General features: G+C 72.9%; 50 protein-coding genes (2 of these 50 cut by a window edge). 20 read left to right on the top strand and 30 right to left on the bottom strand.

Annotation, left to right across the window (positions count from 1 at the left end; genetic code table 11):
- The 5 genes from ACH4D3_RS02615 to ACH4D3_RS02595 form a co-directional block, all read left to right on the top strand.
- Positions 1-1,128: the 3' portion of a glycoside hydrolase family 3 protein gene (locus tag ACH4D3_RS02615; RefSeq protein WP_398315562.1), read on the top strand. 720 nt of this gene lie to the left of the window's left edge; only the last 1,128 of its 1,848 coding nucleotides appear in the window; its start codon lies off the left edge, out of view; it ends in the stop codon at positions 1,126-1,128.
- Positions 1,129-1,247: 119 nt separating this feature from the next.
- A complete protein-coding gene (locus ACH4D3_RS02610; RefSeq protein ID WP_398315560.1) occupies positions 1,248-2,105 on the top strand; it encodes a TetR family transcriptional regulator C-terminal domain-containing protein in 858 nt (285 codons plus the stop codon).
- 124 nt (positions 2,106-2,229) lie between these two features.
- Entirely contained in the window at positions 2,230-3,153 is a 924-nt protein-coding gene (locus ACH4D3_RS02605) for a 3-keto-5-aminohexanoate cleavage protein (RefSeq protein WP_398315558.1), read from the top strand.
- Positions 3,153-4,109 (top strand): 3-hydroxyacyl-CoA dehydrogenase NAD-binding domain-containing protein, encoded by a 957-nt coding sequence (locus ACH4D3_RS02600; RefSeq protein ID WP_398315556.1) that lies wholly within the window; start codon positions 3,153-3,155, stop codon positions 4,107-4,109. The genes ACH4D3_RS02605 and ACH4D3_RS02600 overlap by 1 nt, the downstream gene beginning before the upstream one ends.
- Positions 4,106-4,585, top strand: a complete 480-nt coding sequence (locus tag ACH4D3_RS02595; RefSeq protein ID WP_398315554.1) for a thioesterase family protein — start codon at positions 4,106-4,108, stop codon at positions 4,583-4,585. Before ACH4D3_RS02600 ends, ACH4D3_RS02595 begins: the two co-directional genes overlap by 4 nt.
- Here the strand turns inward: ACH4D3_RS02595 and ACH4D3_RS02590 are convergent.
- Together ACH4D3_RS02590 and ACH4D3_RS02585 are read right to left on the bottom strand one after the other, a co-directional pair.
- Entirely contained in the window at positions 4,524-6,422 is a 1,899-nt protein-coding gene (locus tag ACH4D3_RS02590; RefSeq protein ID WP_398315552.1) for an ABC transporter ATP-binding protein, read from the bottom strand. The genes ACH4D3_RS02595 and ACH4D3_RS02590 overlap by 62 nt on opposite strands.
- A 118-nt stretch (positions 6,423-6,540) precedes the next feature.
- Positions 6,541-7,446 carry an NAD-dependent epimerase gene (locus ACH4D3_RS02585; RefSeq protein WP_398315550.1) on the bottom strand — a complete coding sequence of 302 codons (906 nt, stop codon included), beginning with the start codon at positions 7,444-7,446 and terminating at the stop codon, positions 6,541-6,543.
- Positions 7,447-7,517: 71 nt separating this feature from the next.
- Here ACH4D3_RS02585 and ACH4D3_RS02580 point away from each other — a divergent pair, with 71 nt between their 5' ends.
- The 3 genes from ACH4D3_RS02580 to ACH4D3_RS02570 all read left to right on the top strand — a co-directional run bounded on the left by ACH4D3_RS02580 (position 7,518) and on the right by ACH4D3_RS02570 (position 11,701).
- A complete protein-coding gene (locus ACH4D3_RS02580) occupies positions 7,518-8,459 on the top strand; it encodes a GlxA family transcriptional regulator (RefSeq protein WP_398315548.1) in 942 nt (313 codons plus the stop codon).
- Positions 8,460-8,495: 36 nt separating this feature from the next.
- Complete coding sequence (locus ACH4D3_RS02575) at positions 8,496-9,173, top strand: GntR family transcriptional regulator (protein WP_398315546.1); 678 nt, start codon at positions 8,496-8,498, stop codon at positions 9,171-9,173.
- Between the two features lie 224 nt (positions 9,174-9,397).
- On the top strand, positions 9,398-11,701 hold the full coding sequence (locus ACH4D3_RS02570; protein ID WP_398315544.1) for a M9 family metallopeptidase: 2,304 nt from the start codon (positions 9,398-9,400) through the stop codon (positions 11,699-11,701).
- Positions 11,702-11,801: 100 nt separating this feature from the next.
- On the opposite strand, the gene ACH4D3_RS02565 is transcribed toward ACH4D3_RS02570, so the two are convergent.
- The 13 genes from ACH4D3_RS02565 to ACH4D3_RS02505 form a co-directional block, all read right to left on the bottom strand.
- Positions 11,802-12,803, bottom strand: a complete 1,002-nt coding sequence (locus tag ACH4D3_RS02565) for a proline racemase family protein (RefSeq protein WP_398315542.1) — start codon at positions 12,801-12,803, stop codon at positions 11,802-11,804.
- Positions 12,804-12,805: 2 nt separating this feature from the next.
- Complete coding sequence (locus ACH4D3_RS02560; protein WP_398315540.1) at positions 12,806-13,702, bottom strand: dihydrodipicolinate synthase family protein; 897 nt, start codon at positions 13,700-13,702, stop codon at positions 12,806-12,808.
- Complete coding sequence (locus tag ACH4D3_RS02555; RefSeq protein WP_398315538.1) at positions 13,699-15,180, bottom strand: FAD-dependent oxidoreductase; 1,482 nt, start codon at positions 15,178-15,180, stop codon at positions 13,699-13,701. The genes ACH4D3_RS02560 and ACH4D3_RS02555 overlap by 4 nt, the downstream gene beginning before the upstream one ends.
- Entirely contained in the window at positions 15,173-15,427 is a 255-nt protein-coding gene (locus tag ACH4D3_RS02550; RefSeq protein ID WP_398315536.1) for a (2Fe-2S)-binding protein, read from the bottom strand. The genes ACH4D3_RS02555 and ACH4D3_RS02550 overlap by 8 nt, the downstream gene beginning before the upstream one ends.
- On the bottom strand, positions 15,424-16,584 hold the full coding sequence (locus tag ACH4D3_RS02545) for an NAD(P)/FAD-dependent oxidoreductase (RefSeq protein ID WP_398316614.1): 1,161 nt from the start codon (positions 16,582-16,584) through the stop codon (positions 15,424-15,426). The genes ACH4D3_RS02550 and ACH4D3_RS02545 overlap by 4 nt, the downstream gene beginning before the upstream one ends.
- Positions 16,585-16,749: 165 nt before the next feature.
- On the bottom strand, positions 16,750-19,071 hold the full coding sequence (locus ACH4D3_RS02540) for an SWIM zinc finger family protein (RefSeq protein ID WP_398315534.1): 2,322 nt from the start codon (positions 19,069-19,071) through the stop codon (positions 16,750-16,752).
- Positions 19,068-22,016 (bottom strand): DEAD/DEAH box helicase, encoded by a 2,949-nt coding sequence (locus ACH4D3_RS02535; RefSeq protein WP_398315532.1) that lies wholly within the window; start codon positions 22,014-22,016, stop codon positions 19,068-19,070. The genes ACH4D3_RS02540 and ACH4D3_RS02535 overlap by 4 nt, the downstream gene beginning before the upstream one ends.
- A 125-nt stretch (positions 22,017-22,141) precedes the next feature.
- The gene (locus tag ACH4D3_RS02530; RefSeq protein WP_398315530.1) at positions 22,142-22,723 is read right to left on the bottom strand and encodes a sugar kinase; all 582 of its coding nucleotides are present in this window, start codon (positions 22,721-22,723) and stop codon (positions 22,142-22,144) included.
- The gene (locus ACH4D3_RS02525; RefSeq protein ID WP_011030775.1) at positions 22,720-23,868 is read right to left on the bottom strand and encodes an ROK family glucokinase; all 1,149 of its coding nucleotides are present in this window, start codon (positions 23,866-23,868) and stop codon (positions 22,720-22,722) included. Before ACH4D3_RS02525 ends, ACH4D3_RS02530 begins: the two co-directional genes overlap by 4 nt.
- A gap of 91 nt (positions 23,869-23,959) precedes the next feature.
- Entirely contained in the window at positions 23,960-24,775 is an 816-nt protein-coding gene (locus ACH4D3_RS02520; protein ID WP_398315528.1) for an ATP-binding cassette domain-containing protein, read from the bottom strand.
- A complete protein-coding gene (locus ACH4D3_RS02515; RefSeq protein WP_398315526.1) occupies positions 24,772-25,812 on the bottom strand; it encodes an ABC transporter permease in 1,041 nt (346 codons plus the stop codon). Before ACH4D3_RS02515 ends, ACH4D3_RS02520 begins: the two co-directional genes overlap by 4 nt.
- Positions 25,809-26,813, bottom strand: a complete 1,005-nt coding sequence (locus ACH4D3_RS02510) for a sugar ABC transporter substrate-binding protein (protein WP_398315524.1) — start codon at positions 26,811-26,813, stop codon at positions 25,809-25,811. Before ACH4D3_RS02510 ends, ACH4D3_RS02515 begins: the two co-directional genes overlap by 4 nt.
- A gap of 218 nt (positions 26,814-27,031) precedes the next feature.
- Positions 27,032-27,769, bottom strand: coding sequence for a myo-inositol degradation transcriptional regulator (locus ACH4D3_RS02505; RefSeq protein ID WP_398316612.1), 738 nt, complete (start codon positions 27,767-27,769; stop codon positions 27,032-27,034).
- Between the two features lie 128 nt (positions 27,770-27,897).
- On the opposite strand from ACH4D3_RS02505, the gene ACH4D3_RS02500 reads away from it, so the two are divergent.
- Complete coding sequence (locus tag ACH4D3_RS02500) at positions 27,898-28,911, top strand: Gfo/Idh/MocA family oxidoreductase (protein ID WP_398315522.1); 1,014 nt, start codon at positions 27,898-27,900, stop codon at positions 28,909-28,911.
- Here the strand turns inward: ACH4D3_RS02500 and ACH4D3_RS02495 are convergent.
- Positions 28,908-29,597 (bottom strand): response regulator, encoded by a 690-nt coding sequence (locus tag ACH4D3_RS02495; protein WP_398315520.1) that lies wholly within the window; start codon positions 29,595-29,597, stop codon positions 28,908-28,910. The two genes, ACH4D3_RS02500 and ACH4D3_RS02495, sit on opposite strands and share 4 nt — an antisense overlap.
- Positions 29,598-29,685: 88 nt before the next feature.
- Positions 29,686-30,939 carry a histidine kinase gene (locus tag ACH4D3_RS02490; protein WP_398315518.1) on the bottom strand — a complete coding sequence of 418 codons (1,254 nt, stop codon included), beginning with the start codon at positions 30,937-30,939 and terminating at the stop codon, positions 29,686-29,688.
- A 178-nt stretch (positions 30,940-31,117) separates the two neighbouring features.
- On the opposite strand from ACH4D3_RS02490, the gene ACH4D3_RS02485 reads away from it, so the two are divergent.
- Positions 31,118-31,318: a hypothetical protein gene (locus ACH4D3_RS02485; RefSeq protein ID WP_398315516.1), complete on the top strand. Its 201-nt coding sequence runs from the start codon at positions 31,118-31,120 to the stop codon at positions 31,316-31,318.
- Positions 31,319-31,377: 59 nt separating this feature from the next.
- Here the strand turns inward: ACH4D3_RS02485 and ACH4D3_RS02480 are convergent, their stop codons facing one another.
- Entirely contained in the window at positions 31,378-31,773 is a 396-nt protein-coding gene (locus ACH4D3_RS02480; RefSeq protein ID WP_398315514.1) for a ribonuclease domain-containing protein, read from the bottom strand.
- Positions 31,774-31,951: 178 nt separating this feature from the next.
- On the opposite strand from ACH4D3_RS02480, the gene ACH4D3_RS02475 reads away from it, so the two are divergent.
- Positions 31,952-32,734: an SDR family oxidoreductase gene (locus tag ACH4D3_RS02475; RefSeq protein ID WP_398315512.1), complete on the top strand. Its 783-nt coding sequence runs from the start codon at positions 31,952-31,954 to the stop codon at positions 32,732-32,734.
- Positions 32,735-32,827: 93 nt separating this feature from the next.
- On the opposite strand, the gene alc is transcribed toward ACH4D3_RS02475, so the two are convergent.
- Together alc and allB are read right to left on the bottom strand one after the other, a co-directional pair.
- Positions 32,828-33,958, bottom strand: a complete 1,131-nt coding sequence (alc, locus tag ACH4D3_RS02470) for an allantoicase (protein WP_398315510.1) — start codon at positions 33,956-33,958, stop codon at positions 32,828-32,830.
- 64 nt (positions 33,959-34,022) lie between these two features.
- Entirely contained in the window at positions 34,023-35,360 is a 1,338-nt protein-coding gene (gene allB, locus ACH4D3_RS02465) for an allantoinase AllB (RefSeq protein ID WP_398315508.1), read from the bottom strand.
- Between the two features lie 255 nt (positions 35,361-35,615).
- On the opposite strand from allB, the gene allR reads away from it, so the two are divergent.
- A complete protein-coding gene (gene allR, locus ACH4D3_RS02460) occupies positions 35,616-36,446 on the top strand; it encodes an allantoin degradation transcriptional regulator AllR (RefSeq protein ID WP_398315506.1) in 831 nt (276 codons plus the stop codon).
- A gap of 22 nt (positions 36,447-36,468) precedes the next feature.
- On the opposite strand, the gene ACH4D3_RS02455 is transcribed toward allR, so the two are convergent.
- Positions 36,469-36,783 (bottom strand): DUF5955 family protein, encoded by a 315-nt coding sequence (locus tag ACH4D3_RS02455; RefSeq protein ID WP_398315504.1) that lies wholly within the window; start codon positions 36,781-36,783, stop codon positions 36,469-36,471.
- Positions 36,784-36,935: 152 nt separating this feature from the next.
- On the opposite strand from ACH4D3_RS02455, the gene ACH4D3_RS02450 reads away from it, so the two are divergent.
- Entirely contained in the window at positions 36,936-37,559 is a 624-nt protein-coding gene (locus ACH4D3_RS02450; RefSeq protein WP_398315502.1) for an NTP transferase domain-containing protein, read from the top strand.
- Positions 37,560-37,743: 184 nt separating this feature from the next.
- A complete protein-coding gene (aceB, locus tag ACH4D3_RS02445) occupies positions 37,744-39,366 on the top strand; it encodes a malate synthase A (protein WP_398315500.1) in 1,623 nt (540 codons plus the stop codon).
- Positions 39,367-39,432: 66 nt separating this feature from the next.
- Here the strand turns inward: aceB and ACH4D3_RS02440 are convergent, their stop codons facing one another.
- Complete coding sequence (locus ACH4D3_RS02440; RefSeq protein ID WP_398315498.1) at positions 39,433-40,344, bottom strand: HipA family kinase; 912 nt, start codon at positions 40,342-40,344, stop codon at positions 39,433-39,435.
- 69 nt (positions 40,345-40,413) lie between these two features.
- Here ACH4D3_RS02440 and ACH4D3_RS02435 point away from each other — a divergent pair, with 69 nt between their 5' ends.
- Positions 40,414-40,833: a hypothetical protein gene (locus tag ACH4D3_RS02435; RefSeq protein ID WP_398315496.1), complete on the top strand. Its 420-nt coding sequence runs from the start codon at positions 40,414-40,416 to the stop codon at positions 40,831-40,833.
- On the opposite strand, the gene ACH4D3_RS02430 is transcribed toward ACH4D3_RS02435, so the two are convergent.
- The 4 genes from ACH4D3_RS02430 to ACH4D3_RS02415 form a co-directional block, all read right to left on the bottom strand.
- Complete coding sequence (locus tag ACH4D3_RS02430; protein WP_398315494.1) at positions 40,796-42,838, bottom strand: pyridoxal phosphate-dependent aminotransferase; 2,043 nt, start codon at positions 42,836-42,838, stop codon at positions 40,796-40,798. The genes ACH4D3_RS02435 and ACH4D3_RS02430 overlap by 38 nt on opposite strands.
- Complete coding sequence (locus tag ACH4D3_RS02425) at positions 42,822-43,790, bottom strand: NAD-dependent epimerase/dehydratase family protein (RefSeq protein WP_398316610.1); 969 nt, start codon at positions 43,788-43,790, stop codon at positions 42,822-42,824. The genes ACH4D3_RS02430 and ACH4D3_RS02425 overlap by 17 nt, the downstream gene beginning before the upstream one ends.
- A 17-nt stretch (positions 43,791-43,807) precedes the next feature.
- The gene (locus ACH4D3_RS02420; RefSeq protein ID WP_398315492.1) at positions 43,808-46,588 is read right to left on the bottom strand and encodes an alpha/beta fold hydrolase; all 2,781 of its coding nucleotides are present in this window, start codon (positions 46,586-46,588) and stop codon (positions 43,808-43,810) included.
- A gap of 95 nt (positions 46,589-46,683) precedes the next feature.
- Entirely contained in the window at positions 46,684-47,841 is a 1,158-nt protein-coding gene (locus ACH4D3_RS02415) for an acetyl-CoA carboxylase biotin carboxylase subunit family protein (protein ID WP_398315490.1), read from the bottom strand.
- A 342-nt stretch (positions 47,842-48,183) separates the two neighbouring features.
- On the opposite strand from ACH4D3_RS02415, the gene ACH4D3_RS02410 reads away from it, so the two are divergent.
- Genes ACH4D3_RS02410 through ACH4D3_RS02400 form a run of 3 tightly spaced genes read left to right on the top strand, consistent with a single transcriptional unit; the run spans position 48,184 to position 51,349 of the window.
- Positions 48,184-48,726: a PadR family transcriptional regulator gene (locus ACH4D3_RS02410; RefSeq protein ID WP_398315488.1), complete on the top strand. Its 543-nt coding sequence runs from the start codon at positions 48,184-48,186 to the stop codon at positions 48,724-48,726.
- On the top strand, positions 48,723-49,565 hold the full coding sequence (locus ACH4D3_RS02405) for an ABC transporter ATP-binding protein (RefSeq protein ID WP_398315486.1): 843 nt from the start codon (positions 48,723-48,725) through the stop codon (positions 49,563-49,565). The genes ACH4D3_RS02410 and ACH4D3_RS02405 overlap by 4 nt, the downstream gene beginning before the upstream one ends.
- 2 nt (positions 49,566-49,567) lie before the next feature.
- Positions 49,568-51,349 (top strand): FtsX-like permease family protein, encoded by a 1,782-nt coding sequence (locus tag ACH4D3_RS02400; protein ID WP_398315484.1) that lies wholly within the window; start codon positions 49,568-49,570, stop codon positions 51,347-51,349.
- Positions 51,350-51,565: 216 nt separating this feature from the next.
- Here the strand turns inward: ACH4D3_RS02400 and infA are convergent, their stop codons facing one another.
- The 4 genes from infA to ACH4D3_RS02380 all read right to left on the bottom strand — a co-directional run bounded on the left by infA (position 51,566) and on the right by ACH4D3_RS02380 (position 55,033).
- Complete coding sequence (gene infA / locus ACH4D3_RS02395) at positions 51,566-51,790, bottom strand: translation initiation factor IF-1 (protein ID WP_109029568.1); 225 nt, start codon at positions 51,788-51,790, stop codon at positions 51,566-51,568.
- Positions 51,787-52,578 (bottom strand): GNAT family N-acetyltransferase, encoded by a 792-nt coding sequence (locus tag ACH4D3_RS02390; protein ID WP_398315482.1) that lies wholly within the window; start codon positions 52,576-52,578, stop codon positions 51,787-51,789. Before ACH4D3_RS02390 ends, infA begins: the two co-directional genes overlap by 4 nt.
- A gap of 208 nt (positions 52,579-52,786) precedes the next feature.
- Positions 52,787-53,413, bottom strand: coding sequence for a TOPRIM nucleotidyl transferase/hydrolase domain-containing protein (locus ACH4D3_RS02385; RefSeq protein WP_398315480.1), 627 nt, complete (start codon positions 53,411-53,413; stop codon positions 52,787-52,789).
- A gap of 66 nt (positions 53,414-53,479) precedes the next feature.
- The gene (locus ACH4D3_RS02380) at positions 53,480-55,033 is read right to left on the bottom strand and encodes an IucA/IucC family protein (protein ID WP_398315478.1); all 1,554 of its coding nucleotides are present in this window, start codon (positions 55,031-55,033) and stop codon (positions 53,480-53,482) included.
- Between the two features lie 143 nt (positions 55,034-55,176).
- On the opposite strand from ACH4D3_RS02380, the gene ACH4D3_RS02375 reads away from it, so the two are divergent.
- Positions 55,177-56,709: an IucA/IucC family protein gene (locus ACH4D3_RS02375; protein WP_398315476.1), complete on the top strand. Its 1,533-nt coding sequence runs from the start codon at positions 55,177-55,179 to the stop codon at positions 56,707-56,709.
- A gap of 157 nt (positions 56,710-56,866) precedes the next feature.
- Positions 56,867-57,028 carry the 5' portion of a hypothetical protein gene (locus tag ACH4D3_RS02370; protein WP_398315474.1) on the top strand. The gene runs 1,377 nt beyond the window's last position, so 162 of the gene's 1,539 nt are visible here — the first part of the coding sequence; its start codon is at positions 56,867-56,869; its stop codon lies beyond the right edge, outside the window.

Genomic DNA, 57,028 nt, shown 5'->3' with positions numbered 1-57,028 from the left:
TGCGCCAAGCACTTCCCGGGCCACGGGGACACCGGCCAGGACAGCCACACCGGTCTGCCGGTGATCACCCACACCCGCGAGGAGTGGGAGCGCATCGACGCCCCGCCCTTCAGGGCCGCGATCGCCGCCGGTGTCGACTCGATCATGACCGCGCACCTCCAGGTCCCCGCGCTCGACCCCAGCAACGACCCGGCCACCCTGTCGCCCGCGATCCTCCAGGGCGTGCTGCGCGACGAACTCGGATTCGACGGCGTGATCGTCACCGACGCCCTCAACATGCAAGGCGTGCGTACGAAGTACGGCGACGACCGGGTGCCCGTCCTCGCCCTCAAGGCCGGTGCGGACCAGCTGCTGTTCCCGCCGGACATCGACGTCGCCTACCACGGGGTCCTGGCCGCCGTCCGCGCCGGTGAGATCACCGAGGAGCGACTCGACGAGTCGGTCCTGCGCATCCTGCGCGTCAAGGACAAGGCCGGCCTGTTCGACGGGAGCCCCTACGCCTCCCGGAAGGAGGTCGACCGGGTCGTCGGCGCCCGCGGGCACCGGCGCGCCGCCGCGCGGATCGCCGAACGCACCACCACCCTGCTGGTCAACGAGGACGACATGCTCCCGCTGGGCCGTCGGCAGCGGAGGCTGCTGGTGGTCGGCGCCAGCCCGGCCTTCCCGACCGACGACACCCGCACCACGGTGCCCGAGCTGGCCGCGGCCTTCGACGAACTGGGCTACCGCACCTCCCACCTCGCCACCGGCCGGGCGCCCGACGCGGCGAAGATCGACGAGGCGGTGGCCGCGGCACGGGGACGGGACGCGGTGGTGGTCACCACCGACAACGTCGGCGCCACCAGCGCCCAGCGCACCCTGGTGTCCCGGCTGCTCGCGACGGGAGTGCCGGTCGTCCACCTCGCGGTCCGCAACCCCTACGACATCGCCCACCTCGGCGACGTCCGGGCCTCGCTGGCCTCCTACTGCTGGACCGAGGTCGAACTGCGCGCCGCGGCCCGGGTGATCGCCGGCCGGGTCGAACCGCGCGGCAAGCTGCCCGTGCCCGTCCAGCGGGCCGACGACCCGGCCAAGGTCCTCTTCCGCTCCGGGCACGGACTGTCGTACGACGACCGCCGGGGGCACTGACGGCCGCTGCCCGCACCCCTGACTGATGCGACAGTCAGGATCTCAACGGGCCACTTTTCCAGCAGCTTCCTCCTCGGACATGTTGAGTTTTCCGCAACACATGTCTAAGGTCGTGGCCCGTGGAAACCGACGACGTCCCCGGCGGCGCACCGAACGCCGACACCGCCGCCCGCGTCCGCGAGGTCATCGCGGCCGCGGGCGTCAGTCAGCGCGAGTTCGCGCGGCGCGTCGTCATGGATCCGTCCAAGCTGTCGCGTTCGCTCAGCGGCACCCGCCGCTTCACGGTCGCGGAGCTGGCCCGGATCGCCGACGAGGGGCAGGTCGACGCGGGCCGGCTGCTCGGCACCCGGTCCCGCGAGAAGGCCACGCCACCGGCGACCGGTGTCGAGGGCGGGCGACCGCTGCAGATCGTCCGCGAGACGGTCCGGCTGATCGCGGAGCACGGATTCCACGCGGTGCGGGTCGCCGACATCGCCCGCGCCTGCGCCACCAGCAGTGCCGCGATCCACTACCACTTCCCGGGGCGCGCCGAGCTCCTGGAGGCGGCCGTGCGCTGGTGCATGGACGAGGACACCGCGCGCCGTGCCGCCCGTCTCGCCGAGGCGGACGACGCGGCGGCGGAGCTGTCCCAGCTGATCGCGCTGCAGACGCCGCGCACCGCGCAGCAGCGCCGCCAGTGGGCGGTGTGGCTCGACCTGTGGGCCGAGGCCGCTCGCTCCACGGCGGTGGGACGTCTGCATTCCGAGTACTACCGGCAGTGGCGCGAGACCGTCGCCGACGTCGTACGCCGAGGTGTCGGACAGGGCGTCTTCCGCGCCGGGCTCGATCCGCGGGCGGCGGCACTGACGCTGACCGCTCTGATCGACGGCCTGGCGACGCACGTCCTGTCGGTGAGCGGGCCGGCCTCCGCCGATGCCGCGGACGCGATGCACACCGCGCTGACCACCCACGTCAACGACACGATCCTGGCTCCGTAGCGCCCAAGCCGCGGAAGCCCCTGCCCCTGCCCCTGCCCCTGCCCCTGCCCCTGCCCCTGCCCCTGCCCCTGCCCGCACCCTGCTCCGCCACCGCCGGAGTGGGAAGACCTCGGGAGGCCCCCGCATGCCCATGACCGAGAACGTCATCATCACCTGCGCGCTCACGGGCGCCGGTGACACCGTCCGCAAGAGCCCCCACGTCCCCGTCACCCCGGAACAGATAGCCAGGAACGCCGTGGAGGCGGCCGCCGCCGGAGCGGCCGTCGTGCACATCCATGTACGCGACCCGGAGACCGGCGACCCGTCCCGCGACCCGAAGCTGTACCGGGAGGTCGTCGAGCGCGTCAAGGAGACCGGCACCGACGTCGTCATCAACCTCACCGCCGGCATGGGCGGCGATCTCGTGATCGACCCGGACGACCCGCTCACCCACCTGCCCGGCACCGACCTCGTCGGCGGTCTGGAGCGCCTTCCGCACGTCGAGGACCTGCTTCCGGACATCTGCACGCTGGACTGCGGCTCGCTCAACTTCGGCGACGGCTCGAACCTCTACGTCTCCACTCCCGACATGCTGCGCGCGGGCGCGCGGCGCATCCAGGAGCTGGGTGTGCGGCCCGAGTTGGAGATCTTCGACACGGGTCAGCTCTGGTTCGCCAAGCAGTTGCTCGCCGAGGGCCTGCTCGACGACCCGACCGTCTTCCAGCTGTGCATGGGCATCCCGTGGGGCGCGCCCGCGGACCCCGGGGTGCTCCAGTCGATGGTCAACATGCTGCCGGACGGGGCGCGTTGGGCGAGTTTCGCGCTCGGCCGGATGCAGATGCCGTGGGCCGCACAGTCGATCCTGCTCGGCGGCCACGTCCGCGTGGGCCTGGAGGACAACCTGTACCTCGGCCGGGGCAACAAGGCGACCAACGCCCAGCTCGTCGAACGGGCCGTGACCCTCACCGAGTCGATGGGCGCCCGCGTGGCGACGCCGGACGAGGCCCGCGCCACTCTCGGCCTCCGGCCCCGCGACCGGTCCGCCGCGACGACGAAGGAGCACATCTGATGACCTCGCCCGAGAACGTCCGCCGCGTCGCCTGTGTCGGCGCCGGAGTCATCGGCGGCGGCTGGGTCGCCCACTTCCTGGCCCGCGGCTACGACGTGACCGCCTGGGACCCGGCGCCCGACGCCGAACCGAGGCTGCGCCGCCTGGTCGAGGCGGCGTGGCCGACGCTCACCCGGCTCGGCCTCGCCGAGGGCGCGTCGACCGACCGGCTCACCGTCACCGGCTCCCTGGAACAAGCCGTCGCCGAAGCCGAGTTCGTCCAGGAGAGCGCGCCCGAGAAGCTCGGCCTCAAGCGCGATCTGCTGGCCCGCCTGGACGCGGCGACACCATCCGGCGTCGTCATCGCCTCGTCCACCTCCGGCTATCCGATGACCGACATGCAGACGACGGCCGCGGACCCCTCGCGCCTGGTCGTCGGCCACCCGTTCAACCCGCCCTACCTCATCCCGCTCGTCGAGGTCGTCGGCGGCGAGCGCACCGACGCGGCGGCGGTGGCCTGGGCCTCGCGCTTCTACGAGGTCGCGGGCAAGTCCGTCATCACGATGGACAACGAGGTCCCGGGCTTCATCGCGAACCGCCTCCAGGAGGCGCTGTGGCGCGAGGCGCTGCACATGGTCGCGAGCGGCGAGGCGACGGTCCGGGACATCGACCTGTCGATCACCGAGGGCCCCGGGCTGCGCTGGGCGGTGATGGGACCGATGCTGACGTTCGCGCTCGCGGGCGGCGAGGGCGGCATGGCGCACATGCTGGACCACTTCGGCCCGTCCCTGAAGTCGCCGTGGACGCGCCTGGAGGCGCCGGAGCTGGACAAGGAGCTGTACGACGCGGTGGTGGCCGGCTGCGACGAGGCGGCGGACGGCCGTTCCATCGCCGACCTGGTGGCCGAACGCGACCGGGGCGTCGTCGAGGTACTGCGCGCCACCGGCCGCCTGGGCCCCGAGGAGGACTCCCGATGACCGGGCTCCCGCTGCTCCGCAGCGCGGTCCGCCCGGAGTGGATCGACTACAACGGCCACCTGAGCGAGGCCTTCTACGTCCTCGTCTTCGGCCACGCCACGGACGCGCTGATGATCGGGACGGGCCTGGACTCCGGCTACCGCGAGTCCACGCACTGTTCCCTGTACACGGTCGAGTCCCACGTCCGCTACCTCCGCGACGTGTCCGAGGGGGCGCAACTGGCCGTCCGCACCCGTGTGCTGGGCGCGGCGGCCCGCAAGGCGCGTTTCACGCACGAGATGTACGTGGTGCCCGGACCGGACGCGGAGCCGGCGCCCGACGCGGCGGCGGTCGCGACGACCGAGCTGCTCGCGGTCCACGTCGACCGGCGGGCGGGGCGGGCCACCGAGTTCCCGGAGTCGGTCCGGCGCCGCTTCACGGAGCTGACCGAGCCGCCTCCTCAGTGGGCGGGCCGCTCGATCCCCACCGTGGCCTGACGCGCCGGGGACCGTCGTCGCGGCGGTCCCCGTCGCCCGACGGGCCGGTGCTCTCGCCGAGGAAGCCGCCCGACTGGTGCCGCCACAGCCTGGCGTAGGCGCCGTCCGTCGCGAGCAGCTTCTCGTGGGAGCCCTGCTCGACGACGCGTCCGCGGTCCAGGACGACGAGGCGATCCATGCCGGCGACGGTGCTCAGGCGGTGGGCGACCACGAGGGCCGTACGTCCGTCCATCAGCCGCCACAGGGCGTCCTGGACGAGGAGTTCGCTCTCCGAGTCAAGCGCGCTGGTCGCCTCGTCGAGCAGCAGGACCGGGGCGTCGCGCAGGATGGCGCGGGCGAGGGCGACGCGCTGGCGCTGGCCGCCGGACAGCTTCACCCCGCGCTCCCCCACCAGTGTGCCGAAGCCGTCCGGGAGCTGGTCGGCGAACTCGGTGACGTGCGCGGCCGCGGCGGCCGCGTGGATCTCCTCGTCGGCGGCGCCGGGCCGGGCGAAGGCGATGTTGTCCCGCAGGCTGCGGTGGAACATGGCGGGCTCCTGCGGCACGTAGGCGATCAGTGAGCGCAGGTCGCTCTGGCGCAGCAGGCTGATGTCCTGGCCGCCGATCAGGATGCGTCCGCGGTCGATGTCCGACATCCGCAGCAGCAGCCGGGTGAGCGTGGTCTTGCCGCCGCCGGACCTGCCGACCAGGCCGATCCGGGCGCCCGCGGGCACGTCCAGGTCCAGTCCCCGGAAGATCGGCTTCGCGCCCGCGTGCGCGAAGGTCACCGCCTCGAAGCGGATGCCGGAGTCCCGCGGCGCGAGGGGTGCGGGCGCGTCGGCGTCGACCACGGTGGGCGGGTCGAGGAGCAGCTCGGTGAACTGGGCGGCCTCGGTCATCGAGCTCTCCAGCCGCCGGTAGATCTGGTTGAACTCGAACATGATCTGGGTGGCGTTGGAGTAGTAGGTGAAGGCGACGACGACCTCCTCCACCCCCTGCCCCGGCCCGCCGAAGGCGATGGCGACCAGCAGGCCCAGGACGTTGGTCAGTACGGACATGGGCGCGATCAGGGTGTCGACGCGCAGGTTGCCGTAGTCCCACGATCGCAGCGTCAGGCGCCGGGAGTCCGCGACCCTGCCGCGGTGTTCGGCCGCCTCCCGCCGTTCGGCCGCGAACGCCCGGACGGTCTCCATGTTCATGAGGCTGTCGGCGACATGGCCGGAGACCCGGGCGACCGCGGCCTCCCGGTCGTTGACGAGCCGTTGCCTGCGCCGGATCAGCGGGGTCGCGGCCACCACCGTCAGCGCGATCATCAGGAACAGGCCGACGACGAGCATCGGTTCGTAGCTCCACAGGACCACGGCACCGAACACCAGAGGGACGAGACTGCCCACGATCCGGTACGTCACGGTGTCGACGAAGTCCTCGAAGCGCTTGCCGTAGCTGAGCACCCGTTTGGTCAGGGAGCCGGCGAAGTTGTCGTGGAAGAACGCGGCGTCCTTGGCGAGGAGTTCGTCCATGCCGCCGACGTAGAGGTGCTCCATGCCGAGGGCGTCCACGCGGTTCAGGCAGTGCTGCCCGACCCGCCAGACGGCCTCGGCGAGCAGCAGCGTCAGGCCGAAGCCCAGCACGTACGGCAGCGCCCGGCCGAGGGTGAGGCCGCCGTCGTCGGCGGCCTGCCCGGCCAGCTTGGCGATCAGCAGGGGCGCGACGTAGCGGATGCCGATGTTGCCGACGGCCGGCAGCAGCAGCGCGGGCAGGGCCAGCCGGCGCAGGCGCAGCAGTTCCCTGCCGTAGTGGCGCAGCGCCAGGACGACCGCGCTCCTGCCCGGCGCCGGTCCTCGCGTGTCTGTCGTCACCGTCACACTCCCGGGTTCGGAAGCCGGAAGTCTCCCGTCGGACGGGGCCCACAGTCCAGGCATTTAACGCGGACCGTCGAGAACCGGACACCCTGCGGCCCCGCTCGGGTCGGGGTGTCTAGACCCCCGGGTCCGGGACGACCTCTCCGAGGACGTCGTCCACCGGGGTGGCGTGCACTCCCAGGATCTTCCCGGTCTCCGAGTGGTCGACGACGAACGGGCGACCGGGCTCGGTGAGCACCTCGTGCATCTCCGCCCAGAAGGGTTCGGCGAACGCCAGCATGGTGAGGTCGCGTTCGGTCATCTCCGCCATCCGCGGGGTCGGCGCACCCGCGAGTCCGGCGAGCCGTCCGGCCAGTTCCCGCACCGAGAGGGTCGAGGTGGGGACGTGCCAGGCCCGGCCGTACGCCTGCTCGGTGCGGCTCGCGGCGACCAGCGTGCGGGCGGTGTCACCGATCGCGGAGTAGCTGTGCGGCACGTCGAGTTCCTGCGGCACCAGGGCCAGCCTGCCGGCCAGGACCTGCCCCTGCACCATGAGGCTGAACACCGAGAGGGCGCCGGCACCGTAGAACTGGGCGGCCCGCACCTCGGTGACCTTCACCCCCGAGGCGGCGGCCTCCTCCCACACCCGCGCTCTGGCCCGCCCCTTGGGACCGGTGGCGGCCAGGGGCAGGCCGGGACCGATCGGCCCGCTCACCGGGCCGTAGCCGTAGTGGTTGCCGAGCATGACGTACGCGGCCCCGGTGCGCCGCACCGCGCTCAGGAGCGATGCCGACAGGACGGGGAACTGTTCGGGCCACTGGTGGTAGGGCGGCGCGGCGGTGGTGAACAGCGTGTCGGCACCCTCCGTCAGTTCGGTGAGCCGATCGGTGTCGGTCGCGTCCGCGATCGCCTTCTCGATCAGGGGGTGGTCGGGCCCGCGGCCGGTCCGGCTGATCATGCGCACCCGCTCGCCGTCCTCGGCGAGCAGAAGCGCGGTCCTCGACGCGGCTGCCCCGCGTCCGACGATCACATGAGTTGTCATGCCGACCACGGTGCCGTCCCACTGCCCCGTGCCATAGTGGCCACAATGCCAACCATCCGGAGGTTCTGGCCATGCATCGCGTCGTCGCGGTCGTCGTGCCGCCCGTGCTGAGCTTCGATGTCTCGATCCCGCTGATGGTGTTCCACAACGTCGAGCACTACGACGTGCGGGTCTGCGCGGCGCGGCCGGGTCCGACGCCGACCGTGGGCGGCCCGGACATCGTGGTGCCGGACGGCCTGGACGCGTTGGACCGTGCCGACACGGTGCTCGCCGTCGGTAGCGGGGGTGAGCCGGCTCCCGCGGAGGTCCTCGACGCCCTGCGGAAGGCCGCGGCCGGGGGCGCGCGGATCGCCTCCCTGTGCACGGGCGCGTTCGTCCTGGCGCAGCCCGGCCTGCTCGACGGGCTGCGCGCCACCACCCACTGGGGGCTGGCGGCCGAACTCGGCACCCGTTTCCCGGCCGTCGAGGTGCAGCCCGACCTCCTCTTCGTCGAGGACGGCGGTGTCTTCACCTCGGCCGGTGCCGCGGCCGCCATCGACCTGTGCCTGCACCTGATCAGGGTCGACCACGGCGCCTCGGCGGCCAACGCGGCCGCGCGGCTCGCGGTCGTTCCTCCCGTACGGCCGGGCGGCCAGTCCCAGTTCATCGAGACTCCGCTGCCGCCGGAGCGCGGTACGTCCTTCGCCCCCACCCGTGCCTGGGCGCTCGGACACCTGGACCGCCCGCTCACCCTGACCGACCTGGCGCGGCACGCCGGGACGAGCGTGCGCACCCTCACCCGGCGCTTCCACGCGGAGACCGGACTGAGCCCGCTGCAATGGCTGTTGCACCGGCGCGTCGACCGGGCGAGGGAACTGCTGGAGACCACCCGGCTGCCCATGGACCAGGTGGCCCGGAAGAGCGGTCTGGGCAGTGCGGACTCCCTCCGCAAGCACCTGGTCGCCCGGATCGGGCTGACGCCCACGGCCTACCGCGCGAGCTTCAACCCGTCGGCACAACGTGACATTGTATAGTGGGAGGTCATTGGCTGGTCGGACGCAGGAGCACGGATGCCGCATCTCAAGTCCCAGGCGATCTCCGTCCAGACCCATCTGCGTGACCAGGTCGGCGACGCGCTCCGGGCCGCCCTCATCGCCGGTGACCTGCGTCCGGGGGTCGTCTACTCCGCCCCCACCCTCGCCGCGGAGCTGGGTGTCTCCGCGACTCCGGTGCGCGAGGCCATGCTGGAACTGGCCAGGGAGGGGCTGGTCGAAGCGGTGCGCAACAAGGGCTTCCGGGTCACCGAGATGACCGAGCGGGACCTCGACGAGTTCACCGAGATCCGGACCCTGATCGAGGTTCCCACCGTGGGCCGCGTAGCGGCGACGGCGACCGCTGAGCAACTGGAGGCGCTGCGCCCGCTGGCACAGCAGATCGTCACCGCGGCCCGCAAGCACGACGTCCTCAAGTACCTCGAAGCCGATCACCGGTTCCACCTGGAGCTGCTGGCCCTGGCCGGCAACCAGCATCTCGTGGAGGTGGTGGCCGATCTGCGCAAGCGTTCGCGGCTGTTCGGGCTGGGCAGCCTGAACGAGACGGGGCGGCTGGTCGCCTCCGCCCAGGAGCACGTCGACCTTCTGGACCTGATGGCGGCCGGCCGCGGCGGCGAGGCCGAGGAGTGCATGCGCCGCCATCTCGCGCACGTCCGCACCCTGTGGGCGGACGGCCGGACACACGCCGAGGACTGAGCCGAAGAGCACCTTCGCTCCCAACTCCCCAACTCCCCTTTCCGTCGGACCACTTCCCATGCCATATCACCTGTGCAATGGTACATGGCACAGGTCGTGGTCATGCCAACTTCAGGGCATCGGCCGTGCCCCGTCCGTTGGACGGCGCGGCCCTCCCCGATCCACGGCTCCTTCACCCTCCATGGGCCCCGCATCGCGTGGTCCCCACCCTCATGGGAGGCACAGTGAGAACGTCACGTGTCCGGCGGCGTCTGGGGGCGGCCCTGCCGCTTGCCCTGACCCTCGCCATGGGCGTCGGCCTGCCGGCGCAGCCGGCCGGTGCCCTGCCCGCGGCCCCCGTGTCCGCCGCGCGGGCCGCGCACACGGGACAGCAGCACGCCGGTCCCCCGCCCGTCGCCCAGTCCGTCACCGCCCCGGCCGAGCATGTGGGCAAGGGACGGCTGACGCCCTCGTCGATTCCTCCGCTCGCGGCGAGCAAGGACGCGCTCAAGCAGTCCTACGGACAGCACGAAGAACACGCGGAACCGGAGGCCGCGGACCGGAAGAAGACCACCGCCGCGGCCGCCGCGTGCGACGTCTCCGCCTTCACCACCCGCACCGGCAGTGCCCTGGTGCGGCAGATCGAGTCAGCCACGACCGACTGCGTCAACACCCTGTTCAACCTGACCGGAAGCGACGCCTACCAGGCCTTCCGCGAAGCGCAGATGACCACCGTCGCCCACGCCCTGCGCGACGGTTCGGCGTCCTACCCCGGCAACGGCAGTACCGGCATGCCGCAGCTCGTGCTCTACCTCCGCGCCGGCTACTACGTCCACTACTACAACGCCGGTACGGTGGGCGGCTACGGCAGCGGCCTGCAGAGCGCGATACGCGCGGGCCTCGACGCCTTCTTCGCCAGTCCGCACTCCCGCGACGTCGGCGACGCCAATGGTGAGACCCTCTCCGAGGCCGTCGTCCTGATCGACAGCGCCGAGGAGAACGCCCGCTACATCCACGTCGTCAAACGGCTGCTGGCGGACTACGACTCCTCCTGGAACTCCTCCTGGTGGATGCTCAACGCGGTCAACAACGTCTACACGGTGACCTTCCGCGGTCACCAGGTGCCCGCGTTCGTGAGCGCCGTCGAGTCGGATCCGGGCCTGCTCGACGCCCTGTACGGCTTCGCGTCCGGTCACCTCGCCCTCCTGGGTACGGACCAGTCCTACCTCACGTCCAACGCCGGACGTGAACTCGGCAGGTTCCTGCAGCACTCCGCTCTGCGGAGCAAGGTCCGCCCACTGGCGACCGGTCTGCTGAACTCGAGCGCGATCACCGGTGACACCGCCCCGCTCTGGGTCGGGGTGGCCGAGATGACCGCCTACTACGACCCCGCCAACTGCTCCTCCTACGGCACCTGCGACCTGCCGGCGCAGCTGGAGAAGGCGGTGCTGCCCGTGACGTACACGTGCAGTTCCAGCATCACCATCAGGGCCCAGCGGATGTCCTCGGGCGAGCTGTCGTCCAGTTGCGACAGCCTGCGCGGCCAGGACGCCTACTTCCACTCGGTCGCCCGGGACGGCGGGCCGGTCGCGGGTGACCGGAACGACACGATCGAGGTCGTGGTCTTCGACTCCAGCACGGACTACCAGACCTACGCGGGCGCCATGTTCGGCATCGACACCAACAACGGCGGCATGTACCTAGAGGGCGACCCGTCGGCGACCGGCAACCAGCCGCGCTTCATCGCCTACGAGGCCGAATGGCTGCGCCCCGACTTCCAGATCTGGAACCTCAACCACGAATACACCCACTACCTCGACGGCCGCTTCGACATGTACGGCGACTTCAACGCCAACATCACCACTCCGACCATCTGGTGGGTCGAAGGATTCGCCGAGTACGTCTCCTACTCCTACCGCGGCGTTCCGTACACGGAGGCGATGACCGAGGCCGGCCGCGGCACCTACGCCCTGAGCACCCTCTTCGACACCACGTACAGCCACGACACCACCCGTGTCTACCGCTGGGGCTACCTCGCCACGCGGTACATGCTCGAGCAGCACCGCGCCGACCTGGACACGGTGCTCGGCCACTACCGCGCCGGCGACTGGAACGCCGCCCGCGCCCATCTGACCGACACCATCGGCACCCGCTACGACGACGACTGGTACGCCTGGCTGGCGGGCTGCGCCGCCGGTGACTGCGGCGGCGGCACCGGCACCGAGTGCGCCGGCACCGACACCAGGGAGCTGGGTCGGAACTGCCGGCGGAGCGACCAGTCGGCCACCACCGGGAACTACGCGTACTTCTACCTCCACGTCCCGGCCGGCACCGCGCAGTTGACGATCACCACCTCCGGCGGCACGGGGGACGCGGACCTGTACTACGACGACGGCGGCTGGCCGGGCACCACCGGCTACACGCTGCGTGACACGGGCGCCGGCAACAGCCACACCCTGACCGTCGACCACCCGGCGGCCGGTGCCCACTACATCAGCCTGTACGCGGTGGACGGCTTCGACGGGGTGACCGTCGCGACCGGTTACTGACCCGGCGCGGACACGGTGCGGGAACGGCGCGGGAACGGCCGACGCACCGAGGCCCGGGGCGGCGCGAGGCCGCCCCGGGCCGCAGGCGTGGTTCCCGTGCTCAGAGGGTGAAACCCGCCGGGTAGGGGTCCGAGGGATCGAGCAGGTACTGCGCGGTGCCGGTGATCCAGGCCCGGCCGGTGACGGAGGGCAGGACGGCCGGGCGGCCGCCGACCGTCGTCTCCCCGAGGACGCGCCCGACGAAGCGGGAGCCGATGAACGACTCGTTGACGAAGTCCCGGCCGACCGGTAGCAGGCCACGGGCGTGCAGTTGCGCCATGCGGGCGCTGGTGCCCGTGCCGCAGGGCGACCGGTCGAACCATCCCGGATGGATCGCCATGGCGTGCCGTGAGTGCTCCGCGGTCGAGCCGGGCGCTTCGAGGTAGACGTGGTGGCACACGTCGATGTCCGGATTCTCGGGGTGGGACACCGGGTTCTGCTTGTTGATCGCGTCCATGACAGCCAGTCCGGCCTCCAGCAGCGGCTGCTTGTGCGCCCGCTCGAAGGGGATACCGAGGTCCTCGGTCCGGACGAAGGCGTAGAAGTTGCCGCCGTAGGCGATGTCGTAGCGCACTTCCCCGTGCCCGGGGACGTCGACGACCTGGTCGAGTGCGTGGCAGTACGACGCCACGTTCTCCAGGGTCACCGACTCGGCGTGGCCGTCGCGCACCCTGACCCGGGCCGTGACCAGTCCGGCCGGGGTGTCGAGCCGGACCTTGGTCTCCGGCTCGGTCACCTCGACCATGCCGGTCTCGACCAGGACCGTCGCGACACCGATGGTCCCGTGCCCGCACATCGGCAGGCAGCCGGAGACCTCGATGAAGAGCACGCCGTAGTCGGCGTCCGGCCGGGTGGGGGGTTGCAGGACGGCCCCGGACATCGACGCGTGTCCGCGCGGTTCGCACATGAGCAGGGTGCGCAGGTGGTCGCGTTCCGCGACGAAGCGCTGCCGCCGCTCGAACATCGTGGCGCCGGGCAGGACGCCCACCCCGCCCGTGATCACGCGGGTGGGCATCCCCTCGGTGTGCGAGTCGACGGCGTGGTAGCAGACCGTCGAACGCATCGTCAGTTCACCCCGGCGTCGACGAGTGCCTGGGTGGCGGCGCGCACGACCGCCTCGGTCTCGGGGCCGAGCGGCTGTCGCGGCGGACGGCAGGGACCGCCACGGCGGCCGGTCAGCTCCTGGCCGAGCTTGATGGCCTGGACGAACTCCGTCTTGCTGTCCCACCGCAGCACCGGGTGCAGTTGGCGGTAGAGCGGCAGCGCCGTCTCCAGGTCGCCCCGCACGGACGCCTCGTACAGCGCGAGACAGGCCCGGGGGAAGACCTGCGGGTACCCGGCGACCCAGCCCTTGGCGCCGGCGAGGGCGACCTCGAGCACGGTGTCGTCGGTGCCGATCATGAGGTCGAGGCCGGGTGCCAGTTCGGAGATCTCGTAGCAGCGCCGGACGTCGCCGGAGAACTCCTTGACCCCGACGATGTACCCCTCGGCGTGCAGTTTGGCCAGCAGGTCGGGGCGCAGGTCCACCTTCGTGTCGATGGGGTTGTTGTACGCGGTGACGGGCAGGCCCACCGAGGCGACCCGTTCGAAGTGCTGGAGCACCGCGCGGTCGTCGGCGCGGTAGGCGTTGGGCGGCAGGCACATGACGGCCTGGCAGCCCGCGTCCTTGGCGAACCGGGCGTGCCGCTCGGCCTCGCGACCGCCGTAGGCGCCGACGCCCGGCATGACGGTGAAGCCCTCGGGGGCGTTCGCGACGGCGGTCTCGACGACGCGGTCGCGCTCCTCGTACGTGAGGGTCTGGTACTCGCCCAGCGACCCGTTCGGCGCGACGCCGTGCATCCCCTGCGCGGCGAGGTGGGCGACGCTCTCGCCGTACGCGTCGAAGTCGACCGAGAGATCGTCGTCGAACGGCAGGCTGGTGGCGACGATGACGCCGTGCCAGGGCTTGCGGGTCTCGCTCATGGACACTCCTTGTCGGTTTCACTGCTGTCCGTCGATACCGCCGAAGTCGCCGATACCGGCGGGTCTTCGTCGAGGTCGGCGAGGGCCCCGAGGGTGACGGGCGTCGCGACGAGCCGTTCCGCGGGCTCGTAGGCCCGGCGCCGCGCCGTGAGGCAGTGCACGGCGGGTCCGCACATCCGCCCCTGGCACCAGCCCATGCCGGCCCGGGTCAGTTGCTTGATCTGCCGGTGGTCGGGTGCGCCGTCGGCGCGGGCGCTCCGGATCGCACCGGCGGTCACCTCCTCGCAGCGGCACACGACGGTGTCGTCGGTCAGCCACGAGGACCAGGCCCGGGGAACCGGATGGGCCAGCGCCATCGCCCGGGCGAAGGCGCGTTGCCGGTCCACCGCCGAACGCAGCGCCGTCAGCCGCCTGTTCGCCGGTACGGTGGTGGCGCGGGCGTCGGCGAGGACCGACGCGGCGGCCAGCCGGCCCTCGTTCACGGCGAGTGCTGCCCCGCCCACCCCGCACGTCTCCCCCGCCGCGTAGAGGCCGGGGACGGTGGTGCGCTGCCCCCGGTCGACCGCGACCACCGCGTTGCCGTCCGCCGAGTCCGTGAGGGAAGCCCCGAGGGGAACGAGCAGGTCGAGCTGGGGTGCGAAGCCCCAGCCGACGCCGACGGCGTCCACCTCCATGCGTCGTTCCGTACCCGGGCGCGGGCTGCCGTCCGGGGCCAGCGAGGCGATCCGCACCGACGTCACGCGGTCGGCGCCGTCCGCGGCGACGATGGCCGTGCGCGGGCGGACCGGGACTCGGTGGCGCACGAGCGTGGCGGCGTACCCGGCGCCCTCGGCCCACTTGTCGGGGTTGCGCAGCAGCGGGCCGGGGTGGCGCAGCCAGGCCCGTGGGTGGGCCGCCTCGCACACCGCGACCACCTCGACGCCGCGGGCCGCGAGCCCGGCGGCGACCGGCAGCAGGAACGGGCCGGTGCCGCCCAGCGCGACCCGGCTGCCGGCGGCCACTCCGCCTCCCTTGAGCAGGGCCTGCATCCCGCCGGCGGTCAGCACGCCGGGCAGGTCCCAGCCCGGGAAGGGCAGTTGACGGTCGTAGGCGCCGGTGGCCACCAGGAGTCTCGGCGCCCGCAGGACGACGGCGGTCTCCCGCGGCGCCTCGCGGCGGTCGACCGCGTGGACCGCGAATCCGTCGCCCTCACGGACCGCGGACCACGCGTGATGTCCCAGGCGCAGGTCGAGCCGGCCCGCCGTCCGGTGGGCCGCCAGCGCCTTGCACAGGGCGCGGTACCGGTCCAGTCCGTGGTGCAGGTCGTCGGTCGGTACGGCCGCCCGCGCGTGCTCGGGCGGGTGGCGCCAGTACTGACCGCCGAGAGCGGTTCCGGAGTCCAGCAGGGCGACGCGCAGTCCACCGGCCAGCGCCGTGGCCGCGGCGGCCATGCCGGCCGGGCCCGCGCCGACGACGACGAGGTCCGCGGGCTCAGTCATCGTCACCCTCCAGGGTCGTGACGGTCATGCCCGGCCGGGCCGGCAGCAGGCAGGCGCGCTGGCCGCGGGCTCCGTCGACGGTGACGAGGCAGTCGAAGCAGACGCCGATGCCGCAGAAGACGCCACGCGGGCGGTGTCCGACGCGGGTGGTGCGCCAGGCGACGCGGCCCGCCGCGACGAGGGCCGCGGCGACGGTCTGGCCCTCGGCGTACGGCAGGGGCTCGCCGTCGACGACGATCTCGCTCACTGGGGCGCACCTCCGGGGGTGAGGAAGCGGTCGGGGAGAAGGGCGGTGTGGGCGGCCGGATCGGCGCCGCGCCAGGGTCGGCCGAGCAGGTGGGCCGTGACGAGCGCGCCGGTGGCGGGGGCGAGGCCGATCCCGGCCCCCTCGTGGCCGCACGCGTGGACGACGCCCGGCACCCGCGGGTCGGGGCCCACCACCGGCAGGTGGTCCGGGCAGTACGGCCGGAACCCGCGGTAGGCGCGCATCAGATGGACTCCGCGCAGGAAGGGGAAGAGCCGGCACGCCTGGGCCGCGAGCCGGGCGAGAACGGCGGTGTTCATCGTGGTGTCGAAACCGACGCGTTCCCGGCTGGCGCCGATGAGGATCGTGCCGCCGCGCGTGCCCTCCACGACGCACGAGGTCTCCAGCCCGGCGTCGGAGGAGGCCACGTTGGCCACGTAGTCGGCGGAGTAGACCTTGTGCCGGACCATCGGCGGCAGCGGTTCGGTCACCAGGACGAAGCCGCGGCGCGGCAGCACCTCGACGGGGGCGCCGAGCCGCCGTCCGACTTCACCGCCCCAGGTCCCGGCGGCGTTGACGACGGCGTCGGCGGGCAGCACGTCACCGGCGGCCGTCCGGACACCGGTGACGCGGCCGTCCCGGGCGGTCACCGCCCCGGCCACCTCGCCCGGGTGGAAGCGCGCACCGCGCCGTACGGCGGCCCGCAGCAGCGCGGCCGCCGCCAGCACCGGCTGCACCTGCGCGTCCTGCGGGTAGTGGACCCCGCCGGGGATCCCGGGCGCGAGGTGGGGTTCGAGGTCCCGCACCCGGTCGACCTGCTCGACGCGGACACCGGCCGCCTCCTGCCGGGCGGCGAACTCCTGGAGCGCCGCGAGGTTCTCGACGCCGTCCGCTACCACCAGGCCGCCCTTGGCCTCCAGTTCGAGGGAGTCGGGTCCCAGCTCCCGGCCGGCCTCGTCCCACAATGTGCGGCTCAGCTGTGCCAGGGCGAGTTCGGGGCCGGGTTCCTTGTCGGAGAGGAGGACGTTGCCCTCTCCGCGGCTGGTCGTCCCGGCGCCGACGGGTCCGCGGTCGGTGACCGTGACGTCCATGCCCGCCGAGACGGCGTGGAAGGCGCAGGCGGCCCCGACGACTCCCGCGCCCACGACGACGACCTTCAGGGTCAACGGCTCCTCCTCCGCGCACGCACGTCGCTGTGCAATGTCACATGCCATGACTGAGGCTATACATCCGGCAGGCGGAAGACAACGCCCACTTCACAGCCGCCGGTGGCGAGGTCAGAGATCCACTCGGCTGCCCGGTTCTGTCATGGCACCGGCCGTGGGTCAGGGGTCGCCGGGGCCGCCGGGGCCACCAAGACCGGTCAGGGCGCCGACCGGGTCGAGGTCGGGGGTCCCGCGCGGCCACCAGTCCTCGCGGCCGGGCTCCGACTCGTACACGTACCAGAGCCCGGTCCGGCCGAGTCTCAGCTGGATGTGGCCGCGTGGGTGGGTGAGGCGGTTGCGCCAGGGACGGAAGGCGGGGAGGTCGGCGGCGAGCAGCAGCGGGCGGGCACGGTCGAACCGGCCGGCCGGCGGGTCCCAGGGCTCCTCCAGGACGTCGAGGCCCGCCAACCCGCCCTGCCGCCAGGCGGCAACGGCCCGCGCCAGCTCCCCCGTGTCGCGTCCGGCGGCCGAGGCGAGCGACGCGTAGAGCGCGCGGCTGCCCGCGGTGAGGCCGGAGCCGGGGCGCGCGGCGGCGAGCCGGACGGCGTCCTGCCACAGCGTCAGTCCGCCGACCGGGTCGCGTCCCGTGGTGAGCAGGGCGTGGGCGCGGGCGGCCGCGTCGGTGGCCAGCTGGTCCAGCGCGAAGGGGTCGGGGCCGCCCGGGGCGGCCGGGTAGGCCGGCGGCTGTTCGGGGTGCGGGGGCGCGGGCAACGGCGCCGGGAGGGGCGGCAGGGCGCGCGGGGTCAACGCCGCGCCGGCCCGGACGCCGGGCAGCGGAGCCGGGCCGCGGTCCTGGGCCGCACGCGCCTCGCGGGCCGCGTTCCGCCGGGACAGCGCGTCGAGCAGCGCGCGTTCGCCCCGGCCGCGGAGCAGCAGCAGGACGAAGGGGTCGGCGTCGAGCAGACGTGCCGTCTGGTAGCAGAGGGCGGCGGCGTGCTTGCAGGGGTGCCCGGAGTCGGGGCAGCTGCACTGCGGGGTCAGGTCGCCGGGTCCGGGGAGCAGCGGGACGCCGCGGTCGGCCAAGTCGGCCAGGGAGTGGGGAAGTTCCCTGTCGAGCAGCGCAGCGATGTGCCCGGGGCGTTCGACGGCGGCGTCCAGGAACCGGTCCCAGTCGGAGTCGTCCAGCGTGCGTAGCCGCACCTGCACCCGGTACGGCCGGGAGCGGCTGCCCTGCACATAGGCGAGGACCAGCCCGGGCGTCACGGTGATGGCGTCGACGTGCCCGCGCTCGGCGTATCCGCGCCCGCGTTCCAGCCGGGCGGAGTCCAGGGCGCCTTCCTCCAGCGCGGTCACCCACGCGTTCCCCCACCAGGTACCGGCGAAGCCCTCCGCCTCGGCCTCCCGGGGCGGCAGCGCGGGAAAGGTGCGCCGGAGATCGCCGTCACGGTCCGGGGCGGCCATCGAGCGGGGCGCGCGAGCCTTCGCGGGCGGTGCGCAGGAGACGGCCCGGCCACGCGCCGCCGAGGCGTGCTGCCCCGTGTCCGCACCGGGCGACGGGGCGGGTTCCGCGTGTGCCGTCGTCCCGCCCCCGGCGGAGGATGCACCGGGCTGCTCCCCGGCGGGCAGGGCCTCCTCGGCCGGGTACGCCTCCGGGGGCAGCCGGAACGCGCCCGCGGCGAAGTCCCGTACGGCGCGGGCACGGGCGTCGGCGGTGTCCGGACCGGCCGCCCGCCGCTGACGAGCGGCCGGCCGGGACGACTGCCGCGCGGGCGCGGCACCCTTGGCCGAGACGCCCTCGGCCGCCGCGTCCGCCTTCGCCTGCCGACGAGCCGCCCGCAACGCCTCACGCGCCACATCCGCCGGTCGGCTGCCGCCCGCGTCACCGGAGCCGGGGAGGGACCCCTCGTCGGGAACGGCCGCGACGGGCGGAACGAGCGGGACGATCGGGTCGGTGGAGGTGGTCGGCTCCGTGGAGGTGGTCGGGTCCGTGGAAGTGGTCGGGTCCGTGGAAGTGGTCGGGTCGATGGGGCCCGTCCACTCGGTCATGGCGTCGGGCCGGTGCGCCGTCTCGCTCTGATCCACCGCCTCTCCACCCTCTCCCGGCTTCCGGGAGTCTCCCGGACCGGTCTCCAAGGCGTCAGCGGCGCCCGGAGTGTCGGGCGCGTCAGGGGTGCCGGGGATGTCAGGGATGTCGGGGATGTCGGCGTCCGCGGGACTGTGCGTCCCCGTCCGCCGCGCGGTCAGTGCGCTGCGCAGCGCGGCACGGGCGACGTCTCCGGGACGCGGGCGGGTGTGCTCCGGCGACTTCGGGTCCTGGTCCTCTTCCTGGCCCGATGCCGACTCCGGCTCCGACGCCGAATCCGACGGTGGCGACAGCGGTGGCGGAGCCGATGACGTCGGCGTCGGCGTCGCCCCACGGTCCGCGTCCGCGCCCGTACCCTCGCCGCGCTCGCGTGCCTCCCGCAGGGCGCGGCGGGCCTCGTCCGCGGGCCGGGGGGTCATGACGACCTCCGCAGGGACACCAGGTCGGTCAGCTCACGGGCCGTCAGTTCGGTGAGGGCCGACTCGCCGGAGCCGAGGATCGCGTCGGCCAGCGCCCGCTTGGACTGGAGCATCTCGGCGATGCGGTCCTCGACCGTGCCCTCGGTGATGAGCCGGTGGACCTGGACCGGCTGGGTCTGGCCGATGCGGTAGGCGCGGTCGGTGGCCTGTTCCTCCACGGCCGGGTTCCACCAGCGGTCGAAGTGCACGACGTGTCCGGCGCGGGTGAGGTTCAGGCCGGTACCCGCGGCCTTCAGGGACAGGACGAGCACGGGAGTCGCCCCGCTCTGGAAACGGTCCACCATCCGCTCGCGCTCCGGCACCGGCGTACCGCCGTGCAGGAGGTCGACCGGGACCGCGCGGGCGGCCAGGTGGGAGGTGATGAGGCGGGCCATGCCGACGTACTGCGTGAAGACCAGCACCGAGCCGTCCTCCGCGAGCACCGTGTCCAGCAGCTCGTCCAGCAGGGCGAGTTTGCCCGAGCGGGCGGTCATCCGGTCGGCGCCGCCCGGCGGGTGCTCCTCCTTCAGGAACAGCGCGGGGTGGTCGCAGATCTGCTTCAGCGAGGTCAGCAGCTTGAGGACGAGGCCGCGGCGGCCGATGCCCTCGGCCTCCTCGATGGCGAGCATCGACTCGCGCACCACCGCCTCGTACAGTGCGGCCTGCTCGCGGGTGAGCGGGACGGGGTGGTCCGTCTCGGTCTTCGGCGGCAGCTCGGGGACGATGCCCGGGTCGGACTTCCTGCGGCGCAGCAGGAAGGGGCGGATCAGCCGGGCGAGGCGCTCCACCGCCTGGTCGTCCTCCCCGTTCTCCACCGCGCGCGCGTGCCGGGCGCGGAAGGACTTCAGGGGGCCGAGCAGCCCGGGGGTGGTCCAGTCGAGCAGCGCCCACAGCTCGGAGAGGTTGTTCTCCACCGGGGTGCCGGTCAGCGCCACCCGCGCCGGGGACGGAATCGTGCGCAGGGCCTTCGCCGTGGCCGAGTACGGGTTCTTCACGTGCTGGGCCTCGTCCGCGACGACCATGCCCCAGGGCTGCTCGGCCAGGGTGGTGGCGGCGGACCGCATGGTGCCGTAGGTGGTGAGGACGAAGCCGCCCGTCAGGTCGTCGAGGGTGCGGTCGGGGCCGTGGAAGCGGCGGACCGGGACGCCGGGCGCGAACCGGTTGATCTCCCGCTGCCAGTTGCCCAGGAGGGAGGCGGGGCAGACCACCAGGGTCGGTTCGGTGCGGGCGCGCCTCAGGTGCAGGGCGATGACGGTGACGGTCTTGCCGAGGCCCATGTCGTCGGCGAGGCAGCCGCCGAGCCCGAGCGAGGTCATGAGGTCGAGCCAGGCCAGGCCGCGCAACTGGTAGTCGCGCAGGGTGGCGTGCAGGCCGGGCGGTGCTTCGGCGGGGCGCACCCCCGCGGTGAGCCGGTCGCGCAGGGCGGCCAGCGCGCCGACGGGCACCACCTCGACGGTCTCGCCGTCGGTCTCCGCGCTGCCGGTGAGGGCGACGGAGAGGGCGTCGACCGGGTCGAGCAGGCCCAGGTCGCGCTTGCGGGCCCGGCGGACGAGCGCCGGGTCGACCAGCACCCAGCGGTCGCGGAGCCGGACGACCGGGCGGTGGGCCTCCGCGAGGGTGTCCATCTCGGCCTCGGTGAGCGGGTCGCCGCCGATCGCGAGCTGCCAGCGGAACTGGAGCAGGTCCTCGCTCTCGAAGAAGCCCGTGCCGTCGGTCGCCGAACCGGGCGCGGTCCTGATCACCGCGGTCGCGGTGAGGTCCTGGGCCAGGTCACGGGGCCAGTGCACGGCGACCCCCGCGGCGGCGAGCCGGCCGGCCGCCACTCCCAGCAGGTCGGTGACCTCCTCCTCGGACAGGGCGAGTACGTCGGGCACGTCGTGCTCGGTGAGCCGGTCCAGCGGCGGCCAGACCCGCGCCGCGCGGCGCACCGCCAGGGCGGTGTCCACGCGCGTGCGTGCGCCGAACGCCGCGTCCGCAGTCCCCGACCACAGGTCCGCCGCGTCGGCGACGAGGGTGGGGTCGGCGAGGCTGTGCACCTGGACGACGGCCGCGCCGGCGTTGCGCGCGCCGCCGGCCGCACCGCTCCCCGGGGCTCCTTCCCCCTCCCGGTCGAACAGGTCGTACGCCGACAGGTCGAGGCGGAGCGAGATCCGCACGCCCGCGTCCATGCCGGCGGCGACCTCCGCGGCCCAGTCGTGGGCGTCGGGCAGGCTCCGGGCCTCGCGTGCGGCGAACGGGCGTCCTGCGGCGTGCGGCGCGGCCGGGGTGCGGGGCAGGGTGTCGGCGACCGCGTCCAGGAAGGCGCGGACCAGCGCTTCCGGCTCCGGCAGCCGGATCGGTCCGGGGCCGTCCAGGGGGACCGCGTGGCCCTCCGGCGGCAGGGCGGCGGCCACGGCCCGCAGGTGCGCGATGTCGTCGGGGTCGAGTGGCCCGGCCCGCCAGGCGTCGTGACCGGTCGCGGTCAGGCCGGGCAGCAGCCGCCCGCGTGCGGTGAGCCGCAGGGCGTGCAGGGCCGCCGCGCCCCAGCAGGCGGTGGCCGGGTGGGCGCTCCGGTCGTGCCGGGCGCGCACCAGGTGGGGCAGCGCCTCGGCGAGCGGCAGCGACAGCGCGGGCGCGGTCCCGCGCCGCACCCCGGCGCCGTGCCGCCGCACGACGGTCAGCTCCGTCGGCCCACCGGACCGCTCGCCGTCCCCGTCCTGGTCCCGGACTCCGTCCTTGTCCCCGTCCCCGGCGGCCGCTCCCCCATCGTCCTCGGCTGCGTCGACCGGCCCGCCGTCGGGATCCCAGAAGGCGATCCGTCCCTCCCTCGGGAGGGATGCGGGCAGGAAGACGGCCGCGAGCCCGACGGGAACGGACCCCGTCGTCGCCCCGGCCCGCCCCGCCTCCGTCACGACCATGTCGCCCATACGTTCTGTCACCTCCCGCCCGCCTGCCCGATCAGATGTCTTCGACTCTACGGGCGGGGTCTGACAATCGGCTCCGACGGCCCGTCGCCGGGGGCGGGGGCGAGGCGGAGACGGAGCCGGTGCCCCTACGGAACGGTGTGCGAGACCACGTACACCATCGGGTAGTCGGGATTGTCCATGTTCACGACGACGTCCTGGGTCGGCGCCGGATTTTCCTGCTCGTTGACGACGCCCCACCAGGAGCCGGACCCGCCGAACTGCCAGCCGGTGACCCGCTGGGCGCGGTCACTGATCGCGATCTTGCCCTTCTTCAGCGCGTCCCGGTCGACGCCCAGCCCCGCCAGGAAGACGTCGAGACCGGCACCGGTGGTCTCGAACTGGACGTAGAGGCGGCTGGTCTTCCAGTTGTTCGTCTCGTAGTACGCGACCTCCTCGGCCGGGACCGGGACGGGCACCTCGTAGATGCGGCGCTGCAGCTTGGAGGGCCAGCCGCTGGTCATACCGGTCGCCGCGTACTTCGCCTCCTTGTCCCGGCCGCTGTCGCGGCTCTGGTTGGCGGAGATCACCAGGTAACCGGCCGGGACGCCGATGAGCAGCACGATGATGAGCAGGGTGAGCGTACGGCGACGGATCATGTGCCGGCGGCCCTCGGCCGTCGCGCCGGCCGGCTCCGGGGGGCCGGGCTGGTGGGGCAGGGACTCCGTCACAGCGACTCCCGGGACTCACGGCGGGCCTCGGCGTACCGCTCGTAGCGCTCGTACCGCTCCACCCGGCGCCGCTTGGCCCGGCGGAAGCGGCGGGCGACCAGCCGGGACAGGTCGGCGGCGCCCACCATGCCGGCCTCGGGGCCGAGCTGGGCGCGGACGATGCGGGCCTCGGGGCGGTAGCCGCGGCCGGTGAGCTGGCGCTTGAAGGCGTCGCGCGCGGGGCCGATCAGCAGGTCGTCGGCCGCGCTGACCCCGCCGCCGATCACGAAGCAGGACGGGTCGAGGGCCGCGGCGAGGTTCGCGATGCCGACGCCGAGCCACTGCCCGATGTCCTGGAGCAGCTCGACGCACATGGCGTCGCCCTCGCGGGCCAGCTCGGTGATCATCGGTCCGGTGATGTCGCCGATGCTGCCCTTGACGTGCTCGATGATCCCGTACGCCACCGGCGAGTCCGCGGCGGCCAGCTCGCGGGCCTCCCTGACCAGGGCGTTGCCGGAGCTGTACTGCTCCCAGCAGCCGCGGTTGCCGCACGGGCAGCGGTGGCCGCCGGGAACGACCTGCATGTGCCCGAACTCACCGGCGACCCCGTACTTGCCGCGCTTGACCTGGCCGTCCTCCAGGATCGCGCCGCCGATGCCGGTGCCGAGCGTGATCATGACGAGGTGGTCCTCGCCGCGGCCGGCGCCGAAGCGCCACTCGGCCCAGGCGGCGGTGTTGGCGTCGTTGTCCACCAGGACGGGCACGGCGAGCCGGCCGGCGATGCGGTCGCGCAGCGGTTCGTTGCGCCAGGACAGGTGGGGGGCGAACAGGACGCGGTTGCGGTCGGCGTCGACCCAGCCGGCCGCGCCGATGCCCACGGCGTGCACGTCGTGCCGGTCGGAGAGGTCCAGGACCAGTTCGACGATCGTGTCCTCGACGACCTTCGGGCTCTTGGACTTGTCCGGGGTCTCCGTGCGGAGCTTCTCCAGGATGTTGCCGTCGGCGTCGACGACACCCGCCATGACCTTCGTGCCGCCGATGTCGATGCCGACCGTGGGCACCCGGGGTGCCGTGAGGTGCGAGCGGCGTTCCCTCGTGCCCACGGTGCGCAGGACCGGGGCACGGCGGGAGCCGATGGGGGCGGTGAAGTCGCGGTAGGTGCTCATCGGGTGCGATTGTGCCGCACGGCTGTGCCGGGTGCCGAATGGGACAGGGGGTGGCGTGATCGGTTCGTTGCCGGGTGCGGGTGCATGGTGGTTACTCGCGCAGTTCCCCGCGCCCCTGGGTCCGTTGCAGCTCATGGCGTAGGTCGTCCAGCTCGTTTCCGCCTGCCATCTGCCTCGTCAGCTCGTCCAGGGTGATGTCCTCGCGCTCGTGGTTGCCGACCATCATGCCGCGCTTCAGCAGGACGAAGCGGTCGCCCACCAGGTACGCGTGGTGCGGGTTGTGGGTGATGAGGACGACACCGAGGCCCTGGTCTCGGGCCGCCGCCACGTATTTCAGGACCACACCCGACTGCTTCACGCCCAGTGCCGCCGTCGGCTCGTCCAGGACGAGCACCTTCGCGCCGAAGTACACCGCGCGGGCGATCGCCACGCACTGGCGTTCGCCGCCGGAGAGGGTGCCGATGGGCTGGTCGACGTCGCGGAGGTCGATGCCCATGCGCAGCAGTTCCGCGTGGGTGGTGCGGCGCATGTGGTCGACGTCCATGCGCTTGAACGGGGCGACGCCCTTGCGCGGCTCGGAGCCGAGGAAGAAGTTGCGCCAGACCGGCATGAGGGGGACGACGGCGAGGTCCTGGTAGACGGTGGCGATGCCGCGGTCCAGGGCCTCGCGCGGGGAGGCGAGCCGGGTCTCCTCGCCGTCCAGGCTCAGCGTGCCGCCGTCGTGCTGGTGCAGCCCGGCGATGATCTTGATGAGGGTGGACTTGCCCGCGCCGTTGTCGCCGAGCACGCAGGTGATCTCCCCGGCGTGGACCTCCAGGGACACGCCTTCGAGCGCGCGGACGTTGCCGTAGTTCTTGCTGACGCCGGACAGCTCGACGAGCGCCGTACGGTCTTGGTTCCGCGTCACTTGGTGGCCTCCGCGCGCTTGCGGACCCAGGCGTTGAGCAGGGTCGCGAGGAGCAGCATCGCTCCGAGGAAGAACTTGAACCAGTCGGGGTTCCACTCGGCGAAGACGATGCCCTTGCTGGTCATGCCGAAGATGAACGCGCCGACCGCGGAGCCGACGGCGCTGCCGTAGCCGCCGGTGATCAGGCAGCCGCCGATGACGGCCGCGATGATGTAGATCAGCTCGTTGCCGACGCCCTCGCCGGACTGGACCACGTCGTAGGAGAAGAGCAGGTGCTGGCCCGAGATCCAGGCGCCGAAGCCGACGCCCATGTAGAGGCCGATCTTGGTCCTGGTGACCGGGACGCCCACCGCGCGGGCGGCGTCCTTGTTGCCGCCGACCGCGAAGATCCAGTTGCCCGCGCGGGTGCGCAGCAGGATCCAGCTGGCGACGGCGACCAGGGCGAGCCACCACAGGATGGTCACCTTGAAGCCGACGCCGCCGATCGTGATCGTGGCGGCGAAGACGTCCTGGGCGGAGGGGAAGCCCTCCATGTCGGCGATCGACTTGGTGGAGACGGTGCCGTCGACGAGTTTGGTGAAGCCCAGGTTCAGGCCGGTCAGCATGAGGAAGGTGCCGAGCGTGATGATGAAGCTGGGGAGCTTGGTGCGGGTGAGCATGAAGCCGTTGAAGGCGCCGATCGCCAGGGTGACCAGCAGCGACACACCGACGCCGACCCAGACGTTGGCGGTCATCTGGTAGCTGAACATCGACGACACCAGCGCCGAGGACGTGACCATGACGCCCGCGGACAGGTCGAACTCCCCGCCGATCATCAGCAGCGCCACCGGGACGGCCATGATGCCGATCGTGGAGGCGGCGTAGAGCACCGTACTGAGGCTGGCGGCGTGCAGGAAGCTGTCGGCGAAGAACGCGAAGAAGACGAAGACGGCGACCGCGCCGACGACGGAGCCCAGCTCGGGGCGGCCGAGGAGTTTCCGCAGCGGAGAGGTCTGCAGAATCCTTTCGTCAGCGGCCTTCACCTGCGTGGCGTTCATCGCGTGCCCCGCTTCGTGTAGTCGGCCAGCGCGGCGGCGTCGTCCTTGGTGATGATCTGCGGCCCGGTGAGCACCGGTCGGCCGCCGCCGAGGACGTCGGCGTTGTACTTGTACAGCCAGAGCAGGTCGACGGCCTCGTAGCCCTGGAGGTAGGGCTGCTGGTCGACGGCGAAGCCGAGGGTGCCGTCCTCCAGTCCGGCGGCCACCTTGGCGTTGAGGTCGAAGGTGTCGATCTCGGCCTTGCTTCCCGCGCCCTGCTTGGCCTTGACCGCGGTGTCGGCGTAGGGGGCGCCGAGGGTGACGACGGCGTCGACGGACTTGTCGGTCTGGAGCTTGGCCTCGATGGCGGACTGCACGTCCGGCATGCTGGTGCCGTTGACGTAGAGCCGCTGGACCTTGCCGTCGAAGGTCTTCTCCACTCCGTCGCAGCGCTGCTCGTGGCCGACGTTGCCCTGCTCGTGGAGGACGCAGACCGCCTGCTCGCGGCCCCGCTCGTTCAGCTCCTCGCCCACGGCCTCACCGGCGATCGTCTCGTCCTGGCCGACGTGGGTGAGGGCGCCGAACTCCTTGGACTCCTCGGAGCCGGAGTTCACCGTGATCACCGGGATGCCCGCCTTGTGGGCGCGGGCGAGGGCGGACTTCATCGCGTCGGGCTTGGCGAGCGTGACGATGATGCCGTCGACCTTCTTGTCGATGGCGGCGTTCACGAGCTGGGCCTGCTGCTGCGCCTCGTTGTCGTGGGAGTACAGGAAGTTGATGTTGTCCTTGACCGCGGCCTGCTCGGCGCCGCTCTGGACGATGTCCCAGAAGGTGTCGCCGTCGCCCGAGTGGGTGATCATCGCGAACGTCCAGCGGGGCGTGTTCACCGCCGCCCTGCCCTCGGCCGACGCGGCCTTGCGGGCGTCCTCGGCGCGCTTGCCGCCGGTACTGCTGCAGCCGGCCAGGGACACCGACAGTGCCCCTGCCAGCGCGATGCCCGCCCATGTCCGAAACCGTGCCACGAGGCCGTGCCCTTCTTACTGTGCCGTGCTGTGCGTGCGGGGCCTGCCCGGCCCCGGCCGGGTTCTGGAAACCCCAAACGCCCCATTGTCCGACACACAAGCGGAGCGCTCGCCTCCGGGGATCGGCCGACGGTCACATTGTCCGGACATTGCGACGAACCCGCACGGTGGGGGCCGCCGGTGGGAGCGGCCGGGGACCGGTCGCCGTACGCGGTCGCTCAGGGCCGCACGAGCAGCTGGAACTCGAAGGAGTAGCGGGACGGCCGGTAGGTGTGGGTGCCGAACTCGACCGCGCGTCCCGTGTCGTCGAAGGTGGTGCGTTCCATGGTGAGCAGCGGGGCGCCCGCGTCCTCGCCGAGCCGCTCGGCCTCACCGGAGGTCGCGGCGCGGGCGCCGATGGACTGCCGGGCGCTGTGCAGGGTGATCCCGGCGGCGCGCATCAGCCGGTAGAGGCCGGTGGCCTCCAGTTGTCCGGTGTCCAGGTCGACGAGGCCGGGCGGCAGGTAGTTGCACAGGTACGCCATCGGTTCCCCGTGCGTCAGCCGGAGCCGCTCGATGCGGTGCACGTCGCTGTCCTCGGCCACCCCCAGTGCGGCGGCGATCTCCGCGCCGGCCGGGACGACGGTGTTGACCAGGACCTTCGTGGCGGGGCGCTGGCCCGCCGCCTCCAGGTCGTCGTAGAGGCTGCTGAGTTCCAGGGGGCGGCGGACCTTGCTGTGCACGACCTGGGTGCCGACGCCGCGGCGGCGCACGAGCAGGCCCTTGTCGACGAGCGACTGGATGGCCTGGCGGACGGTGGGCCGGGACAGGCCGAGCCGCGCGGCCAGCTCGATCTCGTTGCCCAGCAGGCTGCCCGGGGTCAGCGCGCCGTGCTCGATCGCCGCCTCCAGCTGCTGCGACAGCTGGAAGTACAGCGGCACCGGACTGCTGCGATCCACGCTGAGGTCCAGCGACACGGTCGGGTCCACTTCTGGTTTCGGCACGGGCCGAGCGTAGCTCCGTGCCGAGGTGACGGGAAGCTGCGCAGTCCGATTGTCCGGACATACGCATTGACAGGGAGCGGCTGTGAGCCCACTTTGATTCCATGCGCATCGGGGTCATCGGAACGGGCCGCATCGGCACCGTTCACGCCAACACGCTCAGCCGCCACCGCGACGTCGGATCCCTGATCCTCACGGACGCCGACATCACGCGGGCGCAGGAGCTGGCCCACCGGCTGGGCGAGACGGCGGCACCAGGAGTGGACGAGATCTTCCAGTGGGGCGTGGACGCGGTGGTGATCACCACGGCGACGCCGGCCCATGCCGAACTGATCGGCCGGGCGGCCCGCTCGGGGCTCCCGGTGTTCTGCGAGAAGCCCATCGCACTGGACCTGCCGGGCACATTACAAGCGATCGCCGAGGTGGAGGCCGCCGGGACGATCCTCCAGATGGGCTTCCAGCGCCGCTTCGACACCGGCTACACCGGGGCCCGGGAGGCGGTGCGGTCCGGGCGGCTGGGGCGGCTGCACACCGTCCGCGCGGTGACGAGCGACCAGACCCCGCCGCCGGCCGAGTACCTCCCGCAGTCCGGCGGGCTCTACCGGGACACGCTCATCCACGACTTCGACGTCCTGCGCTGGGTGACCGGGCGGGAGGTCGTCGACGTGTACGCCGCCGGGTCCGACGCCGGTCCGCCGATGTTCCGCGCGGCGGACGACGTGGACACCGGGGCGGCACTGCTCACGCTGGACGACGGGACGCTGGCGACGGCGACCGCGACGCGGCTGAACGGGGCGGGGTACGACGTGCGCATGGAGCTGGCCGGGGAGCTGGACCAGATCGTCGTGGGCCTGGACGACCGTACGCCGATCGCGTCCACGGAACCGACCGGGCCCCCGGCCGCGGACAAGCCGTGGACCGGCTTCGTGGAGCGCTTCGGACCCGCCTACGAGGCCGAGCTGACCACCTTCGTGCAGGTGGTGCGCGGCGAGCGGGCCAACCCCTGCGACGGGCGCGAGGCGCTGCGGGCCCTGCGGATCGCGGAGGCCTGCGACGTCTCGCGGCGCGAGCGCAGACCCGTACGGCTGGCGGAGGTGCCCGAGGCGCTCACGCCTTAAGAGGTGTCGTCCTGGTACTCGTCGAGGAGCCCCGCGTCGTACGCCAGCAGGGCGATCTGGACCCGGTTGTCGAGGTCGAGCCTGGCCAGGATGCGGGAGACGTGGGCCTTGACCGTGGCGACGCTCATGAAGAGGTGGGACGCGATGTCGGCGTTGGCCATGCCGCGGCCGACCGCGACGGCGACCTCGCGCTCGCGGTCGTTGAGGGTGTCCACGCGGGCACGCGCGCGCGTGCGCCGTGCGTGTCGCGCGTCGGGGGCGGCACCGGCCGCCCGTTCCATCAGCCGTCGGGTCACGGCGGGCGACAGGACGGGGTCGCCGGCCGCGACCCTGCGCACCGCGTCGAGGATCTGCGCAGGCGGCGTGTCCTTGAGGACGAACCCGGCGGCTCCGGCGCGCAGGGCCCGCAGCACCTGTTCGTCGGCGTGGAAGGTGGTGAGCACGACGACCTGGGGCGCGTCCGCGCGGCTCCGCAGCCGTTCGGTCGCCGTGAGGCCGTCCGTCCCCGGCATCCGGATGTCCATGAGGACGACGTCCGGGCGGGTGCGGTCGACGAGCGCCCCGACCTCGTCGCCGTCGGCGGCCTCGCCGACGATCTCCACGTCCTCGGCGCCGCCCAGCATGAGGGACAGCCCGGCCCGCACCAGCGGGTCGTCGTCGACGAGGAGCAGTCTGATCGCAGTCATGCGTCCTACGTAATCACGGTCGTCACCGGCCGCTCCGGGGGGAGGCTCGGCCTCGCCCCGGCGCCGGCCGGCCGGGTAGCGGCACGGCTCAGTCCCACGGCAGCCGCGCCCGTACTTCGAAGCCGCCACCGGGCGTCGGCCCGTGCTCCAGGGTGCCGCCCGCGAGCGTCGCCCGCTCGGTCAGCCCGATCAGCCCCTGCCCCGAACCGGGCACGTGGGGCACCTCGCCCCGGGGCGGGGCGTTGCGCACCGACAGGGCGAGTCCGGCACCCGGTGCCCCGGCCACCGAGACGGTGACCTCGGTGCCGGGTGCGTGCTTGCGCGCGTTGGTCAGCGCCTCCTGGGCGATGCGGTACGCGGTGCGGCCGACGGCGGCCGGGACGGCGCCGGGGTCGGGCACGCGCTCCGCGAGGGTGACCTTCATGCCGGCCTCGCGGGACTCGGCGACCAGCGCGTCGAGCGCCGCGAGCGTGGGCTGGGGGCGGCCCGCGTCGTCGGAGTCCGCCGCCCGCAGCACGCCGATGATCTGCCGCAGGTCCTGGAGGGCCTCGTGCGCGCTCTCCCGGATGACGCCCGCGGCCCGCGCGACCTCCGCCCGCGGCGCGTCGGGCCGGAACTCCAGGGCGCCCGCGTGCACGCTGAGCAGCGTCAGCCGGTGGGCGAGTACGTCGTGCATCTCGCGGGCGATGGCCTCGCGGGCCAGCCGCTGCGCCTGCTCGGCGCGCAGCCGGGCCTCGGCCTCGGCGTGCCGGGCCCGGTCGCGCAGGCTGAGCAGGAGCTGGCGCTTGGAGCGGACGAGCAGGCCCCAGCCGAGCACGGTGACCGCGAGCAGGACGGCGATGACGAGGGACGCCAGGAAGGGCAGGTCGGGTTCCGGGCGCATCCAGTAGTAGAGCGGCGTCAGGGCGAGACTCGCACCGCCGATCCAGGCCGTGTACCGGAAGGGCCGGTGCACGGCGAGCGTGAACAGGGCGGCGAGGACGGCGCCGCCCGCGGTGGCCGAGACCAGGGAGACGGGCACCATGGCCACCGCCAGCCCGACCGGCCACCGCCGCCGGAGCCAGACGGCGGCACAGGCCAGGGCGCCGATCAGCTGGTCCGCGACGGCCATGGCGGGTGACAGGTCCGGCTCCTGGTCCAGCGCGTCGGCGGCCAGCAGGCCGACGGCGACCGCGAGCAGGAAGCAGGCGAAGTCGACGAACCAGTCGCGTGCGGTGCGCCGGGGCCGGCCGCCGGGCCGCCGGGGTTCCGGGTACAGGTCCTCGACCAGCGCCGCCGGCAGTACCCAGCGCCGTTTCGCGAAGGCCGGGGGCACCGTGGTCCGCTCGTCACTACTGTTCACAGTCGACAAATCTACGCAGGGTCGACGCCCTGGGCGGCCGGTCGCGCGGGGCCGTCGACCAAAGTCGCACGAGCTGCGACTTTCGGCGCGCGGCCGGCGCGCGAAGAAGCCTTCGGTCGGGCAGGACTCGCCCCGCGGCCGATGCGTGTGGGGGTACCGCGGGGCGAGAGTCGGGATCATGAAGGAATTGCTGGAGTTCCTGGGCCTGCTCGCCGTGCTCCAGGGCGCGATGGGCCTGCTGCACGAGTTCACCGACTGGAACCTGGGGCTGGTGCGGCGGATCGGTTTCCTGGACGGCTACGAGGTCTACGCGAGCGTCGCGCTGCTCGCTCTCGGCGGCGCGCTGTTCGCCGCCGCCGAGAGCCGCAAGTCCGGATAGCCGAGTCCGGATGAGTCGAGTCCGGGTGAGTTCGGAATCCGGACTCGGCCGGCCGGGCCTCAGCAGCCGTAGTCGACGAGGTCGAACGACGCGTAGTGGTCGGCCGTGTAGTAGTCCTCCTGGTTCTCCTCACCGGTGACGATCCGGCGGGCGCCGCGTGTGTCGGAGCCCGGGGTGATCACCGTGTACTCGTGGTAGTACCCGGAGGACTGGCTGGGCAGGATGCCCTCCCGGTTCTGGAAGACGGTCCCGTCCTGCTCGAACGGGTAGGGGCCGCCCTGCTCGATCAGGTCCAGCGTGTCGTGCGCCTGGGAGGGCAGGGCGCTGTAGCAGATGTCGCCGACCGCCGCGGGTGCGGCGCCGGCCGTGGACGCGGAGACGGTGCCGCCCACGAGGAGGGCGGACAGGACTGCGGCTGCTGCGCCGAGCCGGGCGGCGCGTGGGGGGAATCGCATGTGTCTCATGATGACGCGCGTAGACAGTGGCATGTCAATGACAAGACCGTGGAGTTTCCCGGGACGTCATATGTGTTTTCCGCGCGTTCACACCCCTGTTCGGCACGGACGGCGCACCGTTGAGTTCGACGTCCGTTCACCGCCAGCACGGGCGCGGCGGCCCGGCTGGGATGGACCCATGAACAGGAACACGAACACGAACACCACCCCGCTCGCCCCCACCACCGCTCCCCTGACCGGCCGAACCGCCCTCGTGACCGGTGGCAGCCGGGGCATCGGCGCGGCGACCGTGCTGCGGCTCGCCCGGGAGGGCGCGGACGTGGCCCTCACCTACGTGAACGGCAAGGACGCGGCCGAGGACGTCGTACGGGCCGTCGGGGCACTGGGGCGCCGGGCGGTGGCCCTGCGGGCCGACTCCGCCGACGCGGACGAGGCGGCGGGGGCGGTCGAGCGGGCCGCCGCGGCGCTCGGCGGCGGCCCGGACGTACTGGTCAACAACGTGGGCCTGGGCCTGCTCGGCCCGCTGGAGAGCCTCTCCCCCGCCGACGTCGACCGGCTGCTGGCGGTGAACGTCCGCGGTGTCTTCCTGGCCTCGCAGGCGGCCGCGGCCCGTATGACCGAGGGCGGGCGGATCATCACCGTCGGGACCTGCATGACCCAGCGGGTGCCGGGGCCCGGCGGGACGCTGTACGCGACGAGCAAGTCGGCGCTGATCGGGCTGACCAAGGCGCTGGCCCGGGAACTGGGCCCGCGCGGGATCACGGCGAACATCGTGCACCCGGGGCCGATCGACACCGACATGAACCCGGCGGACGGCCCCTACGCGGACGGGCAGGCGGCCCTGACGGCGCTGGGCCGCTTCGGCACGGCCGACGAGGTGGCGTCGACGGTGGCGTACCTGGCGACCGCGACGTACGTCACCGGCGCGGAGTTCGCGGTCGACGGCGGCCACGCGGCGTAGCCGGTCCCCGAGGCCCGTCCGCTCCCGGGCGTGCTCGCGGGGCGCACCGGTGCTGTCCTGCCGGTGCGCCCCACGGGTCGGTGTGGCGGCGGGTCAACCGCCCAGTTCCTGGTGGCGGGCGGCGAGGTGGGCCGCGCCGTCCTCGGTCAGGGTGCCGAACAGGCGCAGGCGGGAGATGCCGCCGTCGGGGAAGATGTCCACGCGCGCGTGGGTGCCGACCGCCGCCTCCGGCAGGACGAAGCGGTGGTTGGTGTCGGGCTGCATCCGGGTGCGCGGGAGCACCTCGCGCCACTCGCCGCTCTCGCCGTCCTTCACCGACACCGACGCCCAGCCGGCGCTGTTGCCCTTCAGGTACGCCGTGTCGATCTCGATCGCGCGGATCTGCGTGCGGTCGACCAGGCGGTACTGGATCCAGTCGTTGCCCCGGTCGCGGCGGCGGCGGGTCTCCCAGCCGTCGTCCATCTTGCGGGAGCGGCCCGGCTGGATGGTGTTGGTGGCCGGCGAGTAGAAGAGGTTGGAGGCGTCCTCGACCTGGCCGCCGTTCTCCAGGGCGACCACGTCGAAGGTGCCGAGCGCGGTGAGCCAGGCGGGGTCCGGGACGACCTCGCCGTACACGCGCAGGCGGGCGATGCCGCCGTCGGGGTGCTGCTTGAGGCGCAGGTGGGTGAAGCGCTGCTCGGCCGAGACGGCGAAGCCGTTGGCCGCGTGGCCGCCGACCGGGGTGCGCGGGACCAGGGTCGTCCACTTCACGTCGTCCGCGAGCAGTTCCTCCGGGGAGGGGGAGCCCGCGACCGAGGCGCCCTCGACGGAGACGGCCTGCGGGTAGTTGCCGCGGAAGTGGGCTGTGTCGACGACGACGCCGCGGATCACGCCGGGGGCGCCGAGGCGGACCAGCGCCCAGTCGTGGTCCTCCTCGGCGGGCCAGGGCTGGTCGGCCGAGACGCCGCGGCGCCGGCGGGTCTCCCAGCCGTCCATGACCTTGCCCTTGTGCCCGAAGTGCTCGGGGTCGAACTCGGCGGGCTCGGGCACCAGCAGGTTCTCGCGCTGGGCGAAGAACTCGTCGTTGGCGGCGACGACACCCGCGCCGAGCTGCCGGTCGGCAAGGTTGGCGTACTGGGTGAAGGGGAGGTCGGTGGTGCGGTAGTCCGCGTACGGGTCGCCGCCTCCGTAGGGCTGGGCGTCGCCGGTGAAGCTGGCCAACGAGGTGTTCTGCTGGGCCGTCACGGTGATCAGGTGTTCCTTTCGGGGCTGTTCGGGGGGTACTGGGTTCAGGGAATGTCCGGGCACGTCAGGCCCGGTCGAGGAGCTGTCCCTTCGGGTCGGTGAACGCGCCGTCCGCCGCGATGCGCGCGCCGCGCAGCCAGGTGGACTTCACGACGCCGTACAGGGTCTTGCCCGCGTACGCGGTGACGCGGTTGCGGTGCTGGAGGGCGGCCGGGTCGACGGTGAAGGTCTCGTCGGGGGCCAGCACGGCGAAGTCCGCGTCGTGGCCCGGCGCGATGGCGCCCTTGCGTGCGTCCAGCCCCACCAGGGCGGCCGTCCGCTCCGACATCCAGCGCACGACGTCCTCCAGGCCGAGGCCCCGCCCGCGGGCCGCCGTCCACATGGCCGGCAGGCTGAGCTGGAGACCGGCGATGCCGCCCCAGGCGGTGGCGAAGTCGTCGGTCTTGAGGTCGGCCGTGGACGGGGAGTGGTCGGTGACGACGCAGTCGATCGTGCCGTCCGCCAGCGCCTGCCAGAGCAGGTCCTGGTTGGCCGCCTCGCGGATCGGCGGGCAGCACTTGAACTCGCTGGCACCGTCCGGCACTTCCTCGGCGGTGAGCGTGAGGTAGTGCGGGCAGGTCTCGACCGTGACCCGCACGCCGTCCGCGCGGGCCTCGGCGATCAGCGGCAGGGCGTCGCTGGAGGACAGGTGCAGCACGTGCACGCGCGCGTTGAACCGCTTGGCCTGCGCGAGCAGGGTCGCGATCGCGGTGTCCTCGGCGTCGCGCGGGCGACTGGCGAGGAAGTGGGTGTACTTGGGGCCGCCCTGCTGCGGGGCCGCGGCCAGGTGGTGCGGGTCCTCGGCGTGCACGATCAGCATGCCGTCGAAGGCGGCGATCTCCGCCAGCGACCGGGCGAGCTGCTCCTGGTCGAGGTGCGGGAACTCGTCCACGCCCGACGGGGACAGGAACGCCTTGAAGCCGAAGACCCCGGCCTCGTGCAGCGGACGCAGGTCCTTGACGTTGTCGGGCAGGGCGCCGCCCCAGAAGCCGACGTCGATGTGGGCCTTGTCGGCGGCCACCTCGCGCTTGGTGCGCAGGTTGTCGACCGTGGTGGTCGGCGGGATGGAGTTGAGCGGCATGTCGACGAGGGTGGTGATGCCGCCGGCGGCCGCGGCGCGGGTGGCGGTCCAGAAGCCCTCCCACTCGGTGCGCCCGGGGTCGTTCACGTGCACATGGGTGTCGACCAGGCCGGGCAGCACGACGTGGTCGCCCACGTCCTCGAGCCGGGCGCCCGCCGGGACGGGGGCGTCGTACGGCAGGACGGCCGTGATCTTCTCCCCGGTCACCGCGACGGACGCGGCTCGGGTCCCCTCGGGAGTGATGACGCGCGTCGAGCGCAGCACCAGTTCGGCTTCGGACACCCGGATCCCCTTCTCTGCCTGTACTTGTCTGCCTCTGCCCGTCGAATTTCAACGTTCTGTTGAAGGAGTCTTCACTCCCGCTCCGAGGCCGTCAAGAGGCACCCTTTGTGACGGCATGCCCAATGACCCGCTCTGGACGTTTCCACAAAGCGGAATTAGAATTCCAGCAAGCAGAACGTAGCTATGTACAAGCCGGTAGTCAACCGGGTGCCGGGTACGCTTCTTTCCTCCCGCCAGCCCCGAAAGGAACGTGCCGTGCCGACGTCCAGCGCCAGCACCACCGACTCCGCCAGGTCCGCCACCGGCGGAGTCCAGTCCCTGGAGCGCGCCTTCGACCTGCTCGAACGGATGGCGGACGCGGGGGGCGAGGTCGGCCTGAGCGAGCTCTCGGCCAGCAGCGGGCTGCCGCTGCCGACCATCCACCGCCTGATGCGCACGCTCGTGGCCTGCGGATACGTACGCCAGCAGCCCAACCGCCGGTATGCGCTCGGCCCCCGCCTGATCCGCCTGGGCGAGTCCGCCTCCCGGCTGCTCGGCACCTGGGCCCGCCCGCACCTGGCCCGCCTGGTCGAGGAGACCGGCGAGACGGCGAACATGGCCCTGCTCGACGGGGACGAGATCGTGTACGTCGCCCAGGTGCCGTCCAAGCACTCCATGCGCATGTTCACCGAGGTCGGGCGGCGCGTCCTGCCGCACTCCACGGGTGTCGGCAAGGCGCTGCTCGCGAGCTTCCCGGCGGACGAGGTGCGGGCCCTGCTCGGCCGTACCGGCATGCCGGCCGCGACCGACAAGACGATCACCACGCCGGACGGCTTCATCGCGGCGCTGGAGGACGTGCGGCGCCAGGGCTACGCGATCGACGACAACGAGCAGGAGATCGGCGTCCGGTGCCTGGCCGTCCCGGTGCCGGACTCCCCCACCGCCGCGGCCATCTCGATCTCCGGCCCCGCGGGCCGGGTCACCGAGGCGGCGACCGACCGGATCGTGCCCCTGCTCCAGCAGGTGGCGGCGGAGCTGTCCGAGGCCCTGCTGACCTCGAACGGCTCGCACGGCTCAAACGGCTCGAACGGCAACCCGGCCGCCTGAGGCGGCCCTCCCGTCACGGCACTCAGCGGCGCGGCGGGTCCCCGAAGAGTTCCACGGCGTGACGGACCTCCGTCAGTCCCGGCGCGAGGGCGCTGACGGAGCCGATCGCGCCGGCTATCAGCAGCAGGGAGCGGCGCAGTCGCGGCACCTCGGGGACGCCGTGACCCACCATCGCCGCGAGGCCGGCCAGCTCGTCCTCCGCGATCTGGCGGTCCGGGAAGTCGGCGGGCAGCAGCGCGAGTTGGCGGCGCAACCGCGACACCGCGGTCCGCAGTGCCACCACCCTCACGTCCTCGTCGCCGACGGTCACGTGCCTCTGCCCCAAGCTCCGCAACACGGTCCTCCCCCTCGCACTCCGTTGTGCGCGGGCCAGTAAACGCCACCACGCACCGGACGCGCCACCGCGCGGACCGAAATTCAGTCTCCGGAAGTCTCCGGAAATCCCGTGCGCGCCGGAGCGTTTGGCGGCCGGTCAGGTATGCAGGAGCCATGACCGACAACGAGGCCCTGACAGAACACCAGGTGGGCGATCGGGTGGCGGGGCTGCTGCTGGCCGCCGGAGGCGGCAGGCGGCTCGGCGGCCGCCCCAAGGCGCTGCTCGCACATCGTGGACATCTACTCGTCGAACACGCGGTCGACGTGCTCCGTGCGGCCGGCTGCGCCCGCGTGCACGTCGTCCTGGGGGCGCGCGCCGAGGAGGTACGCGCGCGGGCCGCGCTCGACGGCTGCGTCGTCGTGGACAACCCCGGCTGGGAGCAGGGCATGGGGTCGTCGCTGCGGGCCGGGCTCGGCTCACTGGCGGGGACCGGGGTGCGGGCGGCGCTGGTCGCCCTGGTGGACCAGCCCGGCATCGGGGCGGAGGCGACGGCGCGGGTGCGCGCCGGATTCCGGGACGAGACGTCGCTGGCCTCGGCGGCGTACGCGGGCGTGCGCGGGCATCCCGTGCTGCTCGGCGCCGCGCACTGGGCGGGGATCGCGGCGACCGCCACCGGTGACCGGGGTGCCCGCGCCTATCTGAGGGAACACGAGGCGGAGATCGACCTCGTCGAGTGCGGGGACGTGGCCCGGCCCTACGACATCGACACCGAGGCGGACCTGGTCCACCTTGAGTGAGGGAGGTGGCACCGAGCGCCACCTTCCCTCGACCCGGAGAATCTCGACATCAACAAACCATTGAAGTTCCACGATGAGGAAACTACTATCCACTGACCAGAAGCACTCTGCTGCACGGCGAGTGCGTAATGCCCCATACGCACCCTCTGGCACCCGGTGCCACCGCTGAAGGAAGTGACAGCTCATGTCCGCACCAGCGCCGTCCACGCTGGCCATCGTCGACGCCGAGCCCCTGCCCCGGCAGGAGGAGGTCCTCACCGATGCGGCGCTCGCCTTCGTGGCCGAGCTGCACCGGCGGTTCACGCCCCGGCGTGACGAGCTCCTCGCCCGCCGTGCCGAGCGCCGCGCCGAGATCGCCCGCACCTCCACGCTCGACTTCCTCCCGGAGACCGCGGCGATCCGCGCGGACGACTCCTGGAAGGTGGCCCCCGCTCCGGCCGCGCTGAACGACCGCCGCGTCGAGATCACCGGCCCCACCGACCGCAAGATGACCATCAACGCCCTGAACTCGGGCGCGAAGGTGTGGCTCGCGGACTTCGAGGACGCCTCCGCGCCGACCTGGGAGAACGTGGTCCTCGGCCAGCTCAACCTGGCCTCGGCCTACACCCGCGCCATCGACTTCACCGACGAGCGCACCGGCAAGTCGTACGCCCTGCGTCCGGACGCCGAGCTGGCGACGGTCGTCATGCGCCCGCGCGGCTGGCACCTCGACGAGCGCCACCTCCAGGTCGACGGCCGCCCGGTCCCCGGCGCCCTGGTCGACTTCGGCCTGTACTTCTTCCACAACGCCCAGCGTCTGCTGGACCTCGGCAAGGGCCCGTACTTCTACCTCCCGAAGACGGAGTCCCACCTGGAGGCCCGCCTCTGGAACGAGGTGTTCGTCTTCGCGCAGGACTACGTCGGCATCCCGCAGGGCACGGTGCGCGCCACCGTCCTGATCGAGACGATCACGGCCGCGTACGAGATGGAGGAGATCCTCTACGAACTGCGCGACCACGCCTCCGGTCTGAACGCCGGGCGCTGGGACTACCTGTTCTCCATCGTCAAGAACTTCCGTGACGGCGGCGCCAGGTTCGTCCTGCCGGACCGCAACGCGGTGACGATGACCGCCCCGTTCATGCGGGCGTACACCGAACTCCTCGTCCGCACCTGCCACAAGCGGGGCGCGCACGCGATCGGCGGCATGGCGGCCTTCATCCCGTCCCGCCGGGACGCCGAGGTCAACAAGGTCGCCTTCGAGAAGGTCCGCGCCGACAAGGACCGCGAGGCCGGCGACGGCTTCGACGGCTCCTGGGTCGCCCACCCGGACCTGGTCCCGATCGCCATGGAGTCCTTCGACAAGGTCCTCGGCGACAGGCCGAACCAGAAGGACCGGCTGCGCGAGGACGTCGACGTCAAGGCGGCCGACCTGATCGCCGTCGACTCGCTCGACGCCAAGCCGACGTACGCCGGACTGGTCAACGCCGTCCAGGTCGGCATCCGCTACATCGAGGCCTGGCTGCGCGGCCTCGGCGCGGTGGCCATCTTCAACCTGATGGAGGACGCGGCCACCGCCGAGATCTCCCGCTCGCAGATCTGGCAGTGGATCAACGCGGAGGTCGTCCTCGACAACGGCGAGCAGGTCACCGCCGACCTGGCCCGCGAGGTCGCCGCCGAGGAGCTGGCGAACATCCGCGCCGAGATCGGCGACGAGGCCTTCGCGGCCGGCAACTGGCAGCAGGCCCACGACCTGCTGCTCACGGTGTCGCTCGACGAGGACTACGCCGACTTCCTGACGCTGCCGGCGTACGAGCAGCTGAAGGGCTGACGCCGTAGCACGCCGTACGTCCGTGCCCCTGGCGCCGTGCTTCGGTGCCGGGGGCACGGGCGTGTGTCAGCCCAGGTGGACGGACCAGTCCTGCTCCGCGGGCGGCTTGCCGTGCAGATCGGGGACCCGCTTCAGCCAGTCGGGGCGGCCCCGCTGCGTGCGCGCCGCGCGGGCGGCGTTCTCGGCGGCGAGTTCCTCGCGGCTCGGGAAGCCGGTGGGCAGCCACTGCTGGGAGGCCTGTACGCGCGCGTGCAGGTAGTCCACGTAGGCGGCGCGCACCTTCTCCGGCGTGTCGAGGTCGCCCTCGCGGGTCAGCCAGGCCTCCGGCACCCGGTCCACCACCTCGCGCAGCAGCTCCCGGGTCACCTTCGGCGCCAGCTCGGCGTCGGCGGCCGGGAGGTCGGGCGCGTAGTGGCCGAGGGCGTGGTGCCGGAAGTCGTACGCCTTCTCGGGCGGGGAGGCGCCCCAGCGGTGGTGGAAGACGAGGGCCGCGCCGTGGTCGATGAGCCACAGGCGCGGGGGCACGGTGCCGAGGGTGGGCCAGACCATCAGGTTGGAGCTGTGCACCGTCCGGTCGACGTTGACGGTGAGGGCGTCCAGCCAGACGACCCGCCCGGCCTCCCGCGCGTCCACCGGGAACACCTCGGCCAGCTCGGGCGTGAAGTCGGCACCGCCCGACAGGTAGTCCATGCCGAGGTTGAGCCCCGCGCTGGCGTGCAGCAGCTCCCGCACCTCCTGGTGCGGTTCGGCCTCCGCGATCGCCGGGTCGAAGTGCGCGAGCACCAGCTCCGGCACCCGCAGCCCCAGCTCCCGGGCCAGCTCCCCCACGACCACCTCGGCGACCAGCGCCTTGCGCCCCTGCGCGGAGCCGGTGAACTTCAGGACGTAGGTGCCGAGGTCGTCGGCCTCGACGACGGCGGGCACGGAGCCGCCGGAGTGCAGGGGCTCGATGTAGCGGGTCGCGGTGACCTGTCTCATGTCGTGCATCGTAGCCAGTAGCCTGAGCCGGGCTGCCGCCAAGAGCGCCACCGTCGAAAGGATCGGTTCATGGGTACTGATTCCGCTGCCGCTCTCTCCCTGGTGAACACTGTCGTGGCCGAGGCGTTCGATCGCTGGAGTCCGCCGCTGCACAAGGAATTCGAGACCAACACGCACCATGACCAGTGCGGCCAGACCCTGCTCCACGACACCCCTGAGCTGCGCATCTGGCAGACCCGGCTCGATCCCGGTGAGCGGCTTCCGGTCCATCGCCACGAGCGGGACTATGTCTGGATAGCCCTGACGCACGGCACGGCGCGGCAGCACGAAGGCGATGGAACCAGCCGGGAGATCTCCTTCGAGCGCGGCCGCACCCAGTACTTCACTTTCGACGAGGGGCAGCATCACCTGCACGATCTGAGGAACATCGGCGACGAGCCCCTTTCCTTTCTCACCGTCGAGACGGGTGGCGGGGCGGCGGCGCGCTGAGGGCGTCCAGGAACGCCTCGTTCGCGGACCGCTCGCCGACGGAGACCCGGCAGGTGCCGGGGACCAGGCTCCCGACGTCCGCGACGAGGATGCCCGCGGCACGCAGGCGTTCCATGGTGCGTTCCGGCTCGCGCAACCGGAGCAGCAGGAAGTTGGCCCGGGACGGGAACACCCGCTCCACCGCGGGGTTCCGGGCCAGCAGCGCGGCCATGCGGTCCCGCTCGGTCAGGATGCGGGCGACGCTGTCGCGCACGCGGTGCGAGTCCACGAGCCGTTCCCGTACGGCTCGCTGCGACGCGTCGGTGAATCCGAAGGGCACCTGTACCCGGCGCAGCGCCTCGACGATGCCGGGGCGGGCGAGTGCGACGCCGCAGCGGGCCCCGGCGAGGCCCCACGCCTTCGACAGGGTGCGCAGGACGACGAGATTGTCGTGCTCGGCGACCAGGCCGGCGTGCGAGGGCCGGTCGCCGAACTCGACGTAGGCCTCGTCGATCACCACCAACCCGGGTGACCGGGTGACGAGTTCGTGGACCTGCTCGGGTCGGGGCCGGGTCCCCACGGGGTTGTTCGGGTCGCACAGGAACGTGACCCGGGGGTCGGCGGCCAGGATCCGGTCCACGTCGAGCCGGTCGAAGTCCTCGCCGCCGAGGGGGACTTCCGTGACCGGCAGCCCCAGGACCCGGGCGAAGTGGGCGTAGAGCTCGAAGGTGGGGGGCGTCACGCAGACCCGGTCCCCCGGCGAGGTCAGTGCCGTCAGCAGCAGACTGACGGCGTCCACCGCGCCGCTGGAGAAGATCAGGTGGTCCTCCGTCAGGGAGGCGAGGCCCTCCTGGCCGGGCAGCTCGCCCACGGTGGTGAGGTAGGTACGGGCGAGGTCCGCCGTGTCGAGGTCCGGGTAGCGGCCGCCCGGGCCCAGGAAGGGGTTGGTGTTGCTCGACAGATCGACGAGGTCGAACCGCGGCCGGTGCCGGAAACGGGCCGGGCCCGGTACCGCGACCGTGGTGACGGACGGCGCCGCGAACCGGGTCGGTTCGACCCGGGGGGACGGCTGCCGGGGTGCCGTGAGGCCCGGGGCCCGCAGCCAGTGGTCGAGCGGGACGAAGAGGTCGGCGCCCAGGGCACGCAGGGCGTCGGGCTCGCCGCGGCCGAGGTGGACCCAGTCGAGACCGGCGCCGCGCGCGTCGGTGTACAGCCGGTGGAGGAAGGCCGCGTGGAGGTCGTGGCGGGCGGCGGGGTCGTCGCGGTCGGCGGCCAGGGCCAGGCAGTACAAACCCCGGCCGCTGTGGGAGCCCAGGAGGAGTCCTGCCTGGACCACGCCCGCATCCGCACGGCGCCGTACGAGCAGTTCGGCACGGGCCGCCAACGGGCCCTGGGCCAGGGCCTTCAGCGCCGCCGGGCCGAGGAGGCCGCCGTCCGGGCCCGTCGAGGCGGCGTCGAGGGCCCACGGCGTGTCGTCCGGTGCCCACGGCGTGTCGTCCGGTGCCCACGGCGTGACGTCCGGTGCCCACGGCGTGACGTCCGGTGCCCACGGCGTGTCGTCGAGCCCGGTCAGCGGGATCCGTTCCCAGGTCAGTTCCTCGGAGACGGCGCGGCTGCTTCGGCGCAGGTCGTCGACGCGCCCGGCCCCGAGGCGGCCGCGCAGCAGCTCGTCCACGTCGCCGCCCAGCCGCGTCACGCACTCGGATCCGGCCGCGACCGGGACGAAGCCCGCCGCGCGGAGTGCTCCCGTGTCGTCCGTGCGGCGCACACCGGGCACCAGGATCTGCTCGGCGGCCGACTCCCGGGCCCGGCGGACGAGCGCGTCGATCTCGGCCACGGTGGGAGCGGGGCTCGTCGGGCCGTACCACGCGGCACCGGCCACCAGGGTGGGGCGGTGCATGGCGTCGGTGCCGGCCAACGCGTCGTCCTTCAGGCCCAGTCGGGCCGGGGAGCACACCGGGTCGGTGGATCCCAGGGCCGCGCACAGCACGCGCCGCAGCTCGGCCGTGTCAGTGGCTCTGCGCATGCCGTCCCCCTTCCCGGGCCGTCCCCCGGTGTGTGCCGACGCGGTCGCGGTACTCCTCGAACAGCTCGCCCAGCGTGCGGGCGATGCCTGTCTTCCATCCCACGGTGCAGTCGCCGATGAGGCCTCGCCGCACCTCGTGGTCGAAGACCGCCGTCTCCCGGCTGCGGTCGCTGCGCTCCAGCCGGAGCGGCACCCCGGTGAGGGCGGACATGTACTCCAGGAGGTCGGTGACGCCGACCTCCTCGTCACCGCCCCAGTTCACGACCCGTGCGGGGGTCCGCGCCACCTGCCACAGCAGCGGCACCTGGCGCACGAGGTCGTCGGTGTGCAGGAGGTTGCAGTAGTTCTGCCCCCGGTGCGGCACCGCGGCCGGTCTGCCCTCGCGCATCTGCCGGAAGAGGATCATGGGGACTCCGCCGTGGCCGTACGGGCCGTAGGCGATGTTGAGCCGGGCGATCACCGACGGCAGCCCGAGGGCCTCGGACAGGCCGCGCACGACGCCCTCGGCCGAGAGCTTGGCCACGGGGTAGGTGGGCAGCCAGGGCACCGCACCGCCGAGCGGGTCGTCCTCCCGGTAGCGGTGGGTGGGCTCGTCCCGGTGGTAGACGACGCCCGACGACACGTGGAGGAAGCCCTCGGCACCGGCGCAGTGCGTCATCAGCCGTGCGGTGCCCACGGTGTTGACGCGGGCGGTCCGCTCGAAGTCCCGGCCGTCGCCGCGGTGCACCGCGGAGTGCAGGACGTGGGTGAAGTCCCGGGGCAGGTCGGGCAGTGCGCCGTCGCCCATGTCCCAGACGACGGTGCGGGCGCCCGCGTGCTCCAGCGCCTCGCGGGCCGCCGGGTCACCGAAACGGCCCAGGCACCACACCTCGTTGTCGCGGGCGAGCGCCTCGGCGACGGGCCGCGCGACCTGCCCGGTGCCACCGGTGACGAGGATCTTCTTGCCGTGCATGTTCATCCGCTCCTCGCTCATCGTTCGAGGGCGCGGGCCAGCTCGCGCCGCAGGGTCGCCTGGAAGGCCTGTACGTGCTGGGGGCTCATCAGGGTGTAGTGCTCCCCGTCGACCTCGGTGTACGTGTTGGGCCGGCGGGTGAACCGGTCCCAGTGCCGCAGCTGCTGGTCGAGCCACTCCTGCTTCGTGCCCTTCAGCGGGGTGCAGTAGAAGACGTCGACCCGCTCGACCGATCCGGACGGTTCGTAGGTGCGGCCCAGGTGCACCATGCCCTGGGCCAGGTGGACCCAGGCGGTGAACCGTTCGAGGGTGAGGTCGAGTTCGGTCAGCCGGCGTTCGGGGGCGTGCTCGACGAGGTACGCCAGCTGGTCCGCCTCCGGCAGGAGGCGCAGCGTCGCGGTGAGGTCCGGGACGCGGGCGGGTTCGATCAGTTCGAGGAAGAGGGCGAGGTTGAGGGCGCCGTCGGTGAAGGTGATCTCGTTCATCCGGCCGGAGATCGACGGAGGCAGGTTGAAGACGCCGACGAACTTCACCTCGTCGCCCTCGGCCTCCAGGCGTTTGGCGATCTCGAAGGCCACGGCGCCGCCGTAGGAGTATCCGGCGACCGCGTAGGGCCCGCTGCGCTGGGTCCGCCGGATCGCGGCGACGTAGGTGGTGACCATCTCGTCGAACGAGGCGAAGGGCGTCTCGCCGCTGCCGAACCCGCGTGCGCGCAGGGCGTGGAAGGGCCGTTCGCCGGTGAAGTACTGGGCGAGGTTCACGAAGACGAGCACTTCGCCCAGGCCCGGGTGCACGCAGAACAACGGCGTGCCGTTCCCGGTCGCCTGGAGCGGCACCAGCGGGTCGTAGGCGGCGTCGCCTTCGCCTTCGCGGCCGGTGGTCAGCCGGTGGGCGAGCGCTCGCACGGTCGGCGCCTGCAGCAGGGTCGCCATCGGTACGTCGTCGACGCCGAACGCCGTCCGGATCCGCAGCTTGAGCCGGAGCAGGTCGAGGGAGGTGCCGCCCAGATCGAAGAAGCTGCTGGTCGCGGACACCCGCTCGACGTTCAGTACGCGCGCGTAGAGGTCGGCGAGCCCGGTCTCGACGTCACCGCGCGGAGCGACATGGACGCCGAGGAACCGGGTGCTCACCTCGTCCGCCCTGCGCGCCGCGGCGTCCAGGTCGCCGTCCTCGACGGCGGCGCGCAGACGCGTCCGGAGGATCTTGTTCAGGTTGCTGCGGGGGATGTCCGACTCGCCCACGGGAAGGATCAGGTGCGGTCTGAACCCCCAGTGCATGACGGTGGAGCTGCGGATCGCGACGAGGGTTCGGTACAGGGCCGTCTCGTCCGCCGCGTCCCGGGCGGGGACGAAGGCGACGGCGAGCTGTTCGGAGTCGGCGCCTTCGGGCCGGACCGGGAACGCGGCGACCTGTCCGGGCCGCACGCCCTCCAGGGTGTCCAGGGCGGCCTCCAGGTCGTGGCTGTAGTAGTTGACGCCGTTGACGATGACGGAGTCCTTGGTGCGGCCGACGAGGGTCAGCCGGCCGTCGGCGTCCAGGCGCCCGAGGTCGCCGGTGCGGAACCAGCCGTCGCCGGTGAACGCCTCGGCGGTGGCCTCCTTGTTGCCGTAGTAGCCGTCGGTGACCATGGGGCCGCGCAACTGCACCTCGCCCGGTTCGGTGCGGCCGGGCTGCCGGGTGGAGGAGAGCACGGTGCCGTCTCCGCCGGTGACGCGGATCTCCAGTCCGCGCACGGGGTGGCCGAGCGGCGGGAATTCCGCGTTCAGGTCCCGGTCGGCGAACTCGCCGTTGAACACGCTGCCCGCGCAGGTCTCGGTCATGCCGAAGGCGGGCACGATCACGTCACCGCGCAGCCCGTACGGGGCGAGCGCCTCGGTGAAGCCGCGCACGGTGGCGGTCACGGTGGCCTCGCCGCCGGAGATGATGTGGCGGACCTGCGACAGGTCCCACGCGCCGGGCGCGGGCGGCCGCCCGGCGAGCTCCTGGTTCAGCTGCCCGAAGAGGAAGTTGGGGGTGAAGGTGACCCGCACCCGGTGCGCGTCGATCAGCCGGAGGAACTCCAGGGGGTCGGAGAGGACCGTGGCCGGGTCCGTCATGACCTGGTTCGCCCCGTTGAACATGGGCAGCAGGTGGGCCTCCACGGCGGCGATGTGGTCGGTCGAGATCCAGTTCAGCGAGGTGTCGTCGGGGCCGAGTCCGAGTGCCCCCGCCTTCCCGGCCTGCGCGGCGAGGAGATTGGCGTGGGTGAGCCGGACGGCCTTGCTCGATCCGGTGGACCCCGAGGTGAGCATCAGCAGGGCGAGGCCGTCCGGGGCGCTCGCGTACGGCGGTCGCGTCCCGCCCGCGGCCCGGCCCAGTTCCTCGACGGTCACCCGCCCCAGGCCCACGTCGGGCAGTTCGCGTGCGGCCGCCCTCGTGTCGATCACCAGCGGGTCGCCGAGCAGTACGCGCAGATGCTCCAACTGCTCGCGCCACCGCGCCGGGTCGGCCGCCGGTGCGACCGGGCACGGCACGACACCGCTCAGCACACAGCCCCAGAACGCCGGTAAGAAACGCTCGGGTTCGGTGGCCGTGACGAGGGCGCGGTCGCCCGGGGCGGTGCCGTGGTCGCGCAGTCCCTGCGCGATGCGGGCGGCGGAGTCCCGCAGTTCCGCATAGGAAAGGAATGTGCGGGTGTCACCGGCGAACGTGACACCGCGGGATGTTTCGAGCGCCGCGCGGTCGAGCAGGTCGGGGAGTGTCGCGGAGGCAGGACGTATGTCCGGTTTGGCATTTCCAGGTGTGGGAATTGCAGGCATGCGAAGAGAACCTCCGGTTCGAAGGCAGAGGAAGGCAGGGGAAGGCAGGGCAGGGGTGCGCCACGACTTCCCTCGGGTCGCGGCGGAGCGTCCCGCTATGCTCCGCCGGTCACGTTGAAGCGGACGATTTCGTGAACCGTCTTCTCCAGTTTCGACTCGTCCGGGTCGGACACCATCGCCTTGCCGACGAGGCCGTAGGGGCCGACCCGCGCGTCGGGTGACGCGTCGTAGTGGATCTCGTCGAGCTGGAAGGCGCGCTCGAAATCATCCTGGGTCAGGTGGCCGCTGTCGGGACGCCGCAGGAGGACGTAGCCGTAGAAACGTTCGGGCGTCTCGACGCGTTCCGTCAGGGACGGCGACTCGCCGAGCGCCAGGCTGATCTCGGCGTCGAAGAGGTCGACGCCGTAGGTCAATTCGTTGGCCCGCGGGGAAAGCCCGCCGGGAATCCGGACCGCGCACTCGCCGAACGTCAGGTCCGTGCCTTCCTCGAAGAGCTCCAGATGGAATACGCAGTCGGGTGCGCGCAGGCTTCCCAGAACCTGGTGGGCGATGGTCTCGGCCTGCCGGAACAGCCCGGCGTGGAGCGTTCTGTCCAGCACCCACGCGGCCATGGTCCCGCCCCGCGCGGCGTCGAACGGCGCCTCGTGGTAGCGGCTCATGCACGACCAGCGGAGTTCACCGCGCTCCCAGATGCCGTCGATGAAGACCTCCGGCCCGTCGACGAACGACTCGGCGACGATCGCCACGTCCGAGGCTCCCGGGAAGAGCGCGAGGGCGTCTTCGTACTCCTGCGCGGAATGGATGATGCTCGTGCGCTGGGCGCCGGCTCCGGCGGCCGGCTTGATCACGAATGTCTCACCCAGATCGTCGGCTAGCCGCCGGTAGGAGGTCCCCGTGGGCACATGCAGGCAACGCGCCCTCCGCACTTCGGGCGGCAGACCGCTCTTCTGGAGATACTTGTCGCGGAAAGAGAGAATGGTGCGCGGGTCCGCGTTTCCCGGAAGATTGAACTGCTGCCGCAGACAGGCCGCGGTGAACACTCCCATTTCATGGACGGACAGGGCACCGACGACGTCGTCGAGCCGCCGGGCGAGCACTGCGCGCAGCACTTCCTGGGCGTTCTCGAAGTCGGCGACCCGGCAGGATTGCCGGTCGGCCGGTGCGCCGTTGGGATCCTGCACCACATAGAAGGGATCGAGACCACGACGCCGTAACGCCTGGTCGAGGTCGTCCCGATACCCAATGACGATCATTCTCGGCATTGTCGCCCCCCGCTTTCGATTCAAACCCGTCAATGGATCGGATGATCGTTTGCGCCTTGGTCGAGGACGTGCACGTCGGCATCTTTTCACAGGGATCCCGGAATGTGGACACGTGAACGTGCGTCCATTTACCCGTGCGCTGTGACATGAGTCATAGGAAAATTTGGCCAATAAAACGGACGAGAAAGCGTCCTACCCATTCGACTCAATGAATTCCGCCATGCCGGGCAAACCCGATAAATGCGGCGAACGGGAGGGTGCTGCGGGGCCCTCGGTTGACGTGTCATTACTTAACCGCTATCCATTGAGGGTCTCGGGAGGGTGGGGTGGTCCGTGCAGGACGTGGTGCTGGCGCTGCTGGCCAAGGAGCCGTCGCACGGGTACGACCTGCGCGGGCGGTTGGTGGCGGCACTCGGACCGCTCGGGGAGTCACTGAACGCGGGGCAGATCTATGTGACGCTCACTCGGCTCGAGAAGGCGGGTCTGGTCGTCCAGGTCCGTGAGGACACGTCGGTGCGCGGGCCGCGGCGCAAGGTGTACGCGCCGACCGCCGCCGGGCAGGAGCGGGTGGCCGCCTGGCTGACCGAGAGCCCCGGCCCCCGGGCGGACGTGACGGAGTTTCACCTGAAGCTGGTGGCCGCCGCCGAGTCGGGCATGGCCGATCCGCTCGCGCTCGTGGACGCGCGGCGGCGGGAGCTGATGCGGGACCTCGCCGAGGCCCAGCGCGCCGCCCTCGCTCTGCAGACGGATTCGGAGGCCGGGCTGCTCCTGGAGGGCCTCGCGCTCCGGCTGCAGGCCGATCTTCGTTGGCTGGAGGCATGCGCGCGGACCTGGTCCCCCCGTGCCGGACGTGGGAAGGGCAAGGGAAGCGAATGACGAGAGAAGGTCGGCGGGTCGGGGGCGGCCGGTCGCGGCGAAGGGACGCGGACGCTACTCCGCGGGCGGGAACGGGACCGGCGGGTCGCGGTCCCGGAGAGGCGGCCGGTCCGGCGCTGCGGGCAGTCGGCCTGACCCGCACCTACGGGGAGGACGAGAGCCTGGTGTGGGCCGTCGACGGGGTCGACCTCGACGTCCCCGCCGGACAGACGCTCGCCGTGACCGGGCCCAGCGGCTGCGGCAAGTCGACGCTGCTGCAACTCCTCGGCGGCCTCGACCGGCCGAGCGAGGGCGAGGTGTGGCTGGGCGGGCGGCGGATCGACGACCTCGGCGAACGGGCGCTGGCCCGGCTGCGGCGCCGCGCCGTCGGCTTCGTCTTCCAGGACTTCCACCTGATGGACGAGTTGACGGCGGCGGAGAACGTCGAGCTGCCCGCGCTGCTCGCCGGTGCCGCACCGCGCACCGCCCGCCGTCGCGCCGACGGACTGCTGGAGCGGGTGGGGCTCGCGGACCGGGCCCGTCATCTGCCCTCCGCGCTCTCCGGCGGTCAGCGCCAGCGGGCCGCCATCGCCCGCGCCCTGGTCAACGAGCCGCAGGTGATTCTCGCGGACGAGCCCACCGGCAACCTCGACAGCGCCGCGACCCACGACGTTCTACGGCTCTTCGACGAGTTGCGTGCCGCGGGCCAGACCCTCGTCCTGGTCACCCACGACGAACGGGTCGCCGCAACGGCCGACCGCGTCGTCTCCCTGCGCGACGGGGCGGTGGCCGACGACACCCGGCTGGACGGCCAGGGTGACGCCGCCGGGCTCGGCGCGCTGCTGAACTGGGAGGGCTGACCGTGGGACGCCTCCTGTTGATCTGGCGCCTGACCGCCCGCGACCTGCGCCGCCGTCCCGGCGAGGCCGTCATGTTCCTGCTCGCGGTCACCGTCGCGGGCGCGAGCCTGACCCTCGGACTGGCCAGCGACGACGCCGTGGCCACCGGGTACGCGAAGACCCGCGAGGCCACCGCCGGGCCCGACATCGTCGCCGTCACGACGGCCGCGGACCCGTCCGCCGTGGCCGCGCGCATAGCGGACACACCCGGTGTGGCGGCGCAGGGCGATCCCGTCTTCGCGTTCGACACCTACGTCGAGGCGCACGGCCGCAGCGCCCACTCCTCGGTCGAGGGGCGGGGTGGTTCGCCCGCCGCGGTGGACCGGCCGCTGGTGACGTCCGGCACCTGGGTCCGCCCCGGCGGTGCGGTGCTCGAACGCGGCTTCGCCCAGGCGCTCGGCGTGCACGTCGGCGACCGCGTCACCATCGGCGGGCGCGACTATCCGGTCGTCGGGACCGCGATCAGCGCCGCCACCTCCGTGTACCCGTGGAGCGACGCCGCGCAGGGCCCGGGCCCGTCCGACTTCGGCGGCAGGATCTGGCTCACCACCGCCGACACCCGCGCGGCGGCGAAGAACACGGACGCCGCCGGCGTCCATCTGATCCACCTGAAGCTGACGGACCCGGCGGCGACGCGGCAATGGCAGCAGACCGCCTCCACCCCCGGCCACAGGGGCGAAGCCTGGGTCAACACCCACGACTGGCAGGGCATTCTCCGCACCGACAGCGCCATGATCAGGAACACCCGGCCCGCCCTGGTCGTCGGCGGCACGCTGCTCGCCGTCGCCGCGGTCGTCACCCTCGCCGCGCTCGCCACGGCACGCGCCGCCCGTGACAACCGGCGTGCCGCGCTGCTCAAGGCCGTCGGCGCCGGGCCCGCCACCGTCACCGCCGTCCTGCTGGCGCAGTACCTGCTGCTGACCCTGCTGGCCACCGCGCTCGGTCTGACCGCCGGGACGCTGGCCGCACCGCACGTGGTCGATCCCAGCGCCGGGCTGCTCAACACCCTCGGCCCTCCGGACCCCGACACCGTCACCGCCGCGCTCCTCCTTGCCGTCGTGGTCGCCGTGACCGGTGCGCTCGGCCCCGCCCTGCGCGCCGCCCGCACGAGCACCGCCCATGCGCTGGCCGACCCGGCGCACCTGCTCACACGTCACCCGCACCTGAACGCCCTGTCGGCACATCTGCCCACCTCGTTCCTGCTCGGCGTGCGGTTGCTCGCCCGCCGTCCCGGCCGGGCCGTCCTGGCCTCGGCGGGCACGGCCGCCACCACCCTCATGGTCACCGCCCTGCTCGCCTGGCGTACCGAACTCGGCGTGCGGCCCGACTTCAGCAGGTTCGGCCCCATCGACGTACGGGCCGACCAAACCGGCCAGGTGCTGCTCGCCGTCACGATCGCCCTGGTGGCGCTGTCCACGCTCAACACCGTGCTCCTCGGCTGGAGCACCGCCGTGCAGGCCCGCCGCGCGCTCGCCGTCGCCCGAACCCTCGGCGCCACACCCGGCCAGGTCACCGCGGCGCTGTGCGTCGCGCAACTCCTGCCCGCCGTGCCGGGAGTTGCGGTGGGTGTTCCGTCCGGGCTCGCTCTGTACTGGCTCTTCGGCACGGTGGTCGTCCCCCCGGCAGCGTGGCTGCTCACCTCCGCGCTCGCCGTACTGCTGACGGTCGGCGCGCTGACCGCCCTGCCGGCCTGGTTCCACACCCGCGTGCCCGCCGGGCGGGCCCTGGACGCCGGACCCGCCTGAGCCGGTCGACCACGCGCTGCCGCCACCCGGTCGGCGGGTCCGGCTCCGCGCGGACCGTCTTGCAGTGGCGGCGACGGCGACTGCGTCGAGGGGGCGTCCTGCCCCGAGATCGTCCGCGTCCGTGACTCAAGGAGCAGCGCCTCGCCACCGTCAAGCCGGAAGCGCAGTGGCCACCCGGACCGGGGGGCCACTTGGCGCGAGAGACCCCGGCTGGGGCTAGTTCCGGTAGCGGAACACGATCCGGCCGCGCGTCAAGTCGTACGGCGGGAGCTCCACCAGTACCCGGTCTTCCAGCATGATCCGGATGTAGTTCTTGCGGATCTTCCCGCTGACGTGCGCGAGGACCTGGTGGCCGTTCTCGAGCTCCACCGTGAACATGGCGCTGCGCAGGCACTCGACGACCTTGCCCTCGACCTCGATGACGTTCTTGTGCTTCGTCATCGCACCAGCTCCAGGTTGCTGCTCGTCCGCCGGGCGCCGATGCCCTCGAACAGCGCCGATGCCGCGTGATGGGACTCCTGGACTTCGGCCCGGGCCTCGGCGAACCCCGAGCGGTGCAGTGTCCCCAGCGCGTGGGCCAGCAGCGCCCGCGCGATGCCGCGGCGCTGCTCGCCGGTGCGGACCGCGACCAGCCCGATGCGCGGCCGGTTCACCGTCACCACCCGGATCAGCCCCAGGTAGCGGTCCGGCGCCGCGGCCACCGCGTACTTCGACGGATCGACGATGGTGTCGCCTCCGGGGAAGGGAATCACCTCCGTCGGCATCGACTGCCACCCGACGGTCGCGCCGACCTCGTCACGGATCGCGCGGTCCACCGCCCGCAGCAGAGCCTCGTCCGCCCGACCGGCAGGAACGATCGTCACGCCGGAAGGCGGCAGGGCCTCGCCGAGCCCGGTGTGCCGCGGGTCGGTCGGTACGACGTACTCCCACTCGCGGCGCCGGACCGTGAAACCCGCCCGCCGCCAGCGGGCCGTCAGCTCGGCGTCGGCTTCGTCGACCACCGTGTGCAACGGCGCCGGCAGCTCGGCCAGCATCGCCTCGGCGAGCCGGTCGAAGGGGGCGTCGTGCCAGGCGTCGATGCTGACGAAGAGGCGGCCGTCGGCCCGGCACGCCGCGTATCCGCGGCCGATCACCAGGTCGTCGTCCAGTGCGTGCCATTGCCGGTCCGCGACGCGCGTGATCGACACGGCGTCTTCACTCGGGCCGGACGTGAAGGGCTTTGAGTTCATCGGAGTCCTCCTCCAGGAGTGCCTCGGTCTCGGGCGCTCCTGGCGACACCGGAAGGTCAGCCGTCGGACCGTGACGGATCGGGGGAGCACCCACGGGTGACTGTGTTCACGGGGCTCACCTCCATACGACGACTTCACGGTCCGCCAGGACCGTAGCAGCGGGGCGCCGCCTCGCTCAAACGATTTGGGTCACGGAGCGGCCCGACGGTCACAGCCCCGCGAGGAGATCCGCGAGCGGGGCCGGTGGCCGTCCGCCGTCGAGGGCCTCGACCAGGAGGGCGCCGTAGCGGATCTTGCGGCCCTTCCTGGTGCTGAGGAAGCGGCGCAACTGCTGCTGCCGGGCGCGGCCGTGCTGGGCCGGCTGGGCCAGGAAGGTCTGCCAGGGGCGGAGTTCGTCCTCGGCGCGTATGACCTCCTCTACCCGTTCCGGGCCCAGCGCGCGGATCATCTCGTCCTCCAGGTCGGCCACGCAGACGTGGAAGTCCCGTGGAGCACCGGCCCGTTGCCAGCCGCGGACGTAGAAGGGCTCCTCGCGGGCGTCGCAAAGGCCGGTCAGGCGCAGGCCGAGGCCGGGCGGGCCGAGCAGCCCCGCGTAGCGGCCGACGCTCATCGCGCCGCCCATGGACACCACGGCCACGCCTTCGGCGGTCAGGTCGCGGTCCTCGCGGGCCGCCAGGGCCTGGACGGCGGCGAGGTCGCTGGGGCCCTCCAGCAGCACCGCGGTCCGCAGGCCGAGATCCCTGACCAGGTCCGCCGCCGTGTCCGCCGCCGTGTCTGAGGCGCCGCCCGCCGCCCAGCGGGCGATCTCGTCCCGGAACGCGTCCATGTCCGCCATGCGGTGAGTGTGCACCACCGGGCAGCGGTACGGCACGGGATTTCCGGGCGCGTGGCGGGCCGCGGCTCAGGCCCCGCGCAGCGGGTTGGGCAGGGGGCGGTAGCGGGCGTCGGCGCCGTCCGCGCCGGTCCAGCGCAGCAGGAGGTTGGTCTTGGCGGGGAGGGTGGGGGCGGTGAGCAGGGCCGGGATTTCGGGCAGGTCGTGGCGGGCCAGGGCGCGGCGGACGGCGGGCCAGGGGTCGAGGGCGGGGTGGTGTTCGGCGAGGGCGGCGGCGATCTCGTACAGGTGGTTGACGACCAGGCAGTAGACCAGGCGTTCCCAGCCGGCCGCCCTCGGGGTGTCCGGCAGCAGTTTGACGCCCTCCGCGTCCCGGAACAGTGCCTGCACCGGCATGCCGGTCTCGTCCACGGCGACCAGGGTGTTCTGCAGGTGCGCCTCCAGGACGACGCCGTCGTCGGCGAAGGCGGTCAGGACGGGCGGGACGACGGCGGCGAGATACGCCTCCCACCAGGCCGCCGGGTCCACGGCGGCCGCGAGCGGGCTGCCGGGGAAGCCCTCCACGAGCGCGGCGGCCAGGAGCGGGGTCGCGCCGGGCAGCAGGTGGTCGCGCAGGCCGTCGCGGACGACGACGGCCAGTTCCTCGAAGGCGAAGTCCGCGGTGCGGTGGCCGCGGTCGCCGAGCCAGGCGGCGGGAGGGCCCAGGGAGGCGAAGGCCTCGGTGGCGGCGGTGTCGGTGCGGCGCAGTTTCAGCAGGTCGTGGCGCCACAGGCGGCGGATGTCGTTGGTGACGCGCACGTCGAGGCTGAACTTCAGGAACAGGTCCCGGCCGGGGAGGTACTCGGGCGCGTACACCGTGCGGATCGCGGCCGTCGGCCAGGCGAAGAAGCCGGTCGTGCCCACCCGGACGAGCCGGCCGTCGGCGAAGGCGGGGGCGAGGGCGGGGGCCGTCAGGTCCAGTTGCCAGGGGTGGGCGGGCAGCAGGCGGTAGCCGGGCGGGGCCTTGCCGAGGGCGTCCAGGGCGGCGGTGTCGCCCTCGTCGACGACGGTGTCCTCGCGCACGGCGAGCAGCGTCAGCGGGAAGCGGGCGTGTGCCTCGGGCGCGTACGGCAGCCACCCGGCGTGCGGGCCGCCGCCGCGTGCCTTGGGGGCGGGGTGGTGGGTGTGGCCGGTGAGCAGGGCCTGCTCGGAGCGGAGGTACGGGTCGGCGGGCGGGGTGGCACGCGAGCGTGCCGTCAGCAGGGCGGCCACCGCGTCGCGGCTGTCGGTCATCTCGGTGGGCAGTTCGTGGTTGGGCACACCGGTGTGCCGGCGCAGGGTCTCGGCGACCAGCTTCACCAGTTCGGCGTGGTCGACCCGGTGCCACCCGTCCGCCGTGCGGACCTCCGGTTCGGCGGGGCGGCGGCCGGGGCGCACCCGCAGCAGTCTGCCGCCGGGCAGCCGGTACACGGGGCGGGCTCCGGGGCCGGGCAGCGGTTCGGCCACTTCGCGCAGCAGGCAGTTCAGCAGCGGTACGGCAGCGTGGGCGTCGGCGCGGCGCGCCACGTCGTCCCGAGCGGCGGCGCCGTCCTGGAAGGTGGCGTCGGCGCCGGTGGGCGGGGGCAGGAGATCCACGCGTTCCACTCGTTCCCTACGGTCGGTTCATGGCGGAGAGATCGGAGACGATCAGTATGTCTCTCGTCATGACAGTCGTCGGTCCTCCGCCGTGACGTCGTACCCGTACCCGTACACGGCTCGTGCCCGACTCGTACCCGAGGAGCCTGCCCGTGCATCGTCCCCCCAGTGCGGCGGCCGAGGTCGCCGAGGAGCTGGCGGCCGTCCGTCCCGCTCTGGCCGCCCCGTTCGCGGCCGAGCGGCCGGGGGCCCGTGCCGCCGTGCTGTCCCGGCTGTGGCGTGCCCTCGCCTTCGAACCGCTGCCGTGGGTCGAGGGCCGGGAGCGGTCCGGGGACGGGCTCGTCCTGCGCCTGCGGGACGGCCGCCGGCTCAGCGGTCCGGCCGCCGACCCGTACCGCACGGACGCGTACGTCCCGGTGGTGCGGCTTGACGAGGTGGCGTACGACGACCCGGAGCGGCTGATGACCGACCTCGCCGTACCGCACTCGGCCCCCTTCGCCGCCGAACTCGGGCACAGCGCGGCGTCCTTGGCGCTGTCGCGCGCGGCACAGCCCCGGGCGGTGCGGGTGGGGGCGCCGGAGAATCACCCGGACGAGTGGCCGGACAGCGGCTGGGGCTGGGAGCGGCGCGTGGTCGACGGGCACCCGTACCACCCCGGTTGCCGTGCGCGGCCCGGCTTCTCGGTTGCCGAGCAGCTCGCGTACGGGCCCGAGCACGGGCCGGTGGTTCAGCTGGGGCTCGTGCCGGTCCCGGCGGCGGAGTGCCTGGTGACGGGGGTGTGGCCCGGGGAGCTGCGGGACGGGGCGCGGATGCTGGTCCCGGTGCATCCGTGGCAGGCCGCGCACGTGCTCAAGCAGTCCTACGGGGCCGGTCCCGCGGCGCGTCCCCTGATGTCCCTGCGGACCCTCGCCGTGCCCGGCGCGGTGCACGTCAAGACCGCGCTGAGTGCCCGGCTGACCTCCTCGGTGCGGGACATCTCGGTCGCCTCGATCGCGGCGTCGGCCGATCTGTCGTCGTTCGGGGAGCAGTTGGCGGCGCGCCTGGACGGTCTGCTCCACGTGACCCGCACGCTGGGCGCGGCCACCGCCCACTCCCCCGACCTGGCCGCCGTACTGCGCGAGGCGCCCGAGGTGTACGCCTCGCCGGGCGAGCACGTCGTCCCGGTGGCCGCGTTGGCGACCACGGAGCTGCCGCGCTCCCCCGCGTGGCTCGCCGCCTTCGCCCGGCTCGCGCTCACCGTCGGGCTGCGCGCGCTGGAGCTGGGCGTGGCCCTTGAGGCGCACGGTCAGAACCTCCTGGTCGTGCTGTCCGCGACGGGCGACCCGCTGCGCCTGGTCTACCGCGACCTGGCCGACATCCGCGTCTCCCCGGCCCGCCTGTCCCGGCACGGCATCGCGGCCCACGGCCTGCCCGCCCGGGTGCTGACCGACGAACCGCTCGCGCTGCGCCGCAAGGTGTTCGGTTCCCTGGTGGGAGGCGCGCTGGCGGCCACGGCCGGTTCCGGCCCGGCCCTGCGCGGGGCCCTGGAGGCGGCGGTGCCCGAACTCCCGCGCACGGAGGACACCATGGCCCTGCGGGAGGAACCACTGCCGGCGAAGGCACTGACGGCGATGCGGTTGACGCCCGGACATGCGGGCGACATCTGGACCGTACTGCCCAATCCTTTGACAACCGGCCCTTGCTGACCGGCCCGGCTGACCGATCAGCAAGGACGCCAAGGCTTGGCCAAGGCTTGGCCGATTATCGGCTCTTCATGGGAAAACCGGGGCTGACCACGGCGGGCGCGCCCTACGGTGTACGCCCTGTGGGGTCAACCGGACGTGAGGGTTGTGAGAGCGGGACATGACTGACGTCAACAGCAGTGACGGCCTGATGACGCCGATCCGGCCCGATCAACTGGAACCGGGCGCGGTGATCGCGCAGTCGCTGGACAACCAGTGGGTGCCGGCCCGGCTGGCGGCCGACATGATCGAACGGGGCCAGTCCCTGGACGAGGTCGCCGGC

It is taken from the genome of Streptomyces sp. NPDC018026 (genome assembly GCF_044327745.1).
Lineage (GTDB): Bacteria > Actinomycetota > Actinomycetes > Streptomycetales > Streptomycetaceae > Streptomyces > Streptomyces rubrogriseus.
Note: the sequence above shows the minus strand (reverse complement) of the source record. Positions and strands in the feature narration are given on the sequence as shown.

Bases quoted from the DNA above. Each gene is read 5' to 3' on its own strand.
- ACH4D3_RS02605 (WP_398315558.1), top strand. From the start codon at position 2,230: ATGCCCATGACCGAGAACGTCATCATCACCTGCGCGCTCACGGGCGCC.
- ACH4D3_RS02600 (WP_398315556.1), top strand. From the start codon at position 3,153: ATGACCTCGCCCGAGAACGTCCGCCGCGTCGCCTGTGTCGGCGCCGGA.
- ACH4D3_RS02595 (WP_398315554.1), top strand. From the start codon at position 4,106: ATGACCGGGCTCCCGCTGCTCCGCAGCGCGGTCCGCCCGGAGTGGATC.
- ACH4D3_RS02585 (WP_398315550.1), bottom strand. From the start codon at position 7,446: ATGACAACTCATGTGATCGTCGGACGCGGGGCAGCCGCGTCGAGGACC.
- ACH4D3_RS02580 (WP_398315548.1), top strand. From the start codon at position 7,518: ATGCATCGCGTCGTCGCGGTCGTCGTGCCGCCCGTGCTGAGCTTCGAT.
- ACH4D3_RS02575 (WP_398315546.1), top strand. From the start codon at position 8,496: ATGCCGCATCTCAAGTCCCAGGCGATCTCCGTCCAGACCCATCTGCGT.
- ACH4D3_RS02565 (WP_398315542.1), bottom strand. From the start codon at position 12,803: ATGCGTTCGACGGTCTGCTACCACGCCGTCGACTCGCACACCGAGGGG.
- ACH4D3_RS02560 (WP_398315540.1), bottom strand. From the start codon at position 13,702: ATGAGCGAGACCCGCAAGCCCTGGCACGGCGTCATCGTCGCCACCAGC.
- ACH4D3_RS02555 (WP_398315538.1), bottom strand. From the start codon at position 15,180: ATGACTGAGCCCGCGGACCTCGTCGTCGTCGGCGCGGGCCCGGCCGGC.
- ACH4D3_RS02540 (WP_398315534.1), bottom strand. From the start codon at position 19,071: ATGACCCCCCGGCCCGCGGACGAGGCCCGCCGCGCCCTGCGGGAGGCA.
- ACH4D3_RS02535 (WP_398315532.1), bottom strand. From the start codon at position 22,016: ATGGGCGACATGGTCGTGACGGAGGCGGGGCGGGCCGGGGCGACGACG.
- ACH4D3_RS02525 (WP_011030775.1), bottom strand. From the start codon at position 23,868: ATGAGCACCTACCGCGACTTCACCGCCCCCATCGGCTCCCGCCGTGCC.
- ACH4D3_RS02515 (WP_398315526.1), bottom strand. From the start codon at position 25,812: ATGAACGCCACGCAGGTGAAGGCCGCTGACGAAAGGATTCTGCAGACC.
- ACH4D3_RS02500 (WP_398315522.1), top strand. From the start codon at position 27,898: ATGCGCATCGGGGTCATCGGAACGGGCCGCATCGGCACCGTTCACGCC.
- ACH4D3_RS02495 (WP_398315520.1), bottom strand. From the start codon at position 29,597: ATGACTGCGATCAGACTGCTCCTCGTCGACGACGACCCGCTGGTGCGG.
- ACH4D3_RS02485 (WP_398315516.1), top strand. From the start codon at position 31,118: ATGAAGGAATTGCTGGAGTTCCTGGGCCTGCTCGCCGTGCTCCAGGGC.
- ACH4D3_RS02480 (WP_398315514.1), bottom strand. From the start codon at position 31,773: ATGCGATTCCCCCCACGCGCCGCCCGGCTCGGCGCAGCAGCCGCAGTC.
- ACH4D3_RS02475 (WP_398315512.1), top strand. From the start codon at position 31,952: ATGAACAGGAACACGAACACGAACACCACCCCGCTCGCCCCCACCACC.
- ACH4D3_RS02450 (WP_398315502.1), top strand. From the start codon at position 36,936: ATGACCGACAACGAGGCCCTGACAGAACACCAGGTGGGCGATCGGGTG.
- aceB (WP_398315500.1), top strand. From the start codon at position 37,744: ATGTCCGCACCAGCGCCGTCCACGCTGGCCATCGTCGACGCCGAGCCC.
- ACH4D3_RS02440 (WP_398315498.1), bottom strand. From the start codon at position 40,344: ATGAGACAGGTCACCGCGACCCGCTACATCGAGCCCCTGCACTCCGGC.
- ACH4D3_RS02435 (WP_398315496.1), top strand. From the start codon at position 40,414: ATGGGTACTGATTCCGCTGCCGCTCTCTCCCTGGTGAACACTGTCGTG.
- ACH4D3_RS02430 (WP_398315494.1), bottom strand. From the start codon at position 42,838: ATGCGCAGAGCCACTGACACGGCCGAGCTGCGGCGCGTGCTGTGCGCG.
- ACH4D3_RS02425 (WP_398316610.1), bottom strand. From the start codon at position 43,790: ATGCACGGCAAGAAGATCCTCGTCACCGGTGGCACCGGGCAGGTCGCG.
- ACH4D3_RS02420 (WP_398315492.1), bottom strand. From the start codon at position 46,588: ATGCCTGCAATTCCCACACCTGGAAATGCCAAACCGGACATACGTCCT.
- ACH4D3_RS02415 (WP_398315490.1), bottom strand. From the start codon at position 47,841: ATGATCGTCATTGGGTATCGGGACGACCTCGACCAGGCGTTACGGCGT.
- ACH4D3_RS02405 (WP_398315486.1), top strand. From the start codon at position 48,723: ATGACGAGAGAAGGTCGGCGGGTCGGGGGCGGCCGGTCGCGGCGAAGG.
- infA (WP_109029568.1), bottom strand. From the start codon at position 51,790: ATGACGAAGCACAAGAACGTCATCGAGGTCGAGGGCAAGGTCGTCGAG.
- ACH4D3_RS02390 (WP_398315482.1), bottom strand. From the start codon at position 52,578: ATGAACTCAAAGCCCTTCACGTCCGGCCCGAGTGAAGACGCCGTGTCG.
- ACH4D3_RS02385 (WP_398315480.1), bottom strand. From the start codon at position 53,413: ATGGCGGACATGGACGCGTTCCGGGACGAGATCGCCCGCTGGGCGGCG.